We start from the raw sequence: 57,671 nt of genomic DNA, 5'->3' as shown, positions 1-57,671 counted from the left end.
CAAAGCACAGGCAAGGAAATCATCGAACTCAGCTCCAGCCAGATTCTTCACCACTTTGCCGGAAACATGCTGCAGCTCCATAACAAAAAGGGCGAAAGTATACTTGTTATGTCTGAGTCAGCTTATACTTCGCTTACAGACGTGCAGCTAGCTCAACTTAAAAAGCACATTAACCACCTGCTTCACTTCCCGATACACCTGATAGAGCAATGTGGTGGTGGCAGTGTGCGCTGTATGATTGCGGAGATTTTTAAGCCGGAGTAGGTATAAATGGATAGTTTGATTATACGCCCACTTGCTCCTCGTGAGCCGCTACCTATGCACCTGCTCCTGCTCGCCGATCCAAGTATAGATATGGTTCTTTCATACATTGATCAAAGCCATACTTTTATAGCAGAGCAGAACGGGAAGGTTGCAGGTGTTCTGGTACTGCAGCCACAGGGAAACGAAGCAGAAATTATGAATGTGGCAGTAGAGGAAAGCTTGCAGGGAAAAGGAATAGGTAAAAGGCTGGTGGAGTTTGCTATCAACTTGGCGAAGCAGCAAAGTATACATCAGCTTATAGTTTATACTGGCAACAGCACACTGCCGGCGCTGGCTTTGTATAAGCGCTGCGGCTTCAAGACAGAAAGTATAGACAAAGGCTACTTCCTGCGAAACTACCCCGAACCCATTTTTGAAAACGGCATGCAATGCACCGACAGGATAAAGTTAAGGCTGGAGCTAAAAGCCCCAGCCTAAGGTAGTTTAGTTGTTTGTAAAGGTTTGTTTCTAAAATAAAGCCTCCGCCACTTTTCTCACAGATTCTGATTTGCCCATAGAGTAGTAATGCAGGCATGGCACACCAAAGTCCATCAGCTCCTTCGACTGCTGTATTGCCCATTCCACGCCTACCTGCGCAGCCGCTCTGTTATCCGAGCAGGCTTCAACTGCGTCAGCCAGTTCGCAAGGAATTTCGATATGGAACAGGCTTGGCAACAAGCTCAATTGAGATTTGGTAGTCATCGGCTTCAAACCTGGAATGATTGGCACATCAATACCTTCTTCACGGCATCGGTGCACAAAATCAAAGTACTTCTGGTTATCGAAGAACATCTGTGTTACGATGTAATCGGCACCCAGCTCTACTTTCTTTTTCAGCCAACGCAAGTCTGATTTTAGATTAGGTGCTTCGAAATGCTTTTCTGGGTAACCGGCCACACCTATGCAGAAGTCGGTGCAGTTGTTGCTCACTTGCTCATCATCCAAATAGCAGCCATTGTTCATCTCCACCACCTGGCCAATCAGTTCTGATGCATAGTGATGGCCACCCGCCTCAGGTATAAACCGCTGCTCACTCTTTACGCAGTCACCGCGTAGTACCAGCACATTATCTATACCTAAAAAGTGCAGGTCTATCAGGGCGTTCTCGGTTTCTTCTTTGTTAAAGCCTCCGCAGATGAGGTGCGGTACCGTATCTACTTTGTAGTTGTTTTGGATAGCCGCACAAATGCCTACTGTGCCCGGGCGCTTGCGTGTAGTGCGCTTTTCCAACAGGCCATTCTCCCGCTGCTTGTACACATACTCTTCACGGTGGTAAGTAACATCAATAAACGGCGGTTTAAACTCCATCAGCGGGTCGATATGGCTGAACAGGGTTTTCATGTTCTCGCCTTTCAGCGGAGGCAATATCTCAAAAGTGAACAGCGTTTTGCCGTTAGCGTTTTGGAAGTGGTCTGTTACTTTCAATTTATGTTGACGTTTTACCTCACCTCAACCCTCTCCTTTTAAAGAGGGTCCCTACCTCCAAAACAGGAGAGGGAGAAGCAAGATTGAAGTATGACTAATTACTTTTTTTGCTGTTCCGGATTTCCAAACCTGGAACCTGTAGTGCGGATATACTTATCCGTTTAACCCTCCCAGGAGGGGAATTTCTGACATTATGGAAGTACGGGTTTATACTTTGTAGTCTCTGCTTAACCTCCCTTCACACAAGACCCTTTCAGGATGACAAAAAGAATAAACAAAAGCTCCTAAGATGGTAACTACACCGCCTGCTGCGCTACCGGCTTTGGCTCATAGTTCAGGTTAGGTGACAACCACCGTTCCAGTTCCTCTTTGGTCATACCTTTACGCTGCGCGATATCCTTTACCTGGTCTTCACCTATCTTGCCAAGTCCAAAATACCTGGACTCTGGATGTGAGAAGTACAAACCGCTTACAGCTGCTGTTGGGTACATAGCCAGGTTCTCCGTAAGCATAACGCCTGAAGTTCTCTCGGCATCCAGCAGGTTAAATAGCGTTATTTTTTCAGTATGGTCAGGGCAGCCTGGGTAACCCGGTGCCGGACGAATGCCTTTATACTTCTCCTTGATTAGCCCCTCGTTGTCCAACTGCTCGTCGGGTGCGTATCCCCACAACTCTCTCCGAACTTTCAAGTGCATTAACTCTGCAAAGGCCTCGGCTAAGCGATCGGCCAGCGCTTTTACCATGATAGATTTATAATCGTCATGTTCGGCCTCATACTTCTCCAATAGCTTTTCAATGCCAAAACCAGCCGATACCACAAAGCCTCCTATGTAATCCTGCACACCGGTTTCTTTAGGCGCTACAAAATCAGAGAAAGCCAGGTTAGGTACGTTTCCACCCTTTTTGCCCTGCTGCCTTAAAGTATGAAACTCCGTCAACACATTTTCACGTGAATCATCGGTGTATACTTCTATCGTATCATCGGCCTCTACATTGGCAGGATAGAACCCAACTACTGCTCTGGCCTCTAACAGCTGCTTATCCACGATCTCCTGCAGCATTTGCTGGGCATCATTAAACAACTTGGTTGCTTCAGTGCCTAACTCAGGGTCGTTTAAGATTTTCGGGTATTGGCGCTTAAGCTCCCAGGTATGGAAGAACGGCGTCCAGTCAATGTATGGCACGATCTCCTCCAGAGGATAATTCGTGTATACTTTATTGCCGATGAAGCTTGGCTTAGTTGGCTTTGTAGCGTTCCAGTCTACTTTATACTTGTTGGCGCGGGCTTCTTCTATACTTGCAAAGGCACGGTCTTTTGTGCGGCTTAAGTGATCTTCGCGCAGCTTTTCATACTCTGCTTTTATTTCGGTTATGTAGCTATCGCGCTCGCTGCTAAGCAGGCTGCTCACCACCGTTACGCTACGCGAGGCATCATGCACATGCACTACCGGACCGCTGTATTGTGGCTCAATCTTCACAGCCGTATGCACACGCGATGTAGTTGCCCCGCCAATCAGTAGCGGAATTTTCATCCCACGTCGCTCCATTTCCTGCGCTACATACACCATTTCATCCAGCGATGGTGTGATTAAACCACTCAAGCCGATAATATCTACTTTTTGTGCTTCGGCTTCTGATAAAATTTTATCCAACTGCACCATCACGCCCAGGTCTATCACTTCGTAGTTGTTACAGGCCAGCACTACGCCCACGATATTTTTACCTATATCGTGCACATCGCCTTTTACGGTGGCCATCAGTATTGTTCCTGCTGTTGATTTGGAAGTATCGGATGCTAATTTCTCCTGCTCCATGAACGGCAACAGGTACGCCACCGACTTCTTCATCACGCGGGCACTTTTTACTACCTGCGGCAGGAACATTTTACCGGCACCGAATAAGTCACCTACTACCGACATACCAGCCATCAACGGACCTTCGATCACATCTAAGGTTTTTGCTGCTTTCTGGCGTGCCTCTTCGGTATCTTCATCAATGTGTTCTACAATGCCTTTCACCAGCGCATGCTTCAGGCGTTCTTCCACAGGGGCCTCGCGCCAGGTATTATCAGCTGCTGTAGCTGTCTTGCCCTTGCCTTTTATAGTTTCGGCATAAGTTACCAGCTTTTCGGTAGCGTCCGGGTGGCGATTAAAGATTACGTCTTCGATCAGGTCGCGTAGTTCCTGCGGCACCTCTTCGTAAATACCCAGCATACCCGCGTTCACGATGCCCATATCCATTCCGGCTTTCACGGCGTGGTACAGGAATATAGTGTGCATGGCTTCGCGCACCAGGTCGTTGCCACGGAAGGAGAAGGACAGGTTACTCACACCACCGCTTACCTGTGCATGCGGCAGGTTAGCTTTTATCCACTTTACTGACTCAATATAGTCTACTGCATAGTTGTTATGCTCTTCTATGCCCGTGGCAATGGCCAGTATGTTCGGGTCAAAAATGATATCCTGTGGCGGGAAGCCAACTTCGTTTACCAGAATACGGTACGAGCGTTCGCATATCTCTTTTCTGCGTTCTAATGTATCAGCCTGCCCGGTTTCATCAAAAGCCATCACTACTACAGCGGCACCATATTGGCGCACTTTGCGGGCTAGTTTCTTAAAGGCTTCTTCGCCTTCTTTTAAACTGATGGAGTTAACGATGCTTTTACCCTGTACACATTTCAGACCAGCCTCAATCACACTCCATTTAGAAGAGTCGATCATGATCGGTAGTTTGGCAATGTCAGGCTCGGAGGAGATCAGGTTGAGGAAATCGGTCATGGCCTGCTCTGAGTCGAGCATGCCTTCGTCCATGTTCACGTCGATGATCTGGGCGCCGCCCTCTACCTGCTGCTGTGCCACAGCCAGCGCTTCCTCAAATTTGCCATTCACAATAAGGCGGGCAAACATCTTGGATCCGGTCACGTTGGTGCGCTCGCCAACATTTACGAAAAGTGTATCCTGGGTAATGGTAAGAGGCTCGAGGCCGCTGTAGCGTGGGAGAGGTGCTACTGGAGTGGGCGTGTGCGGTTTATACTTCTGCACTAAGTCTGCGATTACTTTAGTATGTACGGGCGTAGTGCCACAACAACCACCTAGTATGTTTACCAGTCCCTCCTTCAGGTACTCCTCTACAATGGCTCCCATTTGCTGGGCTGTTTCGTCGTAGCCGCCAAAAGCGTTTGGCAAGCCTGCATTGGGGTAAGCACTAATGTAACAGTCGGAAATGCGGGCCAGCTCCTGAATGTGTGTCTTCAACTGACGTGCGCCCAAAGCACAGTTAAAGCCAATGCTAAGTATAGGCGCATGTGAAATGGAGTTCCAGAAAGCCTCCACCGTTTGACCAGACAAGGTACGGCCGCTGGCATCCGTTATAGTACCAGAAACCATAATCGGAAGCTCTTTACCTCCGTTGTTTATATACTCTTGGATAGCATAAAGCGCAGCCTTACAGTTTAGCGTATCAAATACCGTTTCAACTAAAAGTAAGTCAGAACCACCGTCCACCAGGCCACGCACCTGCTCATAATATGCCTCCACCAGCTGGTCGTATGTAATGGCTCGGTAACCGGGGTTATTTACATCCGGAGAAAGGGAAGCCGTTCGGTTTGTCGGGCCAATGGCCCCGGCTACAAAGCGTTTGTGCGCAGGATTCTTTGCCTCCACTTCATCCGCAGCCTCACGTGCTATTCTCGCCGACTCATAATTGAGTTCATACACAATATGCTCCAGGTGGTAGTCAGCCATAGCGATGCTGGTGCCGCTAAAAGTATTTGTTTCAATAATATCAGCGCCGGCTTCTAAATATTCGGTATGGATAGCCTTGATCACATCCGGACGCGTGATGGACAGCAAATCGTTATTACCTTTTAGATCAGACGCATGATCTTTAAAGCGTTCGCCACGGAAATCGGCCTCTGAAAGCTGGTAACGCTGGATCATAGTTCCCATAGCGCCATCAAGCACGAGCACACGCTCTTTTAATAGCTGGTAAATCGGATGTGTCTTGGTCATGTTCGGTGCCTTTCTTCTCGTAAGTCTGCTGCGGTTACTTATCAAGAAGGACACCCTTAGGTAGGATATACATCTTATCTTCTCCCGGCTAAAGTATAGCTAGGAAGGGAATTAGCACCAGGCTTGTACAAGGTTGCTAAGACGTCATAGGGCCCTATCCCTCGGTCTTTCTTGATAAGAAGCTGCAAGTTAAACAGATATCCGAAAAAAATAAATATTTGTTACATCGAGCTTCAAAATTGGCTTTCAGGAGCCTATAAATGCGAAAAGAGATGCAATGCATCCCTTTTCAAGAGAGGTTTAATTTGTTTCCAATCTATAACCTCTTTGTATTTATATACGACAACGATCAGGAGTAGTTATCCCTATGACGTAAAATAAAAAAGGGATACTAAAAAGTATCCCTTTCCCTTAACTGCATTATACAGTTATACTTTGCTTACGCTTCTGCTTCTACTTTTGGAAGTACAGATACATAAGAACGGTTCTTAACGCTCTTTCTGAACTCTACAACGCCGTCAACTAAAGCAAACAGTGTGTGGTCTTTGCCCATACCCACGTTTTTGCCTGGGTGGTGTGCAGTACCTCTTTGTCTTACAATGATGTTACCAGCGATGATGTCCTGGCCACCGTAAATCTTAACACCAAGTCTTTTTGAGTGTGACTCGCGGCCGTTATTAGAACTACCAGCTCCTTTTTTGTGTGCCATTTTGTTTAAAATTTAATTCAGGTTAGCGGGTGCTTCCCCTGAAAAGATTCTTCGATTAATTTCTTCTTACTGCTTAACCAATGCTCTCGATCAGGACCTTTGTGAAGTGCTGGCGATGACCATTCTTCTTACGGTATCCTTTTCTTCTCTTCTTTTTGAAAACGATTACTTTGTCGCCTTTCACAGTGCTAGTAAGGATTTTACCTACAACCTTAACACCGTCAACGAAAGGAGCACCTAAAGTAATAGTGCCGTTATCATCAGTAAGAAGAACATTGGTGAACTCTACGGCGTCACCCTCATTGCCGGAAAGCTTGTTAGCGTAGATGAACTTACCGCTCTCTACTTTGGTCTGTTGACCTGCGATTTCTACAATTGCGTACATCAGCTTCAATGTATGTTTAAAATTTAGTCTGCAAAAGTACGGCCTATATTTTAATTATGCAACGCCTTGTAGTATAAATTGTTAAACCCTACCCAGATGCTACACACTAAAATGTGGATAACGATGTTGAAATCCACAACAGGTTTTTAAAGCGACTCAAAATCGCACCCTAAACAACTATACTTTAACTACATACATGCTGCCTTAGTAATCCACATTTTCAACAGCTGCTGTGTAAATCTGTTTTCCATTTCACAAACATTGCCTGGAGACACCAAACTTTACACATAAGTACACACTCAATTTTCAGTCTTTTTACTAAAGAATGTCCCTAAACCTGCAAAAACGGTATTTAACAATGATTTTATATTTTCATAACAATATCACAACAAAACTATATAGTTGATAACCTATGTGGAAAAGTATGTGCATTGCAACATAAACAACAAGCTATCAGAAGCTTAACAAAGTGTGAATAAATTGAACAACTTTAGCCCCGTAATTCAAGTTCAATTCTATATATTTGAAGTCACGATGTTACCGGATGCCAAGCAGCATCCACCTGAAACAATCAATACAATGGGGTGTTTTCTAAGCAAGGTTTTGCTTACCCCTTCAACCAATAAAACGCTTAATTATTAGTTTATGGAGCCAATATTACAAGAGAATCCAAACCGCTTTGTACTGTTCCCGATCCAGCACGACGACATCTGGCAGATGTATAAGCAGGCGGAGGCCAGCTTCTGGACAGCTGAAGAGATCGACCTATCGCAGGACATTAAAGACTGGGAGAACCTGAACGATGGCGAACGCCACTTTATCAGCCACGTACTGGCATTCTTTGCAGCCTCGGACGGTATTGTAAACGAGAACCTGGCCATAAACTTTATGCAGGAAGTACAGATACCTGAGGCACGTTGTTTTTATGGTTTCCAGATCATGATGGAGAACATCCACGCCGAGACCTACTCACTCCTTATAGATACCTATATAAAGAAGCAGTCTGAGAAAGACTATTTGTTTAACGCGCTGGAGACAGTACCGTGTGTAAAGAAAAAAGGGGAGTGGGCGCTTAAGTGGATCAACAGCGAAAACTTTACGGAGCGTCTGATCGCATTTGCGGCTGTGGAAGGCATTTTCTTCTCTGGCTCTTTCTGCTCTATCTTCTGGCTGAAGAAGCGTGGTTTAATGCCTGGCTTAACATTCTCTAACGAATTGATAAGCCGCGACGAAGGTCTGCATTGCGATTTTGCCTGCCTACTGTACTCTATGCTGAATAACAAACTGCCTGAGAGCCGTGTGCACGAGATTATACTTGATGCGGTTACTTTTGAGCAGGAGTTCGTGACGGATGCGCTACCTGTGGACCTTATCGGTATGAACGCGAAGCTGATGAGCCAATACATTGAGTTCGTGGCTGACCGTCTGTTAGTAGCGCTTGGCTGCAGCAAGATTTACAATGCCACTAACCCATTCGACTTTATGGAAATGATCTCGCTGCAAGGCAAGACAAACTTCTTTGAGAAGCGTGTAGGCGAGTACCAGAAAGCCGGCGTAATGGGAGACAAAGACAAAAACGTTTTTTCTCTCGACGAAGACTTTTAACATTATTAGAGATTCACTATGTTTAGGATGGGGAAAGGCCCATCTTTTTTTCCCATCCTAAACATTTATTCTTATACCTGCCGCGCGTCGATTACAGCAAGAGGCTAAGATTACCGCGGCTAAACCATGGTTGGCAGCATCGCTAACCAACAGGGTATCTCTACCCTACTATATAGTAAAAGCATTTGGCTTTACCTATAATCGTTTGTACTACAACGGCTTATACTTATAACACCGTATGGGCAGGTTGTATACCTTACAAAGTATAACCTCTGCTATAAAACAGCAGCATTACCTATATAACCAAACTAAACAACCCGGGGCCTTTAACCTCGCTAATTGTATACATTATGTTAGTAGTTAAACGAGACGGCAGACGCGAATCTGTCAAATTCGATAAGATTACGGCACGCATCGAGAAGCTGTGCTATGGCCTTAACATGGATTACGTGTCGCCGATTGAGGTAGCCAAAAAGGTAATTGATGGTATTTACGACGGTGTAACTACGGTGGAGCTAGATAACCTGGCAGCCGAGACAGCAGCATCGCTCACAACCAAGCACCCGGATTATGCGGTACTGGCAGCACGTGTAGCTATTTCTAACCTACACAAGGTTACAAGCAAGTCGTTCTCCAATACCATGAAGCGACTTTATACTTATACCGACCCTAAAACCGGTGAGAACGCTTCTCTAATCGCGAAAGATGTGTACGAGATCATCCGTAAAAATGCGGCGTTGCTCGACTCTACCATCATTTATGACCGCGATTACAACTACGACTTCTTTGGTTACAAAACCCTGGAGCGCTCATACTTACTGCGTTTAGATGGTAAGATAGTGGAGCGTCCGCAGCACATGCTGATGCGTGTGGCCGTGGGTATACACAAAGAGGATATCGAGTCTGCGATTGAGACATACAACCTGATGTCGGAGAAGTGGTTTACACATGCTACGCCAACGCTGTTTAACGCTGGTACGCCAAAGCCGCAGTTGTCTTCGTGCTTCCTGCTAGCTATGAAGGACGATAGTATACCAGGCATCTACGATACTTTGAAGCAATGCGCGCAGATCTCTCAGAGTGCCGGTGGTATTGGTTTGAGCATCCACAACGTACGTGCTACAGGCTCTTATATTAAAGGCACTAACGGTACATCCAACGGCATCATTCCGATGCTGAAGGTATTTAATGACACGGCCCGCTACGTAGACCAGGGTGGCGGTAAGCGTAAAGGCGCTTTCGCAATCTACCTGGAGCCATGGCATGCCGATATCTTCGACTTCCTGGAGCTGAAGAAGAACCATGGTAAAGAAGAAAACCGCGCCCGTGACCTGTTCTACGCCCTTTGGACGCCAGACTTGTTCATGAAGCGTGTGGAGGAGAACGGCGACTGGAGCCTGTTCTGCCCGAACGAAGCACCTGGCCTGGCTGAGTGCTGGGGTAAAGACTTTGAGCGCCTGTACGAAAAGTATGAGCGTGAAGGACGTGCCCGCAAAACTGTGAAAGCACAGGACCTGTGGTTCCATATCCTGGAGTCGCAGATTGAGACTGGTACGCCATACATGCTGTACAAAGACCACGCAAACCGTAAGTCTAACCAGCAGAACCTGGGTACGATTAAGAGCTCGAACCTGTGTACAGAAATCATGGAGTACACCAGCGAAGACGAGGTAGCAGTTTGTAACCTGGCTTCTTTGGCATTACCTCGCTTTGTGAAAGAGGAGGGCGGCCACAAGACCTTTGATCACCAGAAGCTGTTTGATGTAACTTACCACGCAACTGTTAACCTGAACAAGGTTATCGATATAAACTATTACCCGGTACCTGAGGCGAAGAACTCAAACATGCGTCACCGCCCAATTGGTTTAGGTGTACAGGGCCTTGCAGATACTTTTATTCACCTGCGAATGCCATTCGAAAGCGATGAGGCAAAAGGATTGAACAAGGATATCTTCGAGACGATCTACTTTGCTGCCATGACGGCTTCTAAGGACCTGGCTAAGAAGAATGGTGCTTACGAAACGTTTAAAGGTTCTCCGCTGGCAGAAGGTAAGTTCCAGTTTGATATGTGGGGCGTAACGCCAGATAGCGGCCGCTGGGATTGGGAAGAACTGCGCCAGGAGGTAGTGAAGCACGGTGTGCGTAACTCGCTTTTAGTAGCACCAATGCCTACTGCCTCTACTGCACAGATACTAGGCAATAACGAATCGTTTGAGCCTTATACTTCGAACATCTACCTGCGCCGCGTACTGTCTGGTGAGTTTATGGTGGTTAACAAGCACCTGCTGAAAGACCTGATCGCGCTAGGCATCTGGAACGACAACATGAAGAACCAGATCATCGCAGCTAACGGTTCTGTACAGGATATCCCGAACATTCCGCAGCACATCAAAGACCTGTACAAAACAGTATGGGAAATTAGCCAGCGTACGGTGATAGATATGAGTGCTGACCGCGGCGCTTACATCTGCCAGAGCCAGTCGCTGAACCTGCACGTGATGAACGTAAACTTTGGTAAACTAACGTCGATGCACTTCCATGCATGGAAACGTGGCCTGAAAACAGGTATGTACTACCTGCGCACCAAAGCCGCTGTAGATGCCATTAAGTTTACTGTAGAGAAACAAGCCGCTGAAACCCTTTCGCCGGTTTACAACCAGGACCAGAACCGCAGCGACATGAGCTGCTCGTTGGATAATCCGGACGCTTGCGAAGCTTGCGGATCGTAAGGTAAGTTAAAGATGACTATTTTAAAAGGGAGGCTGAGAGGCTTCCCTTTTTTCATTTATGCTTAATTAACTTTATGTTTTTATGGGTAATCCAAGATAACAAATCTAAAAAATTATCCACATTTTCAACATTCTATCAAAATACTCCGTATACTTGTAACAATTCGGGCTTGGACCGAAGGCAGAAGTTCCGTAAGGGCTTCGACCCCCGGCGACCATAAGACCGGGGTTTTCTATTTTTAGGGCAATAGCTTTATCCCAATTCCTTCTATACCCCCGTTCCACTTTCTTAACTTTGGTTTGATTACAGTGTCTATGATAGAGTCCGCATGAGTGTATTCTAATACAGGCTGTATTTTATAGTGGTCAAGCAAAAATCTCCTAGAAGGGAATGCCAGTAAGTCTGCTAACTGCACGCCTGCTATATTTTTCTTTTTATTAGACAACTTCAATTCTGCAGAAGACAATGTGGTTTGAAGATGATGTGCCTTTATATTTTCAGTGCCCGCATTATAAATTCTTCTATAGGAGTTTGCCAGCTTTTTATCAGCGTTTGGATTCCGCGTTTCAAACATAATATCCCCAGAACTTTTGTTTGTGTACAGGTGTCTATGGAAGCGCTCCACTAAACAGCGCATGCAGTAGTGGTAGGTATCTGTTTTCCACCGAGTGTACTTCCTATTGAATTTATCCTTGTCTATAAGAACAGTTACTATCTCAAACTCTACTTCCATCATTGATAGGAGCAAGTCTATATCAAACTGCTGTCTTATCTCTTCATCCTGTAAGCATACGAATGGCCCCCGTCTGGCAACAATGTCTGTTCGATGAAAGACAACTGGGTTCTCTTTACTGTGGTGCGGAAAGTACTTTTGCTTGAGGCTCTCAAACGCAGGATACAAGTGATTAACGGCATGGTCCGCCTTAATAATGATACCTGTAAGGGAAAGATACTTATTAAAGGAGTCCTTGATGCTTCTTAAAGAGTGGTCGCCTGTCTCATCGACATACATCCGGTATCGGGCCATCTTAGCTAATGTAGTTTAGAATTATAAATTTAAATATAATTATTACTACTTTCATAGAAATGAAACTACTTAATTCGGAAGTTCGAATACCTTCAAAAACATCAAACCCCACAGACCTCGCGGTGTCTTTACGACCCGCGAGCGTCTAACCCTCCAATACCTCATCCACGAAGCAACAGCCTTTCCACCCCAGACGCCCCGAAAGGGTTCAGGATCTTCGACTCGCAGGACCTTCGGACGCTGCGAGGTCTATAGATTTTATTTATATTTCATCGCCTTCTACTAAAGGAGCTATACTTGTGAAATCGGCAGCGATCTCATCATGAAAAACTTTATACTTTTCCTTTGCCTCCAAACCACTCCAGCACCTCTTCCCGCTGCAAAGCTGTTCTGCCCTCTGAAAGTGTACTATGATAAGCAGAATGAGGCCAGCTCTTAAAATCATTTATCAGGCCGTGGTGCTGCGGGTTGAAGTGGATATAGAATACTAATCTGGTAAAGTATGCATCAGAAGTAACTTCCTTTCTGCCAAACCGGTGCTGGAACAGCCGGCCAATACGGTTGTAGCGGTGGTTTATACTTTTAGCATAGGCATTAAGCAGGTGCCCCAGCTGGCGTTCTATACTTACTAGCTTTGCTTCGTCTTCACTTATCCAATAAGGCTTCAGCGCCTCCTCGTCCTTTACTCTTACCAGGAAGTGGACGTGATTAGGCAGCAGGCAATACGCGAAGGTATCTGCATAAGCCATCACGTGCTTTTTATAAAGTTGCAGAAAGAAGTTATAGTTACCCTGTTCCTTAAAAAGCGTCTCTTTGTTGTTACCACGGGTATAGATGTGATAAAACTTATTCGGTTCCAACAGTGACTTTTGTCGCATCTAAGCCTATACGCTCATCACAGCAATGCCGCTAAACCTCCGGGCATCCGACAACTTTACTTTTCAAAGCTCCTGAACATTTCCGGTGCACCTGCAGCGATAGTAAATGCTACCTCACCATCAACCCAAGCACAGCTTACGCAGTACAAGCATTTATACTTTAGAATGATAAAGAGCACACCTGTGAAAAAGCCATCAAACAAACCTACTGAGCAGCAAAAGCAGAACAGCATGAGCCGGCGCAGCTTCATTGGCAGCTCACTAGTTTTAGGTGCGGCTGGTATGGTGGGTTTTCCAGGCGCTTTTGACCATACTGTACAACCATCGCAGAGCCAGAACCTTCCGCCCCGAGGCCACTACCTCATCAAGAATGCTTATGTACTAACCATGGATGCTACCCTAGGCGACTTAAAGCAAGGTGATGTGCTGGTGCGTGACGGTGAGATAAAGCAGGTAGGGCAGAGCCTGAGCGCAACTGGTGCCGAGGTGTTGGCAGGAGAGGGAATGATCGTGATGCCGGGGCTGGTAGATACGCATTGGCACCTCTGGACGTCGCTGCTCCGAAGTATGGCAGGCAACACAGAAGGCCGCGGCTACTTCTCCGTTACCCGAAAAGTGGGCCAACACTATACCCCAGAAAGTATGTATGCCGCCACCAGACTGGCACTTGCCGAAGCCATCCACTCAGGCATTACCACCCTGCACGACTGGAGCCACAATGCAAGAGGACCAGCGTTTGCCGAGGCAAGTATAAAGGCTCTCCGTGAGGCAGGCATACGAGGGCGTTACTCGCTTGGTGTGCCTACCGGAGAAGGCGGTGCGGTAGACCTGCAACTGCTGGAAAAACTCCATAGTAACTGGAACAAATATGCAAGTAGCAATCTGCATCTGGGTCTAGCATGGGCAGGCATCAATAACAGAAAAGAAACCGGTTTAAAAGAACTGGCTAAAGCCCGGCAGTTGGGTATTCCGGTATCTGTTCATGCAAGCTCGGCAGGCGTAATAAGCGGTTTAGTGCAGGCAAGCGCACTGGCCAAAGGCATGCAGGTTATACATTGCAAGGATGCTACAGTAAACGAAATTCAAAGTATAGCAGACGCCGGCGCTGTAGTTAGCCTGTCGCCGTTTTCAGAACTGCGTATCGGGTATGGCATTCCGCCGGTAAAAGAGCTTTTAGATGCTGGAGTTACACTTGGTATATCAGCAGACACAACTACTTTAACTGGTAATGCAGACCTTTTTTCTGTGATGAAAATATTACTGAACCTGGCCAACGCCCTAAACAGGAGCGAATTTGCTTTAACCGCTAAGCAAGCGCTGGAGAAAGGCACCATCGAAGGAGCACGCTCTCTTGGGCTTGCCGACCAAACAGGCTCGCTTACTCCCGGGAAACGCGCCGATCTGATTATGCTATCTACTAATGCCTTAAACTTAGGCTATGTTACAGACCCTTATAGCTTGGTAGTAGAAGCGGCGCAGCCAGCTAATGTGCACACCGTAATGATTGACGGAAGAATTCTGAAAAGAAACCATAGCCTGACTCACCTAAACAAGGATAAGATCTTAGCTGATGCCAAAACGGCATTTCAGTTGGTAATAGAGAAGAGCGGATGGTAAGGCAGTAACATGATAGCATCAGACAAGGTAGTGACTTACTGTCCTTGTGAGTGTTTCCATCAACGACTAAGATCGTTGTAACTAAACAAAAGACTTATACTACTCAAAGCTCCAATCCAAAAAGTATAAAGCTGTAACTAATGGTGATTTTATCCTTCAAGGTTTACTTCTATGGTATTATAATAAAGCGTGGTTGTCCCCTCAAAACCCGAGTCGGTGCCAACAATAAGCCATAAACTACCGCTTCCATCTGTTGTAATCTCAATGGGGTTCTGTAGGTTATCTCTGTTAATAAGCCTGTACTCAAACGTATTTCCAGCTATACCAACATTGCCCAGTACTACCATGTCCTCGCCGCCCTGCGATTGCCCACCTTTGTCTATGTTCATCCTAATGTTGTTGCCAACACCTTGCTCCTCTATAGGTATAGGCTCAGTAGCTGATCCTCCTGCTTTCAGATAAACACTTGCACCAGGACTGCCACCTATTCCCACAGACTGCTCAGGGTACTGCGAGGCCAACTCAATTTGAAAAGTGACTTGGTAAGTATGATTAGGCTTAAGTCCTGTTACCTGCTTTTTCATAAACATAAACAGGTCATCGCTGATGTTACGGCCCGATAACTTCATGGCCATACTGTTCTCACCTACTCCAGGGGGAAGCGCTTCCCGGTCAAACTCAAATTCGAAGCGGCTCTCTTCCCAATCTTTAGGATAATCAGAGAAACCACCGGCCCAGCCTTCAGCGCTCTCTTCAAAAGTATAACTCAAAGATTCTGTAGGCATGGCTGTTCCACCGTCATCATCATCGTTGCAACCAAAGCTAAGCACAGCCAGTGCACAGCATAAGAATAATTTTGCAGTTGTTTTCATAAGTATAGTGCAGTTCGATTCAGGTTTATAGTATAACCTACGTGGCTAATATCATGGTGTTAGCACTTGATTTAAAGACACATAGCCTCTGTAAGTCAACGTTTCAAGTTCTGATGCTGATTGAATTTCTTATCTATACTATACTCAGGGTAGCATTCACTAAAATAACCGGCACTTAAAAACAACATATTTAAAATTTATATATGTTTGCGCCATTTATTTAAAATAGTTTAACGCAACACACGCTACACCAAAACACTATGAAAAAAATCATTGCCATTCTTGTTGCCATATTAGGTATATCATTTGGCGCAGAGGCACAAAAAGTACAAATTGGCCTTCGGTTGGGCGGCAACTATTCCAACTTTATCGGCTCTGGCGCCGACAGCCTTGATTTGGAGGGGATTTGGGGCGGCCACGGCGGATTAATCGTTACAGTTCCACTGGTTAGTAAGTATGTTGCCGTTCGGTCAGATATTATCTACTCCATGAAAGGAGCCAAATCCGAAAACGACAGCTTAAACATTGACTTGGGCTATGTAGACATACCCATAATGGGACAGTTATCAGCAGGTCCTTTTTATTTGGAGGCAGGTCCTCAGATGTCTTTTAGAGTTAAAAGCGATATAAAAGACAAGGAGAACAGGGAAAACATCCAAAGCTTGGCTAATAGCTTTAAGCGCACGAGCCTAAGCTATGCGGCAGGTGCAGGATTTAGGATACCTTCTGTTGGTTTAGATTTTGGCGTGCGCTATAACGGCGACCTTTCCAGGCTTATTAAAAACATCGACAACAAAGAATTCAGGAATTCTGTGCTGATGTTCACTACCAGCTATGGGTTCTAAAAGTAACTTACTTGTTGTATCCTTTACTTAAAGGTTTGTCCACACCAAAATAAGAAACAACTTTTGGTTTAACTCTGATGCCCTATTTAAAGATGTATCATCAGAGTTGAACTTAAGTATAACCTTACACAAGAAGTATAGCCATACCAAGCAACCCAACGAGTAAAGCCGCCAGTGTAGCAGGTAGCAGGTTGTTTGCCAGTATCTCTCGGTAATTCTGGATGTTGGCTACCGAAGCCGCCGCTATAATATTAAAAAGACACACCGCATTACCCAGAGTGGCTCCGGCAAGTTGTAAAGAGAGGATCAGTGTGGGCTCTATCTCCAGCGACAGTGCCGTCTGGAGTTGTGAGGCTCCGAACACCAAGTTTGAGATGGTGGTACTGCCTGTAATGAAAGCGCCCATTACCCCTACAAAAGGCGAAAGAATAACATAAGACTGCCCCAGTTGACTTAGCATCTGGGCAATGTACAGCACCATAGACGGCTGCTCTACGCCTGAATAGATCATTAACTGCGCAATGGCCACGGAAGGGAAGAGCACCACAAACACGTTTACCACCTTCAGGAGCGGCTCCCGCAGGTACAGCGACTTACTTTTCTTAAAGTAAGCTACTCCCAGCCCAACTGCCAAGAAAGGCCATAAAGGCGACTGCAGCGGTTTGATGGCACCCCGAATATCTGTTCCGAACAAATTATCAAGCACCAGCTCCCATCCAATCCAATTGCGCAGCGGACTAAACAGTTTAGGCAACAGCAGCAGCAGCGCCAGAATGGCATAGGGTAGCCATGGCCGCAGGTCCAGTTTTGCCTTCTTCTTTTTTAAGTAAAGCACCGATAGACCGAGCATTACCAGGGCTCCAAATACTGTGGCAAGTTCAGGGGCTAACCAGGCAAACAGCAAGAAAGGCGCAGCCATAAAAGTATACAGCACCAGCACCTGCCGCTTATGCTCCAAGGGGCCGTGCTGCCTGGCCACCATCCGGAACACAAGCAATAGCACCAGCAACCCTGCAGGTATAATCATTAGCGCAGCCGTGACCCCGATTTCCTTTACCTCCTCTCCAGATAAACCTAGCGGCAACTGCAAACCTACCAGTATGGGCGTACCTACGGCACCAAACAAAGCAAACAAGCCATCAAACAGTAACACCACTGATACAGAGAGCACCGCCTCAAAGCCCATCGCCATTAGAATCAGCGGCACAATAGCCCCCGGAGTACCAAATCCGGCCACGCCTTCAAAGAAAGCGGTAAGCCCAATTGCCAGCAGGAAAAAGCGAATTTCTTTGGAAGGATGTAGTGTATCCAGGGATTGTGTAATCTGCTTTATAAGTTCTGTATGAGACATGATGTTGTAGAGAAACACAGCCCCTAACACAATCATCAGGATATTGAGTGTGGTGAGCATCGAAACACCCATTGCCCCCAGATAATGATTAAAGCCGGCTCCCCAGTAAAAGAAAAGAAGTGTGGTAACAACCCATCCTACCAGCACCGCCACCTTTACTCCTCTTGTCAAAGAAAGGATTACTAACAGCAAAATCGGCAGCAGGGATAGAAAGTAGATCATGCAGCGTCTTTTGTTAGAGCGGGTATATAATTAAGGTTTTACTTCGTTTTCAAGTGGCTTCTGCTGCTCAAAATCTGCAATATTCTGGAGGGTGACACTGGCAATAGCCTGCATGGCATCTGTAGTAAAAAAGGCCTGATGCCCTGTGATGAGTACATTGTTGAAGGAGAGCAAACGCATAAATACATCATCTTTGATCACTTTATCAGAAAGATCCTCAAAGAAAAGATCTCCTTCTTCTTCATACACATCCAAGCCGAGATAAGCTATTTTCTCGCTTTTCAGCCCTTTTATAACGGCTCGCGTGTCGATAGTGGCTCCCCGGCTAGTATTGATGATCATCACGCCATCTTTCATCTTGTTAATCGATTCGTCGTTGATCATGTGGTAAGTCTGTGGGGTAAGCGGGCAGTGCAGCGAGATGATATCTGACTCCTTGTAAAGCATATCAAGATCGGTGAACTCCACGCCAATCTCCTCTGCTTCCTCATGCTTCACCACATCATAACCCAGCACTCGGCAACCAAAACCTTTTAGTATCTGCGCTGTGACCAAGCCTATTTTGCCTAACCCTATAATACCAATTGTTCTGCCGTGCAGGTCAAAACCCATTAAGCCATTTAACGCAAAGTTGCCCTCTTTTACCCTATTGTAGGCCCGGTGGGTTTTACGGTTCAGGGTAAGTATAAGCGCCACAGTATGCTCGGCCACCGAGTAGGGCGAATAGGCCGGTACGCGCACAACTTTTATACCCAGTTCCTCTGCCGCGCCTAAATCTACGTTGTTAAAGCCTGCACAACGGAGCGCCACAAGTTTTATACCTTGCTCTGCCAGCACCTGTAGTACCTGCTTGTTGGCTATGTCGTTCACGAAAATGCAGACTGCCTCGTATCCGTTAGCCAACACAGCTGTACTCTCGTTTAAATGAACCTCCAGAAAGCTGATACTGTGGTTATACTTTTGATTTGTTTCAAAGAAAAACTGCTGATCGTATACTTTGGAGCTGAAGAATACTACTTTCATATTGGTATAGTGCTACATCATTTACTTAAAGGTTTCTTATACGCGTAGGTTTCTTGTTTTATATAAGATAAAGTATAAATAATCTAAAGGCTAAACCTGTAAGACTCTGCAATAAATAAATTATAACCAGAGAGAAAGATGCGATACCAGTAAAGCACTATACAGCATATGCCTAAACAGGCGGTAACAAAGTATGGTTAAAACGAACTGCTATGATTAGTGTGTAAGGCTTAATTTGAGAAAATATGATTACCTTTCATGATTATAACCGGCATCTAATATGTTAATACCAAACAAATTTATTAAGCTTGAGTACGACCCAGCGAAGGATGTGCTTTACTTTCGTTGGCCGGACTTTTATGAGTATGCTGTGCCCGAGCTAAAGTATGTTCTGAAATCTATAACAGATACAATAAAAAGCTACGACATTAAGTACCTGATAATTGACGCTTCAAAGTCAGTTATTTCGATAAGTGATCCTCTTTATGTTGAGGTAACTACTCAGTTTAGTATAGATCTTAAGTTCACCCGTCTTAAGAAGTCCGCGCGCATTATTGATGATATAACGTTAAGAGAAGCTCAAGTTAAAGAGATAAAGGCAAAGGCAGGGCTGGTATTGGAAACAAAAAGCTTTAAGACATATAATGAGGCGCTTGAGTGGCTTCTTTCTAATGAAATGCCTGAACATTCGGTTACAGAAGAACAGCATCTCGATTTATAAAAGGTAAACAAATAAGGCCACTGATTTTTATCAATGGCCTTATTTGTTTAGTAGGTTATTGCTTTAGATTATTCACGAGTTACTGCCACTATAGCCACGCGGCGATTTAGCTGGCGCCCTCTAGCTGTTTCGTTTGTAGCTCTCGGAGCTGTTTCACCCATAGCCTCTATGGATAATCGATTTGCAGCTATACCGCCTTTATTTTGCAGCCAGTCTTTTACAGCATTGGCCCGATCTGCGGATAACTCTTTATTGTATTCGTTGCTGGCGCGTGCATCAGCGTGTCCAAAAATTCGTATTTGGCCATTCTGTGGGAGGTCTTTTAACTCATTCGTAACCTGCTGTAGCTTCTCTTCGCCCTCAGGCCTTATTTGAGACTTATCTGTTTCAAACAGCAGGCGATCATCTAAAGTATAAATATTGTACTCTTTTTCTTGGCGCATCTCTACGTCAGTACCTTTAAGTTCCGGATCATCTACAACAGGGGCATCCCAGTTTACGTTTGCCCAAAAATCTTCGCCTACATCCTTTATCTCTACATAATCTGCTTCAACTTCACCGCGTTCATCACCATACATTACGGCTGTATCTGCCGTGGCATCCGATAAAGAATCTCGTTCTACATCTCCTTTAGGATCGTTACAGGCGGTTATAACCCCAGCTGCAACCATTAAAGATATCATTGTACTTGTTTTCATAGTATATAAATTTGGTTCTGCTTACTATTAGGTACGGGGCCCCTTCAACCTTCGTTATATTGAGCAGGAGACAGCAATAATAACTCAGGCTAAAATTTGATAAAATAAAGGTGAGTATATGCGAAACAGCTTACAGCTCCTAGTAAGGCTTTAGCCAGTCAGAAGCCGTAGAATGGTTATCTGAATGTTGGAGAATTATGCTTCACACCGAAATGCTAGCCGCACTACACGTTGCTTAGAGTTCAGCCTTTTTGGGTATTGGTTGCAAAAGCCACTGAAGGGCAGCATCTTCGTTATCAAATTCTTTAATAATCAGATCTCCTAAGTTGCCCGCACGTTTAAAAAGCTGCTCCATAGCCATGTTATTAAAGATATCTACAGACACAACAATAGCCATCCTTCTTAAAGGAGAGGCTAACATAAGCGGCACGAGTTCTGTTACTACCCAATTCAGGTCTTGTTGCCTGATAGCGCGCATAACACGCTGATCTGCAAGCCAACGCACTAACCCTTCTGCTTGAATAAGATGCAGGCAGCGCAATCCATTGTTTCTAAACTCTTCGCTAGATAGGAACCCACGCCACTCAGCCATTCCTATACGCTTCTCCTTATCAACACTTAACCGAAGCTCCGCACTCTCATAGTAGAGTTTTTTCATGGAATTAAATAAGTAGTTTGTTGCCGCTATTAAACCGTACGTATTTTTCGCAATGGTGTGTTACTTTATGCACGTCATCTTCAGAACTTATCATACACCTACCAATAAGCTAAAACATTTCAATTTTATTGCACCTTCATGCAAGAACCAATGCATGGCATCTTTCTCGTTTTCACACTCTTTAATAACAAACTCAATCGCATCCATTTCTCTTTTCTTTGATGAGTTTGATTGTCTGCCGGTTTACGGCGCAGTAGGAAGGCAACTTGGTAAGTTATGTAAGAGATCCGGTCAAGATACGAAGGAAAAAATCTTATACCATTACACATCAGCCGGATCGATAGACTTTATTTCACGATCATCAGCCAACCGGTTTCTAAGTCAAAGCCTATTGATTAGGTAAAGAAACAGGAGCACAACAACTTATCAAAGCTTAACCTATATAAGTTAAAAAGTAGTACAGAAACTTACAGTGCTACAGAGTAGTAAGAAATAAGCTAAAAAACTTACTGACTAAGCTCTTGAGAATCAGGTATACATAGCAAATATAGTATAAAACAGAAGACCTGCCTTATGGGCAGGTCTTCTGTTTTATGTTCTGAAGCTTATACTTACCTTTTAACAAAGCGCAAGGTCTCACGGCGTTCTCCGTCTGTTACAGAAACAAAGTATGCACCGCCTTTCAGCTCATGCACCGGCACTACCACTTCTTGTGCAGTGCTTGCTGTCATTTCTCTAATGGTTTTTCCTGTAGCATCTAAAATTCTTATTTGCACATTTGCTCCTAACCCGGCAAGATTTATACTTACCTCACTAGAGGCCACTGTTGGGTAAAGAACAGGTTGTGCCACAAGTGTAGCTCTTGCAGATAAATCTACAGTTACGACAGAAGAGTAAGAGGTTTTACCGCTATAGTCTACCTGCTGCAGACGGTAATAGTTAATACCAGCTGCCGGATTTGTATCAGTATAACCATAAGTAGTAGTTACACTGCTGTTACCACGTCCTTTAACCTCTCCAATTTTTCTGTATACTTTCCCATCAAGGCTACGCTCCACAATAAACTTATCGTTATCTTTCTCCATAGCTGTTACCCATGTTAGCTTACTTTGGCTATTTAGCAGCTGTGCTTTAAAAGAGGCTAACTCTACTGGTAACACTTGTATAGGCTGCTCATTACGCCAAGACAAGTTGTGGATGCCTATACCCTGACGGCCGTTGTTAGACCTGTTTTGAGAATCGTTCAGGTACTCGATCATAACACGATCAACAGGCTGTGAGAACGTTATGGCCACATCTCCCTCTCCAGAGGTGTTGTCACTTGCAGTGATTCCTGAAATAATGCCTGGAGTTCCTTCTGTAAACTGGTTGTAAGACGTAGTTTTAACTTTGCTCTTTTCAAGCTGCACCGGTACACCCTTGTTATACCCAACAACATTAATCTTGTCTTTAAACTGATTTGTTGCGACGTCCACATCAAACAAAGTAAAAGAAAGATCACTAACTGGTTTACTCAGGTTAAGATTGATTATAGACCCGACTGTAGGTGTTGCACCATTCTGAATAAGCGTGAAAGTTCTCTTACCGGCCTTATGGGTTTTATCATCTACTTTAGCAGCCTCAAAGCTTACATTGGACCCCATAGATGCTGACCAGCGCATCGCAACGCCATCTACAGTATAAGGATTTGTAGAAGTAGGCCCTGAAACAAGAAATGGATTCTCATCAAGCGGACGATCAGCCCAGCTGAAAGTAGAGTAGCCCTCTATCAACTCACCTGTAATGCTTACATCATCAATGGCGTAATATGGATCTTTATCACCGTTATCTTTAGAGAAGTTGATTTCAATTTCTATTCTGAGGTTGCTACTTCCTAAAGCAGCTTGTGGCAATCTTATTGGTGTACCACTGTTAACATGGCCCCACAGGTTATTTACTGTACTAGATGTGGTAAAAAACAACTGCCTAGTTGTACCGCCGTCGGTGCTGTAATATGCTCTCACAGCCTCAGTTAAATCGAAGTTCTTTTTTCGTGGGCTTCTAAACTCTTGCCAAGTGATAAAAGCACTGCTTAAGCCTTTTGTAGAGATGGCATTCATTAAGATAAGCGTCTTCGTGCCTGCTACTGAGTTCACAGTACGTATATACCTTCCCTTAGAGGACATAGCCAATGTGCTAGAGGCAGCGTCATCGGCTGTTTCCCAGGTAGCTTTTCCGCTCACTACATTCGACATTACTCCCGTCATTCCTACATTAAAGTTTTCGTAATAAACTGTAGTTTGTGCCTGTGCGGCAACAATTAGTAAGATTAGAGGAAGTAATAAGAAGTAGAATTTATTCATAACTATGGTAATCTGCTATCATAGCTTAAGTAATAAGCATGCCACACATTAATGCCCTTTACAGCATTGTATTAAATAGCAACAGGGCAAATCCATTTCATACTGATAATCAAATATTTAAAATATATTATTAACTATACAATCGGCAAAATATAAGTCAGATTTATAAATTAGCAGCTATGTACATATGCATATTATTCCCAATTAAGGAAATTGTGTGCCTATATGGGAAAATAGCATTGCTACTGTACAAATACATTCGAGATGATGCATAGTATAAATTAATCTGCACCGTTAATTATTTAACAAAACTGCAAATGTGTCAGAATATTTATATTATTTGTTGCTTACAAAGCCAAAATAACAGCATCAGAGCACCATACTTCATTTAAAGTATAAAATCAACATACAGCTTGTCAGGTTTTTCTTTTGGCATTGGGTTTGTACCTAATAGGTAGAAACAACGAGGAGAAAGATAGATGAAGCGAATAAATAAAGAGTTTCTACACTCCATTGCCTTGTACCTTGACCTATTTAACACAGTTGGGGGAGGAGTAGCCGAAACTTATACAGATGTAAAAATTGGCAAGCATAAAGCTGTAATAAATATATGGACACCTAGTATTAGCCCTGAGGCTTACAATGTAACTCTACATAATAACGTACTAACTGTTAGTGTAAATTTGCCGAGCGAATACGATTATAAAGTAAAGGTTCCTATGTATAGCCGTGCTTTTTTACTGCCTCCTGCTATAAATTTATCTTTAGTAGAGGCCACGCACCAGGATGGGAAATTAAAGGTGCTGTTGCCATACTTTGAATCTGTAGGCAAGCCAAAAGAAATTGAAATCAGACAACTATAATAAACAAACAGGGCGCTACCAACCAAGTAGCGCCCTGTTTGTTTATAGCGTTTATAAAGAGCAGCAATAATAGTAAGCTTATCTCTTTTTACAATTCTTGTGATTTAAATTTAGCCTTGATGATGGAAGTAAGGTAGTCGTGCACTTCTACAGTCTCTTGGTCGTACACAAAAGTGTTGTAAGAGTCTGCTGACGTTTGCTCTATCTGGCAACCGTTCTCAATCATCATAAATATTAGTTCCCGCAAGCGATAAGGGTGCCCTGCAATATTTATAACACACTCCATATCATTGCTTACCACGCGTAAAAACATGTGCTGCACATGATTTACATCCGTCATTACTTCCTGGTTAGACATATGCTTATTATACTTTGGCTATTGCTATAATCTTGTTTCTGCCAAAAAAGTGCCATTTCACAGTTCAATCTAAAGCCTACTTCAAAAAAACCTGTAATTTTTCTGTATGTACTTTGATGGGTACAACACGATGCTAAAATTAGAAAGAGACGAGGCTTTTAATGCCGGGGGTGCTCTTTGCGCCAGCCTACAATAAAAACAATTATCCAAACAGAGTAAAACGGCGATAGTACAGCGGCAAAGTATGGGTCTACAACAAACATAGATATCAGCTGCAGCAGAAAGGTAGTAGCAGCCCCGTAAACAGCAATCTTATAATAACGGTTATTCCAGTTCATGTTACACCTATACGCAGCATAACCTAAATGAATACAGGAGGACTGTAAACAGCCCTCCTGCAGTTTTTAATTTATACTTACTATTTGGTGTAGGTTCTTTAATTCACTCTAGTAGCCGGCATGGCTTTGCCACCATGGTGCATATACATTCTAGCTATGTTACCGTGCTCATCTTTTTCGAAGGTTACCAGGGCCGGGGCCACTTTCACAAAAAACTTATCCTCGCCCTCCGGAAATATCTCGAACTTCGGCTGCCCAGGTGCCTCTACATACAATTGCTTTCCTGTTGCACTTATAGTAAAAGACATTTTGGGGGCAACCTGATACTCTCCGGTATATCTGGCCAATTGTGCTGCACTCATAGCTACTATAGTACGCACAACAGGCACTTCATACTTTTGCCCGAATACAATTGCCTGTATATCTTTAGAGATTGGGCCATTAACCTGCTGCGACTCATAATTACTGAAAATAGTAATGGTTAAATCTTGATCCGGGAAGCGTAAAAAGTTTGCCTTAAACCCATTTATAGCCCCACTATGGCTGATACGCTTATGGCCACCCAGTGAATCAATTACCCAACCATAGCCATAGTCTTTCATCACTGCAGTATACATTTGATTTTTAGATGCTTCGCTTAATAGCTTTTTACCTTTAAGGGCCGCATCAAATTTGGCCATATCAGTTGGCGTACTATAAACAGCACCCGCTGCGTGGCACCAGCTCATATCTATAGGCTTTGCTAACTTACGGTCTGTACCATCGTGGTTATAGCCCAGAGCTAAACCAACAACTGGGTCACTAAACTCCATTCCTGTCGATTTCATCTTTAGCGGCTTTAGAATTTGTTTTGCCAGAACCTGGTCGTAAGGCTTAGCAGTTACTTTTTCAATAATCCCTGCAAGTACAATAAAGCCAGTGCTGCAGTACTTCCATTTTGTACCCGGCTCAAACTCTAAAGGCTTATCTTTAACCAGTGTCAGTATATCGCTGATGGTAGCTGGTTTTGTATTTACTCCTTGCCAGTGGTTTACAAAGTCAGGCAAACCTGATGTACTGGAAAGCAGGTGGTGCAGCATTATTTTATCTCCGTTCGGGAAATCGGGCAAGTACTTGCTAACCTTATCCTGCACATTAAGTTTACCCTGCTCCTGGAGCTGCATCACCAACACAGCAGTAAAAGACTTTGTAACCGAGCCTATACGGTATTTTACATTAGGCCCATTGGCTATACCATTTTCATAATCAGCCATGCCAAAACCTTTACTGTAAACAGGCTTGCCTTTTTGAGTAATATAGACAGTTCCGCTAAATGTGCCCTGCCGCAGATGAGCATCAAGGTACTGGTCTAGGTTAGCGGTAAAGCTTTGTGAGTTGGCCTTTATACTTAAACAAATCGCTAAAAGTATAAAAACCATCTTGCTACTGAATAAGGTAGCGCGCACTAAGTTGAATTGATTTTTCATAGTTTTATTTTTAAGCATTACATTCTGAATTTTAATTACTTACAACAAAACTATGCAGTATTAAACTTTGGCACAATAGCTACTTATGGCTATAGGGATGAACTAGCATATTGCCAGGATGAACATGAAAAGTATAGGGACAAGTGAAAGCAAAAAAATACCCGGCTTCTAGGGCCGGGTATTCATTAATCTAAATGCTTCCGCTCTCGATATGTCTTTTTCAACAATAAGGGGAGGGTCATCATCTTTCGCAACAACCAGTTTATAGTTGTTGTCCATATCCTGATAATAAATGAGCGTGGTCAGGTCTTCGTATCCAATACTGAAGATCTTACGCGGCTCATTTTTATACATGAATTTATAATTATCTAATTTAATATTCCTCAATAACCTCATAATCCAACACCTTATCTATTGTTTTAACGGCACAAAGGCAGTTGAATGTTTCAAATCTAAGAGTTATGCAACTATTTTCTTCTAATCATTATACCGTTGACCTTTATTTAGTTACATTTACACCTATTTGCCTTAAAGCATAACTATATTAAAGACTATAATTATTACACTTTAATTTACAGACATTTACATTACTTTGAACGAAAAAAGCAACTTAGAGTTGATAACTACTGCTACTCCTATGCCTAGCTCCTTACTGCAAAGTTATTCTATCCAAAAGCTTGAAACGCTGGAGCAGATGCTAGCCCAGCACCATCTTGTTCTGCAACTAAACCCTAACATGGCCCATGAGCGTTACAGAGAGCTGCTACAACTGATGTTACAAAATGGATATAAGATGGTAGCAGCTTTTGACGAGGCAGGCACCTGTGTAGGCCTTTCTGGCTACTGGGTTAGTGCCAAGTTATACTCCGGCAAGTATCTGGAGGTAGACAATTTTGTTGTAGATAAAGATTATCGTTCAGGGGGTGTGGGCAAGCTACTATCAGACTGGATGCTACAGGAGGCTAAGCGCCTTAAATGCGATACTGTTATGCTTGATGCTTATGTTACCAATAGCGCTGCGCACCGCTTCTACTTCAGAGAAGGCTTTCACATAAAAAGTTATCACTTCTATAAAAGCATAGGAAATGAGCAATAATGAGAGGTACAGCTGGCTTGGCTGGTTATTCTACTTTATAGTTTTTGAGGTGGTGGTTTTTCTGGGGCTGCAGTGGCTGCTGTCGGGCATGGGAATGAGCAACCAGTACCAAGCCGAAAACACAATTGTGCCTAACTGGGTAAAATCTGTTATATTTATACTACTATACATTTTATGCCTTTTATTCGTTGTTATGCTGGTAAGCAGCTTTGTGCCCAGCAAACACCGAGGCCAGCTAATGCGATGGGTATACCTCGCCTTACTAGGTATGGTAGTGATGCTTTTCTTTATTTTTTAGAATTGCTGGCAAAACCTGCCTGTATCAAATAAATAACCGAATGAAAAAACTGATTTACCTGCTACTGTTCTGCCTGGCAACGGGCACTACAGCAAATGCACAAATAGGAGAGGCGGAAAACACCCGTCAGGGCCGCTTTTATATAAAGCAACAGAATGGCCAGATCATCTATGCAAATAAAATTCAACTAAAGTCCCCAATCTTCAGGCAAAACCATTTCCTGCTCGATGACTCGCTGCGATATAACCCAAGCACTGTGGCGGCTTTCCAGAACGAGCAGGGCTACTTTGCACGTGTAGATTACGGCAACAGCTACGATGACTTTGCCAAACGTGTGCTTGATGGACCACGCATCGACAAATTTTATACTTCGCGCACGGTGTATGACTACGGCTATGGCTACAACCCGTATGGCTTTGGTGGCCCAAATACCAGCCGCCGCCGCATAAACTTTTTCTCTAAAGATGGTGGCCCGCTCTACATTGTGGATTACAACAACCTGCGCGAAGCACTAGCCGACAATGCCGCCAGTTTACAGATACTGCAGCAGTACCGCCGCAACAAAGTAATTAATACTGGTGTGTCTATAGTTGGTGCCGGCTTACTCGCAGTTGGCTCTTTATCATCTATTCAAAACAATCAGTCTTCTGGCATCTCACCTTTGGTATATGCCGGTGCAGGTATACTAGGTGCCCAGTTAGTTATAAACCTCTTTCAAAAAGATAAGCTGACGCAGGCTATGGAGGTATATAATTACCAGGTTCAACAATAACAAAATATAACGCTTTAACCTCATCCTACCGAAAACACCCATGGATACCCTTCTGTTACTTCACGGAGCTTTAGGCTCTGCTGCCACACTTGTCCCGCTGCAGCAGGCGCTGCAGGCAAAGTTTAAGGTTTATACTTTAGATTTTTCAGGGCACGGCGGGTTAGCACTACCACAGGAGCCTTATAGCATGGAGTTGTTCTCTAAAGACATTCTGGAGTTTTTAGATAAACATGCTATAACCCAGACGCACATTTTTGGTTATAGCATGGGCGGTTATGCTGCATTATACTTTGCACTGCAGCACCCGGGGCGGGTAAGCAGTATTTTTACATTGGCTACTAAGTTTGCATGGTCGCCGGAGGCTGCCGAGAAGGAAAGCAAAATGCTTAACCCTGTGAAGATAGAGGAGAAGGTGCCCCAATTTGCAAAAACTCTTGCCGAGCGCCATACACCACAGGATTGGAAGCAAGTAATGCATAAAACAGCAGAGATGATGCAGCACTTAGGAGAAGCGCCTGCACTCACCCCAGAAAACTTGCCACAGCTCCAGGCACCTATACGTTTAGGAGTCGGTGACCGGGATAATATGGTAACGCTGGAAGAAACAAATTGGGCTTACGAGCTACTGCCTAATGCCGAACTACTTGTGCTGCCTGATACGCGCCACCCTTTAGAAACAGTAAAACTAGCACGGCTTACATTTGAGATTGAGCAGTTCATTAGCAGTAAAACATTGCATGCCTCTACCATACAGTAACACCATGATTTCTTTTACCATTACCAACGCTTTAAAAAACCTGAAGTATAGTTTTATACTTACCATACTTGTAGTTACTGTAAGTTCTTGTGCCAGTTCGTCGGCTAACTTTGGACAGCGAGGCTACACAGAAGAGGGGAAGGCATCTTACTACAGCCGTAAATTACAAGGCCGTAAAATGGCAAACGGTGAGCCATATCGTAGAGGCAAGCTTACAGCAGCACACAAAACGCTGCCTTTCGGTACTAAAGTAAAAGTGACCAATCTGCAGACAAAGCAAACGGTAAAGGTAAAAATTACAGATAGAGGCCCTTACGTTAAAGGCCGGATCATTGACCTTTCGGAGGCAGCAGCAAAAAAGATAGGCTCCGAAAAGGCTGGTGTAGTACCTGTAAAAATGAAAGTCTTAAAACCGGCAGCTAAATAATTCATCATTTTCGGGTGCATCTTCTGCACTTGTTTATACTTTATTTACTCTATATATCCTTCATCAATAATTATTCCTCTAAATTATCCTACTGATTTCTTGATTTTTACATAATTTGCTGTTACTTTTGAGTATGATAAAACTGTGGCAACCATTACGAGAATTTATACCTATTGCAGCTGTAATCCTGCTATGCCTAACTATTGTACCTGTTGCCCAGGCAAATCAGAATGATAATGGTAATAATGGAGCCGCAACAACGGTTACCGTTCAGCAAAATACTACCCCAGCTGCAACCACCGCCGAAGCATCAAAAGCTACAAAGCCTAAGCCCAAGGTAACTGCAACCAAGCCACAAGATAAATCTGTACTGGATACAGAGGTGCTTGATAGCCCTATTAGTTACTTTAAAAAAGCTTTTTCTTCTGAAGAAGAGGAAGCAGATGCTGCATCTAGCAATGGCGCTGTTATGATTACCGTTAAGGCACTTATTGCCACACTTCTTTCTACTATTATGTAGATTTCCTTTTTCCTGCTTTTATCTTTTTAGCAGTTGCTCTTAAATTTCTGTTTCCCGCTTAGTATATCAATAAATAATTTGAAGTCTGATGCCAGGCTGTAGAATGGGTATTTAAATGTAGCCGGCTTATTACGCTCAAAAAAGAAGTGCCCAACCCACGCAAAGCCATAACCTATTACCGGCACCAATAGCAACCAACTATACTTCTCAAGTAAAAGTGCTGCAATGGCAACAGCTATCAATAAACCTGTACCTACAAAATGCAGTATGCGGCTCGTTGTATTCTGATGCTCTGAAAGGCAATAAGGGTAAAACTCTTTTAAGGATGTGTAGCGATGTGGTGCCGGGTTGGTCATAGCTGTTCATTTATACTTTCTTAAGCTATTCAATTACAGGCACAAAATCAAGATCTCTACGTTGGTAGGCAGCCCAATTTCATACTAATACTCTGCTCGGCTATACTTTAGTATTAAATAAAATCGCTCATTATCGCCAGCACTAATCCTAGCAGGGTGGCAATTAGCTTGTTGCGATTGAAGTGATGATCTGGGCTTGTCTCGAAAAGTATGGTAGTGGAGATGTGCAGGAAATTACCAGCCACTAAACCGGTAAGAGCAGTGTAAATTAATCCATCCGGAGCTTCTTGCGCCAGAACTGTATTGCTAAAGATTATGCCCAACGGAGAACCAAGTGCAAAAATCAGTAGCCACAAGAAAGCTTTTCTAAAATTCTCCAGCCGCGATAGTAGTACCGACATTAGTGCAAATGCCGCCGGCACGTGGTGCAATGTAATCCCCAGCAGCACGAGGTAAAAATTATCGTTTGCATGGCTATGATTGGAAATGCCATGCCTGTGCTCTACAAGTATACTACCCTCTAGAAACGAATGCACAAATAAAGAGCCTAGCAGCAGGAAAGGCATAGAGCCAACCCGACCATGGTGATGGTGTATATGGCCATGCTCCACTCCATGAGAGAACAGCTCCAGCACCAACTGCAGGAAAAAGCCAGCCAAAATCCAATACCCAACTCCAAAACCGCTGTTATTGCGCAGCACATCGGGTAGCAGGTGAATTATAGTAATTGTAAATAGATAAGCACCACTAAAGGCCAGCGCCATTTTTAGCCACTTCGTATTTGTTGGCGGAAATATCTTTACCAGAAACCCAGATAAGATAACTGTAATGAATAGAACAAGTATAGCTATGAACATGCAGCGGTGCTATTTCTTTAGGACAAAGATCATACGATCGCTCTTTTCCCGGTCGTACTTGTTTAGCTGGTAATCACCGAGTATCTCTACCAGGCGCAGTTGTGTTAACTTAAAATACTCTATAAAGTCTTCTTCTCGCAAGGCACGCACACGTTCCTGAAAACAGTAATCCTGACCCTTGTCTGTAAAACTGATCGCTTTTACGATAAAGTCATGCTCCAGGCCCCGGTGTATCTTAAACCTGATTCCCTGCACCTCCTTCACCTCGTCAGTTACCAGGTTCTCAATCACTTTATCCGTGTTCATGAAATCAATCACCAGTTTACCTCCGTGCTTCAGGCTTTCCGTGGTAGCTAAAAGAGCCACTACATTCTCAGTTTCATGCTCAAAGTACCCAAAGCTGGTAAACAGGTTAAGTATAAAATCGAAGCTCTCTGGTTTGTAAACCTGCCGCATATCGTGCACATCAAAGTGCAGCCGCTCGTTCTCGTATTGTCTGGCATAGCTTATACTTTGCTCTGATAAGTCTATACCAGTTACGTCGTAGCCCTTTTGGTTTAAGTATAAGGAGTGGCGGCCTTTGCCACAGGCTAGGTCTAATATCTTCTCGTGTTGCTTCGGGTGCAGATAAGTTAACAGGTTGTCCATGAACAACTGCGCCTCTTTTTGGTCACGGTCTTTGTATAAAATGTGGTAATATGGCGAATCAAACCATGTGCTAAACCATTCTACTTCCTGTTGTTCCATTTGTGCTAAAAGCAATTGAGTTGCAAATATAAGGTATATCTGCTTAACCCCGGCTATACGCAATAAGCAGGGGAGGGTGTTTACACTATTAACTTCATAAAAAAAACCTGCCGTTGCTGCTTTAGATGCAACGGCAGGCTTCTTTAAAAAGATTGATTCTTACTTAGCGTTTAATGGCGCCTGCTGCTGTATTTGTTTCGCCTTCTTCTCTAACTGAGTCTCCTGGCTGTATCGTGTTATCACCCATGTCATGGTTAGGCATTACCTGTACTTCTTTAACCTCAGTCTCAGAGTGGTCACCTTTATGCATTGTAGCCTCATCATCGCCAGCGTCGCTTACGTTAAAAGTGCTGCGCATGCCCGGAGCCACAAAGTCTGTAGATACTTTCTCTCCTGGTCTCAGATCTTTTGGCGTATCACAAGATGCCATAAACAAACCACAAACTGCGGCAAAAACTGCAATTACGTTCTTATTCATTTTTGTATGATTTTATACTTTATTTATAGTAACCTCACCAGTTTGCACACCAGCAAAGCATTATCTATTAATTATTTACGATAGTACTGATACCTCGGGTTGTGGTACAACTGCCGCTAAGCAATAAAGCTTTTACGGCGCAGTATGTTATCCATCAGCTTAAGGTCGTTCTGGCTGTTAAAGATTTTGTAGGGAAGGTGAATAAAAACCGGCACCTCAAAAGTACGAGCCAACCAGCCTTTCCAACCAGTAGGCATCTGCGTCCCTGATGGCGGCTTCAGCCAAAGCAGATAAGCATCATCAGCGCGCTGCACTTTTTTAATCATGTCCCAGGTCATGGTCATGCCTTCGCGCTCGTTACGCTTCATCAATATCTGGCGATTATCAATATCGTAGTGCAGTTTCTCGAATAGCACATTGCCCTGTTCAATACGGGTAATGCCCATTACCTGTGCTGAGCGAACCAAGATAAAAAGTATGGTCATGATTACGGCCAGCGCTACCCACCACCACGAGAAGCTAAATAGAGCAGGTAGCATGAAAATGGCAAACGGGATAAGGGCGTACCACCACTCTTTTTTCCAGACTTGCGTTACGGCAATGCGCGTAAACAGGTCTTTGTTCATCTGGTACTTTTTTGTTCGGATAGCACCTGGGGCTGGCCCCTGTGGCGCTCTGAAACCTCTTTGGTTTGGTTGCTGCATAAAAATAAAATAAAATTCTCTGTACTGCTTACTCTCTGGCCACGCCTACTAAGAGAATATCAGGTAAATAAAGGCTGCTATACCAGCAGTATCTGCTTTGTGTTAATAAGCTTTCAGGCTCAGATCTATACTTTTAATGGAGTGCGTTAAAGCGCCCACCGAAATATAGTCTACGCCACACTCGGCCACGGCACGAATGGTTTCTTCTGTGATTCCGCCAGATGCCTCAACTTCATACTTTCCGCCAATAATGGTTACGGCTTCGCGCATTGCGTCAGGGGTCATGTTGTCCAGCATGATGCGGTGTATACCTCCTGTTTCAACGGCTTGCCTAACCTCATCCAGGTTACGCGTTTCTACCTCAATCTTCAGGTCTTTGCCTTTTACTTTCAGGTAGCGCTGTGTTGCAGTTATCGCTTCTTTTATACCACCGGCGTAATCCACGTGGTTATCCTTCAGCATCACCATATCATACAAACCAAAACGGTGATTATGTCCGCCACCGATCACTACAGCCCATTTCTCCATAATCCGGAAGTTAGGAGTAGTTTTACGGGTGTCCAGCAATTTAGCACCGGTACCTTTTATCAGGCTTGCCATGTAATTAGTGTAGGTGGCAATGCCGCTCATACGCTGCATGCAGTTTAGAACCAGGCGTTCAGCGGTAAGTATACTCTGTGCTTTACCTTTTACGGTAAAAGCCACATCGCCATACTTCATGCTGTCGCCATCGCGTAATTTTACATCAAGCTGCAACTCAGGGTCTACAGCTTTAAAAATGTAACCGGCCAGCTCTACGCCCGCCAGTATGCCTTCGCCTTTTACCAGCAGTCGCGCCTGGTTTTGCGCATCAGTTGGTATAGAGGCCAGCGAAGAATGATCTCCGTCGCCAATATCCTCGGCTAAGGCCAACGAAATAAACTCGTTTATACTTTTTTTGGTCAGGTATGTCGGTTTCACGGCACAAAAATAAAAAAAGGCTCGGAGTTTATACCGAGCCTTGCTAAAAATCTCACTATTATCTTCTTAATCTTTTATAAAGTTCATCGATTGTATCTTCGATTCCTTCATCCGAACCAGTACGGTATAGCTTCCATTCTTAGAAGTATATGTGCCAATGGCATATTTCTGTCCTTTGTCTGAAGAGCCCTGGTGGCTATAAGAGAAATCTACCGGCGGGTTCTTAGCAAAGAAATTCTTCATCACGAACTCAGCTTGCGTGCTGCTGTAGCTTGTGGCATCGCCTCCGTTCAGCGTTATTTCTACTACGTTGCTAAAGTTGCGCGCCAAGTCTTTAGACGACCCTACTTTTATGGCCGATTTTACGCCGCCCATTACATCGCCTTGTGCCACAGCTTTCTCTGTTGTAAAAAATACAACTGCCAACAACAACGAAAATACTACCGCAATCTGTTTTAAATTTTTCATAAATACTGTTTGTGCTCTAACCTTCATGATAGCTAAAACTATGCCAAGTATAGGTTAAGAATAATCATTGCTAAATTAGCAGGATTATCTAAATATATAAAAAAAGAAAGTAAAACACAGCAGTTTAGCCTTTCTAATCAAGGCTTTCGATAGTAAGCACCATGTGCCAGAGCAGGCGCTCCATTTAAAGATTATAACTATATTTGTGCTATGGATAAAAAGGTACTACTAGTGATTTTGGACGGATGGGGAATTACCACTATCCCAGAGGCTTCTGCCATCTTAAAAGCCCATACTCCTTTCTATGATTCTATTTTAGAGAAGTATCCGAATACATACCTACAAGCGTCCGGTGAGGCAGTAGGTTTACCGGAAGGGCAGATGGGAAACTCTGAAGTAGGCCACATGAATATTGGTGCAGGCCGTGTTGTGTACCAAGACCTAGTGCGCATCAACAAAACCATAGCAGACCATAAACTGGCTGCCATGCCTGTACTTGCCAATGCTTTTGCCTTTGCGAAGGAGAATAAGAAACCTGTTCACCTGATCGGTCTTTTATCGGATGGTGGCGTGCACTCGCACATCGAGCATCTAAAAGCCCTTTGCACCACTGCCTTCGATTACGAACTAAACCAGGTATACATACATGCCTTTACCGATGGCCGCGACACTGATCCCAAAGGTGGTGTAAAGTATATAAACGAACTGGAAGAGCACCTCGACAGCACCACTGGTACTATTGCATCTGTTATTGGCCGCTACTATGCCATGGATCGCGACAACCGATGGGAGCGTGTAAAACTGGCTTACGACCTGCTGGTAAAAGGAGAGGGCAAGCCATCGCGTAACCTGATACAGTCGGTGCTGGAGTCTTATAAAGAGGGCGTAACAGATGAGTTTATACAACCTATTATTAAAGTAAACGACCAGCAGCAACCTGTTGCCACCATTCAGGAAGGCGATGTAGTGATCTGCTTTAACTACAGAACAGACCGTGGCCGCGAAATTACACAAGCTTTAACCCAGCGCGACTTCCCGGAGCAGAACATGCAAAAGCTAAACCTGCGCTACATTACCATGACCAATTACGATGATACGTTTGTTGGCGTGGAAGCCATCTTCGACAAAGATAACCTGAACAACACTTTAGGTGAAGTAATCGCAAAAGCAGGCAGGAAGCAAATCCGTATTGCAGAAACTGAGAAATACCCGCACGTTACCTTTTTCTTCTCGGGTGGACGTGAGGAGCAGTTCGAGGGAGAGCGTCGCCTGTTATGCCCATCTCCGAAGGTGGCAACTTATGACCTGCAGCCGGAAATGAGTGCTTATGACATTAGAGATGCTATTGTACCGGAACTAGAGCAGAGATCTGCAGATTTTATCTGCCTTAACTTTGCAAACCCCGACATGGTAGGCCATACCGGTGTGTTTGAGGCAGCAGTAAAAGCCTGCGAAACAGTAGATAAGTGTGCAGAAAGTGTTATCACTACAGCCCTTGCCAACGGCTACGACACCATTGTAATAGCTGACCACGGTAACGCTGACATGATGATAAACCCCGATGGCACACCAAACACGGCCCATACTACTAACCTGGTGCCCTGCATTTTAGTTAGCAACGACTTTACAAGAACACTGCACCCTGGCAAACTCGGTGACCTGGCACCAACTATACTACAGCTTATGGGTATAAAGAAACCAGAAGAGATGACTGGAGAAACTCTGATAGATTAACTGAAAGCGATGGCAAAGTATAGTGTTGGTTTACTGTTGGTGTTACTGTTGGTTCTGAGTGCCTGTGAGCGGCCTGTACCACCATCTACTGACCCTGCGGCAGGAGGCTTTAACCTAACATTATACTTGCAGGAGCAGAAAGCACGCATGCAGGATAAAAAGCCCATGGTGCTGAAATCTGTAACTACTGAAGACAACCCCACCGAGACTATCGAAACTGATGAAATTGACTGGGAAGATGAACTTTCGGTTTTTGACGACCTGGACCTGAATAAACCCACGCTTCAGGAATATTATACCAGGCAGGAAATTGTTTTAGAAAATGGTGACGTGGGTATAAGCTACGAGAAAAACACTGACAGTGAGCCGGTAGTGCAGCACTTATACTTGCTTCTTACCCCAGACCGGCAGCTCAAACAGCTACAGGCGAGGCTGCAGGATAAAAATCCACTTTTCTTTTCGCGCAGGAATGTACAGCTAAATGCTGAACCGGCTACAGGCAACATATCTGGCTATAGAATAGAGGGTGTACAAAAACTTATATTGAGCGATTCGCTGCATTATAGAGTAGATGCAAACTTATAAGCTCGTTCTATAGTTAAGCATTATACTTACTGCTTCTGTAATTTTTGATTGTTTTACATATAGCCAGACTATGCGTGCTTTCATACTTTTAGCCATACTTGCCTGGAGCTTTACTTTGCCTGGCTTTGCGCAGGAGGCTAAGCATGTGCAGCGCAACTGCGCCACCGACGCCTATACTCAGACACTCAAAGCTCAGAACCCAGAATATGAGCAATTGCAACAGCAGGCTGAACAAGCTGTGCAACACGCGCTAAAGCAGCAGGGCAATACACAATACCTGAGAAAAGCCACCACCATTACCATACCGGTAGTGTTTCACGTGGTGTACAGCAGTTCTACAGAAAACATCTCAGATGAGCAGCTCCTCTCTCAGCTTGATATTCTGAATGCCGACTTTAGAAGAAAAAACGCTGATGCTGTAAACACTCCATCTTATTTTGCACCTTTTGCCGGCGACACAGAAATTGAGTTTTGCCTGGCAACTACAGATTCCAACGGCGACCCGACTTCTGGCATAACCCGCACCCAAACCACTTACGACTCATTTAGTTATACTTCCGATAATGTAAAGTATAGCAGCAGAGGCGGTAAAGATGCCTGGAGCAGAGACTACTACCTGAACATATGGATTTGTAAAGTAGATGACAACATTATTGGCTACGCTACTACGCCAGGTGCACCCGCCGCTGCCGATGGTGTTGTGCTGGATTACAGGACAGTAGGCGCACCTCCATTTAATACCTTCAAGACACAGTATAACTTAGGGCGCACTGCTACACACGAGGTAGGGCACTGGCTGGGCCTGCGCCACATCTGGGGCAACGGTTCCTCCTGCCAAGACTCCGATGGAATTGATGATACGCCAAATCAATTGGGTGAAAATAACGGTTGTCCTTCGGGGGTATCTATCAGCTGCAACGACTCTTCCCCTTATGGCGACATGTACCAGAACTACATGGATTATACTTATGACGCCTGCATGAACCTCTTTACGCAGGGGCAAGGCGCTTATATGAGGGCCGTTATCGCTACCTCAAGAGCTTCTATTCTTAATTCGCTTGCCTGCTCCGGCACCTTGCGCTCTGAATTTAAAACCGCCCTAACCGGTGATACTTTAATTGTAGCTGATAAAACGATTCAGTTTTCTGATGCTTCTACAGGAGTAAGACCTACAGCATATTATTGGGAGTTTGAAGGGGGAGTGCCCGCTATTTCTACTGAGAAGAATCCTGTTGTAAAATACCCGCAACCTGGTGTATTTGATGTAAAACTTACCATCTCGAATGGCAGCATGTCCAGCACAGAGCTAAAAGAAAACTATGTGCATGTTACTGTAAATGAGCTGGTGGTTTACCCTAACCCAAGCTCGGATTTCATTATTATAGAACAGCCGGCACGTATACTTGTACGCAATGTGCAGATGGTAAACCATGTAGGACAGGTGGTACTCACAGCTGAAACCCGGGACAGGGTACTACGTTTGGATGTTCGTGATGTACCTGCAGGTATATACTTTCTACGGCTTACCAGCACCAACGGCACCGTTATCAAAAAAGTAAGCGTAGTAAGGTAGTGAGTGAATCAGCGGGTGTTCAGTACAGCCTCATTCATTCTTAGTCGTTGCTTAACCTCACTTCTGGCAAGAACATTGACAGGTCAACAAAGTGGGAATAAATTCACTAACTCGCTCATTTGCACATTCAAAATTATTACTCACCCTGCAGCGTTACGACAATAGTGCGTTTTGAGGCGTGGTTGCGGTGTTCGCAGAGGTAAATGCCTTGCCAGGTGCCAAGGTTAAACTCTCCTTTAGAAATAGGCACTGTAACCGATGCTCCAAGTATAGCTGCTTTTAAATGGGCAGGCATATCGTCAGATCCTTCTAATGTATGGCGGTAGTATGATTGGTTCTCAGGTACCATGTGGTTAAAGTGGCTCTCAAAATCCTGACGCACGGTTGGGTCTGCATCCTCATTTATGGTAAGGCTTGCCGAAGTATGTTTAATAAAAATATGCGCCAGCCCCACATTGACATCCTCCAGCTCCGGCAGCTGCGCCATAATCAGATCTGTAATTAAATGGAAGCCGCGTTTAACAGCCGGTAACCTTATCTCTTTTTGAAACCACATAATTTAATGCTGAGTAAGCGAGTTAGTGAATGAGTAAATACTCGTTTTTATTAGCTATTGGTTAATCAATTAAGTAGTAAATGCCAGTTGCTTAAACACTGTTTTCTTACAAATATAAAATCAATTATTCATCCAACGTTAATCAATCAGCCTCTCATAGGCACCAGCATCCGGAGTGTTAATGTTACGTACTTTTCCTTTGATATCTAAAAGTATGGCAGGTAGAAATTTAGCTGCACTGCTGGCCGGCGATAAAGTGTCCAGTGCAAAATCGGCTTTGGCAGGCGCTTTGAACTTTGGCTCAACATTCAGTTTATTGCCGCTTTTGTTTAGCTGATCTTTATACAAGCTTATGCGCAGCAGGTTATGGCTTATGTCCATACTTTCAGAGAGTGGCGTTACCAGCATCTCATCTGCAGCATTAAAACCGTCGGAGTAAACGATAGAGTTAACTAGTTTAAGGGAAGTCGGTTGATTTTTTATTTCTGTACCAGGCACAAAATCAGTTACAACAAATAATGGTGTTTCGCGGAGCAGCGGGTTATTATAGCTTACAATGGTTGAGTATACTATTTCATACTTGCCACCTCCCAAGCCACCGAAAGCGTACTGCCCACAGTTATGAATTAGTGTATTAACTACTTTAACATCTGACGTAAAAGCTACAATGCCATCTAAAAAAGCATACTGTATAGCACAACCTTCTACCACAGTGCCACCCATACCCGGATTGCCAATGCGCAGGCCGTAAAGTGTATTTTTGATATCCGTATACTGTAAATTGTTATTGGCACTTTTAGTAAGTATGCGAATACCTTCCCACTGCCCAGGAGCCGTAAGATACTCTGCTTCGCGTCTGTAGCCACTGAAAACTACACGCTCTTCGGGTGTGCCCTGTGCTAGCAGCTGCCCGTTTACCAGCAGCACCGACTTATTGCTGCCGTATACTTTAGTGCCTTTCTCTATAGTTAAAGTAGCGCCTTCCTTCACCAGCACCGTATCCAGTAGTACGTGCGGCTTATCATTACGCCAAGTCGTAGTGCCTATACTTTCTTTTCTGTGGAAGTAGGCGTTCTGCCCATAGGCTACCAGCTTCACGCTTTGCTGCTGCCCGTTTGTTTTAAAAAGTATAGAGTCGGCTACCAGAAAGGGGAGGTTAACGTCTGTCGGGTTAATATTAACTTTTACCAGCACGTAAATGCTGTCTCCGCCGCGCAGCTCCAGGTTATTTACCAGTGGGCTCTGCACCCCGTTTACCGTAAGTTGATAGGGCGATGCACCTGAACCAGCCAAAGCTATTTCGCTTATTTTAATAGCTTTTTTGTTAGTATTATATACTTTCAGGCGCTTAGTTACGCTTCCTCTGCTCACAAACACAGTATCAAACAGAACCGTATCGCCCGAAAATGCCAGCACAGCATCCGGGTCAGTGGTAATGATCTCATCTTTCGGCTCGCAACTAATCATAGAGAGCAGAAAGAGCAAGGGCAGTATGGCTAAGAGGTATCTCAAATCTGGTTGATCGTGTTAGTTAATCGAAAGTATAGATTGCTGAAATATGTAGCGCTATTTGTTTAAACGATATATCAAAAATGATATTTTACTATTGTTTCTGTAAGGGCATCCAAAGCTAATACGGTAACTGAGTTATAGTACAGCAGCGTACAAAGTAAGCATTCAACAAGTTAATAATAAAACAGAAAAGGAATGCAGCTCAGCTATACTTGCCTTACCACATTCCTTTGCTATATCTTACTGCAATTTGCTTATTCTGCTGTAGCGCCTTCTTTTAGTCGTTCAGCGTTTTCTGCAATGCGTAGTTCTTCAACAAAGTCGTCGATACCGCCATCCATTACGTTTGGCAGGTTGTATACAGTATAACCAATACGGTGATCAGTTACACGGCCTTGCGGGTAGTTATACGTACGGATCTTATCAGAACGATCGCCGCCGCCGACCATGCTCTTACGCTGTGCACCTTCGGCTTCGTTTTTCTTAGCAAGCTCCACCTCAAAAATACGAGAGCGAAGTACTGCCAAGGCTTTATCAAAGTTCTTCAGCTGCGATTTCTGGTCCTGGCACTGCGCTACAATACCTGTAGGAAGGTGCGTTAAACGTACCGCCGAGTAGGTTGTGTTTACCGACTGGCCACCTGGCCCTGAAGAACAGAAAAGGTCTTTGCGGATATCGTTCATGTCGATCTCTACGTCAAATTCCTCTGCCTCTGGCAACACCACCACCGATGCCACTGAAGTATGGATACGGCCCTGTGTTTCGGTAGCTGGTACGCGCTGCACACGGTGTACCCCGGACTCGAATTTCAGTTTACCGTACACGTCTTCGCCGGTTATACCAACGATAATTTCTTTATAACCACCAGAGGTACCCTCTGTCGCATCCATCAATTCCATTTTCCAGCCCTGCTTTTCAGCGAAGCGGCTGTACATACGGTAAAGGTCGCCGGCAAAAATAGAAGCTTCGTCGCCGCCTGCACCCGCACGAATCTCCATGATGATGTCTTTGCTGTCGTTTGGATCTTTCGGGATTAGTAGCTCCTTCAGAGTAGATTCCATTTCCTCACGCTGTGGAATTAACTCATCTAGCTCTTCTTTTGCCATCTCACGGAAGTCCTCATCCTTTTCGGTAGCAATTACTTGCTTCGCGTTGTCGATGTTGCTCAGGATGTTAAGGTACTTCTTATATTCAACTACAATCTTGTCAAGGTCTTTATACTCTTTGTTCAGCGCCTTGAATTTTTTCATGTCGCTGGCCACATCAGGCTGTATAAGCTGCTGGCTTACCTCCTCAAATCGCTGATTAATGGCTTCTAACTTATCTAACATGGGTTTTGTATGACTTTAGGCTGCAAAGATACTAAATTGGCAACTAAGATTATCTACTTCAATTGCCTTTGCTTAGAAATCTGCAGGCTTAATTTGTTCTATGCTATAACTTTAAAGTAGCTTGTTTAGTTTCTATCTGTCCGTTAGATTTAAACCAATACCATTATAGATATATACTATAAAAGCATAAATTAAATCTATCTAATCTATTGCACATCTTTGAGTTGAAACCTTTACTTTTGGCACAAGTAAATTAATACAGCAAATATTAGTTTTAGAAACCAAAAATAAGACATCCTATGGCAGTTATACTTGCATCTGACAGTGATTTTCAGGAAGTGTTAAATTCTAATCAGAAGGTGGTAGTAAAATACTATGCCGATTGGTGCGGCAGCTGCCGTTTATTTTCGCCTAAGTTTAAGCGCATGTCTGATGACGAGGCGTTTGCTAACGTGGCATTTGTTGATGTGAATGCAGAAACCAGCCCTGAGGCTCGTAAACTGGCTAACGTTACAAACCTTCCGTTCTTTGCCGTGTTTAAGAACGGGCAGCTTCTTGATTCTGTAGCTGCCAGTAAAGAAGAGGCCGTAAGAGCCCTGATCCATAAACTTGACGCATAATTAAAATGAAGATACCAGCAATAAAGAAACTTGTTGAGAACTACGACCTGCAGCAACTGATGGCTGCCGAAGAGGCTATTGTGGAAGAACAGCCGATTGCTATAGAAGTAGAAGGAGACGATGAAGGAGAACAACTAACGCATGTGTTGGCAGCCGTTTGGATATTGAACGAGATGAACGACAACGGCACCGATTTTAAAACGGCATTGCGTATGTATACGCAAAAAGTGCGTGTATCCATTAGCTAAAGTAATGTTACTTTAACCATAAACAAAGAGGCCTGGATGAAGATCCAGGCCTCTTTGTTTATGGTTAAACATTGTTTCGGGCAAAGAACTCTTCGGCTTGCTTGCCACCCATCTCGGTACAAATGCCCCGGATATAGTATAAATAAATACTGCGGAAAACCTCAGACAGATTATACCTATCAGGCGGAAACAACTGTGGGTTGATCATCATAAAAAATTGCTCTAATATAATTTTAGTGACCAGCTGCAGGTTCACATCCTTACGGAAATATCCTTGCAGTACACCCCGGTTCAGTATCTCGGCGTTCACCTGTTGGTTATTGCTGCTCACATGATCGATGCTTACCTGCCATGCCTGCGGATATTTCTGCAAATCCTGAATGTACACAGGGTTTATGTACTTCATCTTTTCGATGCCATCCACTAAAAGCATCATGATCTCTTCTACAGGGTTAGTGGCTTTTGCCAATATACTACGCTGCTCCAGGTCCTGCTGTGCAATATCATACTTAACAACCTGCAGCACCATATCTTCTTTGCTGGTAAACAGCTCTTGAAATGTAGAAGCTCTTATATCCAGTTTTCGGATAAAATCAGCTTCTGAGTTGGCCTCTATACCTTCTCTCTTAAATATCTGAAGAATCTCTTCAAGAATTGTTTCCAGAAACGTCATTTGTATGCGTTAAAGCGACTTAAATTTTATAGCTTATTTACACTTCTAAGTGTATAGCTACGCAAGTTAGTTCATTTGGTAGCTGTAAACCAATGGCCAAATTCAAAAAGTTGTTTAAAGCAAAAAGAATAGACTTACAAAGAAGAGCAGCTGCACCAGGTATACAAATGCAGCCAGTTGGTTTTGCTTCTCGAAGTTTGCCTTCTGGAAGTATACCTGAAGTATAAACGCAACCGCAAACCAACCTGCATAGTTTGATAAAGGCACCTGGTCGCCGCTCCAGCTCCAAAAGTCGTATTGCATGGCAACAGGCTCTATAAAGAAATCCAGTAGTAGCATAAGCAGTGTGCCAAGTATAGCTTTCGCCAGCCAGTGCCACTTAGTGTAGTTGCTGATGTGGCCTGTCGTATAAACGAGCATCAGCCAGTTTAATCCAATTAGGAGAGGCACATCCCATAGTTTTGCTCCCAATGCCTGCCCGTAAGTATAATTACCAAACAGCAGGCCAGTGTGCACTCCCAGCACTTCAGAAAAAAAGCCCACAGCAAACACAAGTATGGCAAAAAGTATAAACACCCTGTTCCAGCTTTTATGAAAGGCAAACAGCAGTGCATTTGTTAACAGCAGGTTCATGGGAGTGAGGTTCTGGAAATATTCTTGGTTGCCACTAAACAACAATCCCCAAAAGCCCACCGCATGGAAAATAAAGAGTATAGCCACTGCCAGAGGTAAGCTATACTTATTGTACTTGCTAGTTTTGACAGTATCAGGAGTAATGGTTTTAAGCATGTTTAGGTATTTTTGCTGTTACTGTGGCTGCAGGAGCCAGGTCGCCAACTATTTTAGCGGATAGCAGGCACAAAGGTATACCTCCGCCAGGGTGTACGCTACCTCCGCAAAAGTATAGGCCTTTTTTATTACTGAAGTTGGGGTGCCGCAGAAAAGCTGCCATTCGGTTGTTGGAGCTGCTACCATACAAGGCCCCGCCAAACGAAGAGGTTTTACTTTCGATCAGCAACGGATCAAGCACCTGCTCTTCTTCTATTAATGGCCCTATGTCGGTGCCAAGCATTTTACTTAACTTTTGCAGCACTGCATGCCTTGTTTCTTCTGTTAGCTTTTGCCAGTCCTGCCCTTGGTTATGTGGCACATTTACCATTACAAACCAGTTCTCGCCACCAACTGGTGCATCCTGCGCATCTGCTTTAGATGTGATGTTAATATAAACCGTTGGGTCTGGGCTTATACTTTTACGCTTGAATATATGCTCGAATTCAGTTTTATAGTCTTGGCTAAAGAAAATATTATGCACGTGCAGCTGCTCAAACTCTTTTTTAATACCCCAGTAAAAGATTAAGGCTGAGCTGGAGCGTGGCTGCTGCAGCGTTTGCTCAGGTGCTTTTTTATTTGGCATCAGCCTTCGGTAAGTAGGCACAATATCCATGTTGCTTACTACCACATCAGCTTTATACTTGCTCTGGTTGGTTTCTATACCGGCTATACTTTTGCCTGCGGTTAAAATCTGGTTTACCGGCTCGTTATACTTAAACTCCACTCCAAGCTCCTCAGCAAGCTTTACCAAACTAGCAGCTATAGCATAAATACCTCCGTCAGGGTAAAATGCCCCAATGTTATGCTCTAAGTGCGGAATAATATTCAGCGTGCCAGGTGCCTGATAAGGATCAGATCCGTTGTATGTGGCAAACCTATCAAGTAACTGCACAAACCTATGGTCAGTGAACTGCCGCGCGTTTTCCTGATGCATGGTGGTAGTAAGGCCAAGGTCAGAGAGACAGCTTAAAGTCTTAAGCACATCGGAACTCAAATACGTATCTAGCCGGTGCAGTGACTTGTGCAGAAACGTATCGGCAGTGCCTTTGTAGAGTCGTGCACTTTTAGCCAGTGCCTCTAACACCGCCTGCTCTGGCACACCCAGCTGCCGGTTCACTTCTGCTGCAAATTTGACTGCTTCTGAATATGCTTTTACATGGCTGCCATCAGGCCAGAAATAATGGGTAATCGGGTCGAGGCGGGTGTAGGTGAAGTAATCTGCCGGTTTTCTGCCTGCCAGGGTAAAAAGCTCGTCTACCAGGTGCGGCAGCGTGAACAGCGATGGCCCTGCATCGAACCTATATTTGCCCAGCCAGAACTCCTGCATTTTACCGCCAAAAGTATCATTTGCCTCAAAAACAGTAACATCGTAGCCTTTCACGGCCAAGCGGATGCTAGCTGCTATGCCTCCAATGCCGGCTCCAATAATGGCTGCTTTAGTCATACTAGATTTTACGCAGATTTATACTTTGTGCAGTAACTGTTAGAGTGGGGTAAAGGTTTTAAAGATTTATACTTTCCCGAAAACGCGTTTATAAATTGGCTTTCGCATTCCAAATTGTAAAACCATGAGCGGGTATAGTAACAAATCTAAAGCTTTAGCTCCCGTGCTGTAGGTGATAATATCATGAATGATAGCGCCATTTCCATTTTTGGATACTAGATGTTTATGGTGCCATAGCCGCAGGGGAGGAGGGAGTTCTTGTCCTTGATCTATAAAGTATGCCTCTGTGCTGGTTATACTTCTGTCGGTAATCAGGCTGGTCCAACGGAAGGATTTTACACCTGTTTGCAGCTCTACCTCCACCACATCGCCGGGTTCCGAGCCATCGAAGCGCAGCAGTTTTAGCTTTGGAAAAGGCGGAGCCAGTTCCCGAAACAGCTGCTCATTAAAAGCATTGAATACCTGCAGGTAATCCTGGGCTACGGCCGTTTTTAAATGAAGCTGCATGGTTTGATTGCTGATTGGTTAGTTGTATTTTTTACTGCCGCGAAAGTTACTCCCGTGACTTGGTATAGAAGCGAATCTCCAAATTCGTGTTTCTGTAATACCTGACCGCCCTTGCCCCTTCTTAACCAAGGAGGGCAGTTTCTTTCTTACTGCTGATTATAACCTCCTTTCAAGGTTAAAGTTATAATTTTACCAAAACAAAAGCCGCTGCGTTTAGACTTGCAGCGGCTTTTATACTTTATGCTGAACAGCAATTCAACAATTTAACTCAATAGGTTATCAATATCCTCCTTCGTCAGACTCTTAATCACGGTTTCATCAGTGCTGATAAGGTCGGTTACGAGTTGTATCTTGCGGTTCTGAAGGGCCAATATCTTTTCTTCTACAGTATCCTTTGTGATAAATTTATAGGTAAACACAGTGTTCTGCTGCCCGATGCGGTGCGCACGGTCTACTGCCTGCGCCTCCACGGCTGGGTTCCACCATGGATCAAGTATAAACACATAGTCGGCTGCCGTTAAGTTAAGGCCCACCCCGCCTGCTTTCAGCGATATCAGGAATACTTGTATACTTTCGTCGTTCTGGAAACGCTCTACCTGCTGGTGCCTGTTTTTTGTGTTACCATCCAGGTACGTATATTTTATCTCGCGCTTATCCAGAGACCTTTTAATGATTTCTAAGTGCTTCACAAATTGGCTGAATATTAAAACCTTATGCCCTTTGCTTACTACATCCTTGGTTTTATGGATTACCTCCTTCAGCTTGCCTGAGCTACCTTCGTAGCCAGGGTCTGTCATAAGTGGGTGGTTAGCTATCTGGCGCAGCTTGGTTAAGCCCTGTAATAGCATAAACTGGGTATTGCCCGGTCCGTTCTCTTCCAGGTTCTTCAGTATCTTATTACGGTAGTATGATTTTGTTTCTTCGTAAGCATGCTCCTGCTCCTCTGTCATTTTACAGAAGGTTGTATTCTCAATTTTAGCCGGCAGCTCTCTTGCCACCTGAGACTTGTGCCTGCGAAGTATAAACGGCTTAATAAGTGCGTGCAGCCTGCGCGTTTTCTGCTCGTCCTTGTCTTTTTCGATCGGCTTTAGAAACTCGTTCCGGAAGAAATGCTGGTTGCCCAGCAAACCAGGGTTAATGAACGACATCTGCGACCACAGGTCCATAGTGCTATTCTCTACAGGCGTTCCGGTAAGTATAAGCCTGTGCCGCGATTTCATTTCCCTTACCGAGCGTGAAGTATTGGAATCAGGGTTCTTTATCGCCTGAGACTCATCGAGTATAATGTAATCGAAGTAATAGGTTTTAAGCAGCTCCGCATCCAGGCGCACAATACCATACGAGGTAAGTACTACATCATACTCTGAAAATAGCTCCACGTTCTTTTCGCGGTAAGTGCCGGTGTAATTAAGTATGCGCAGGCTAGGCGTAAACTTCTGAGCTTCGTTTAGCCAGTTGTATACCAACGAAGTAGGCATTACCAGCAACGAAGCACTTTCGGCGCCATTCTCTTTGCGGTGCTGCAGCATGGCCAGCGTCTGCACGGTTTTACCTAAGCCCATATCATCGGCAAGGCAACCGCCAAACTTATAGTTCTGCACAAAATGCAGCCAATTATAGCCTGCTTTCTGGTAGGGGCGCAGCTCTCCCAGAAAACCTGCCGGTAAAGGCTGGTCTTCTATAGTGTCAAACTCACGCAGCTTTTCCAGTTTGCGGCTCATAGTTACTGTAGCCAGATTGCCGTTTTGCAGGTCGTTTACAAGAGCCATGTGGTGCTTGCGCAGCGTCAGTAGGTCTTCTCCTTCGGCAAAGGCAAACAGTTCTATGTACTGCGTAAACCATTCTTCCGGTATAACAGCTATCTGCCCGTTAGGAAGTATAAACTCGTTGTTCTTGGTAAGAATATGGTTTTTTAGCTTGATAAACGGGATCTCGAACTCACCAAAGCGAACAGTACCATAGATATCGAACCAGTCGTTTTTCTCTGTGATGCCTACATCCAGTGTTATCTCTCCAATAAAATAGTTTTTGCCGCTTTTCTGACTCTGCTGTATTGTAAAGCCTAACTCTTCTAACCCCTGCAGGTTGTTATTAAGCCAGGCAAAGGCCTCGTTTTTATCCAGGATCGCCTGCCCGTTCTTTACCTCCAGAGCCCGCTTGTTTAGTTCTTTCGCAAAATCTTTCTCACGGTTAAGGTCACGTATCAGTTTATGGAAAACGTAGGAGTCTGTGGTTTTCTCCATACTTACGCTAATACGCTTAGGCTCCTGCGTTTGTACTATGTGCCCGCCATACCTGAAAGCCAGGTTAAACAGTATCTTACTATCGGCACGTTCTGTTTTATGATCCCCGTTACCGTTTACCTTAGCTACAGGAGCATCCGCAGCCATTATCTCTGAAAAAGTAAGAAACGGACTCGCCTCATACTTTTCATCCTTCACATCAAAGCCCTTGGCAAACACATCAAACGACTCCATGAGAGGTGCTACAAACTTGCTGTAGTAATTCTCCTCCATAGAGCGGGGTATGGCTATAAACTTCTTATTCAGGAAAGGCTGTAGCTTTTTACCGTCAATGGGTTTGTCAAAGCTGTACACTACATCGTTCAGCATCAACCAGGCTGGCTCGTAGCATATCAGCGAAGCATTTTTGTACTGGAAGTCCAGTTTCTCTCCTGCATACCTGATCCTTGGAAAATAGTGGGTATTGTCTTCGTTGCGCATGAAGTGAAACAGCACAGATGCTTTTTCCGGAGCCAGCTGTATCCGTTTATAGGTTGGCTCCCCGTCTTTGCCCATAATAAACGTGTTCTTATCGTGGCGCAGCAGTTCCAAGATCTTACCCATTCGGGCCTGAATGTAGTGGCTTATGTTCTCCTGCAGTGCTTTGTCGCCTTTCTCTGGGTCGTATACTTTCAGGAAAAAATCGGCTGCAGACATTTTTTTGGTAGCAAAGCGTTTTAGCACTGCTTCCTGCTGTATCTGGTCGATAAGTGGTATAAGCTTAAAGTCTATCGCATCAAGGCGCGAGGCAAACTCGTCTGCATTTTTAACGGAGATATTCTGGTGTTGTAAGGTAAGCTGACCCTTGGTGTTTACCTGTACCACAAACGATTCGAACAGATACCCAAGGTACTCGTGCTCGAACAAAGCATAAACTGCCTGAAAAGGCTGCGTGGTATAAACTTTCATGCCAAGTGCAATTAAAGGACTTCAAATTTAGTCTTTAAAAGGCTGATTTCCTATCAAAAAAGATGCCTTTGGCTTATTGTAAGCAGCAATTAACTAAATTCTGTCCTTAACAGTTAGTGGCTTTAAAAGTTTTAAGATTTATACTTCTGATAGCGGAGTTTTATGACGCAAAAGTATAACCGAACAGTTGTAGTTCCTGAGAAAAGAGAGCTACAGGTTTTCTGTAACAGACATAGCTGCTGCTTTACGAGCCGGTCGGATAGATACTAAAAGTGTGATGACGATGATAGCCAGTCCTGTGAAAATAAAGTCTTCGATCTCCATCTTTACAGGATATGCCTCTACCACCGATGTAGCCATGCCCATACTTACCAGTCCAAACGCTTGCTGCAGGTTACAGATAAGCATACCCAGCGTAAGGCCGTAAGCTGCACCTATCAATGCTACCAAAGCGCCCTCCAATAAGAAAATGTTGCGGATGGTATTGGCTGTTGCCCCCATGGAGGCTAGTATGGCAATATCCTTTTTCTTATCTATTACCAACATCGACAGCGAGAAGAATATATTAAGCGAGGCAATAAAAAGTATGAAAGCAAAGGTGATAAACACAAACAGCTTCTCTACTTTAACAGCACGAAGCAGGCTGGTGTGCTGCTCATCACTGTTTAAAACTTTGAACTCGGCCCCGAGCAACTCTTGCAGCGATCGCTTTACCTGCTCTACCTTATACCCCTGGTCTACTTTAATCTCCAAAGCGGTTCTCCTTCGGCCATACTCCAGCAACTCCTCCGCAAAGTTTAAGGGCACAAATACATAAGCATCATCGTACTGGCGCTCAATGGCAAAAATTCCGCCTGGTGTAATGTTCAGGCTATTAAATGAGCCTTCGGGGTTTAGTGGATTAAACTTTACGTTGCGTGGGTACAGGAACTGCAGTGGCACGAACTGGTTGTTCGGCCTTATAGAAAGCTGGTACTGCACTCCACGTCCAATCAGGGCGTGATAGGTATCGTTGTAGATTAATTCGCTGTGACCTTCTACTATAGACTGTGGTATATCGTTCTGCTGAAAAAAGTTTTCGCTTACGCCTTTAACCTTAACTACCATCTGCTTATCGTTGTATCGCAGCAGGGCATTATCCTCTATTACCTCCGATACCACAACGACACCCGGCATGTTACGAATTCGGTTCATGAACTCTGTGTCTGTTTCGAAAGACTTGCCTTCTACTACCGTGATTTTCAGGTCCGGATCAAAGCTGGAGTATATTTTTCGGATCAGATCTTCCAAGCCATTGAATACCGAAAGCACAATAATAAGTGCAGCCGATCCAACAGCCACACCAATCATGGCTATATTGGAGATAATACTAATGATGTTCCTCTTCTTTCTAGAGAAAAAGTATCGTTTCGCTATCAGAAAAGGTACGTTCATTACTTTGTTGTTAGTTGAATGTTAGTAGTTAGTTGAATTCAACACTTCAGCAATTAAAATTACTTCCAAGCCTTTACAATAAGGCCTGTACCTGACGGGTGCTTTCCATTTACATCCATCCAGTTTAAGAGCATACTTATCGGGAAAGTAGCCAGGTAGTAGAACGGCAATATCAGGAAGAATATTTTCGATGCATTCAGCATGAGTAGCGGGTACTTCATGGAAAGGCGCCAAGAGATTTGGCCTGGTTTACCATAGGAGTAACGTGCATCTACTCTTCTAAAACCAGCCTGCCTTAGCTTGTCCTGAATTTCCTGGATATTGTAACCGTCCCGTACGTGTTCTTCAATAAAAGATGTTTCTCCATCGCCGTGCACATCTGACCCACCCTGATCTGATGGAGTAGAGATTACAAGCATACCACCAGACCGAAGCGAGGCATGAAAGTTTTTGAATACCTCCACGTCCTCCAGTATATGCTCCATCACATCCACTGAAAGTATAAGGTCGTAGTTATTCGGCTCTCTGTACTTTACCAGGTCTCCGATCTTAAATAGCACGTTGTGGCGGCCGATAGCCCTGATAAAGCGGTTGCTGTCTGAGATCTGCTCTTCTTTAACATCCACGGCAAGTATACTCCACTTGCGGCTCATGCCAGACAAGTAGTAAGTATACTGGCCAAAGCCGGAGCCGGCATCTAAAATATGCTGCTCTTTGTCTTTGCGCCCCGTAGCCCATTCGCGCAGTTCTTTGTGCACATGCCACGTACGCAGCAAAAGCAGGTCTAGTAAGTTGTAAAATACACGGCGAAGAAAAGGTGTTTTGTTAAATACATCGCCAAGCACGCGCTTTATCGGGTCGTACTGCATAGGGTGAATTAAAGCTGGTGCTTTTTATTTAGTATAAGTGTCGTCGTCTTCGTCCTCTTCGGGTGCCGGCGGAATCTCCAGACCTGAAAAAAGCTTGTCCATGCTAGCGGCATACTCTGCGCTATCATCCAGGTAAAAGTTTACCTCTGGTATAACGCGTACCTGGTTTTTGATGCGCTGCGCCAGGTGGTGGCGAATTGTTTTTGCGTTTAGCCTTATTTCCAGCAGCACCTCCTGCGGGTTAGGGGCCATCATTACACTCAGGTAAACACGTGCCAGACCTAAGTCCGGAGAAACACGTACAACGCTTACTGATATATATGAGCCACCAAACAGGTGCGGTACTTCACGCTGAAAGATATCCGCCATTTCTTTCTGAATCAGGCGCGAAAATTTCTGTTGTCTTTTACTTTCCATACGAAGATGCAAATATCATATTAATTTCGCATTTTTACCCCAAAAGCGCCTTACTCATTTTGAGCAGGGCCAGTTTATAGTTTCTTCTAACTCTGTCTTTCCTTGATTAGTTACTTTCGAAGCATACTGCCTTCCCGACTGATCCTGCTGGTTATAATTTACCTTGCTATTCAGCTGCCGTTGATTTTACTGCGTGCAACGCCTACTGCCCCTGAGTTGCAGCACATGCTGGTGGGCGAACGCCTTGCCGATGGCTTTAGCATGTACCGCGATGTGTATGATAACACAGCCCCGCTCTCAGCCATGGTTTTCTGGATTCTGGACTTGGTGGCTGGCCGATCTTTTATGATTTACAGGATAACAGCCGTTGTATTGCTGCTGCTACAGGCTATTCTTTTGAATAGCACTTTAAACCGGCATAATGTGTATGCCAGCAAAAATTATCTACCGGCCCTTATATACTTGGTGCTTGGCAGCTTGTCTTTTGAGTTTAACATGCTCACGCCGCTGCTACTGGGCAATACCTTTATCATACTTTCGCTGCCTTATATTATTACGCTCTCCAAAGAGGGCTTTGATAACAACAGGCTGTTTGTGGGTGGCTTTATACTTGGCCTGGCTGCGCTTTGCTATCTGCCGCTGGCCATGTTTCTGTTAGTGGGCATATTTGCTGTTATACTTTTTGCATCTAATACGTTCCGTAGCTTTCTGCTTATGCTGTGCGGTTTCGGCTTTCCGTATGCCGTGCTGATGACCTATTTTTTTTATAATAGTGCGTTAAGCGAATTTTTAGAGATGCATCTTTTTAGGCCATGGCAACTGCAGGTTGCTTTCCTGAGGCCTCCAGCAGATGTAGCAAAGCTTATGGCTATTCCTGCCATCATTGCTATACTTTCGTTCATGAGTGCCTCTTCTTTGCCTCAGCGCCTTGTATTTCAGGTGAGGTTTCAGCAGGTAATGTGGGTTTGGCTAGTTGTTAGCTTACTAATGATTTTTACACGCGACGAGATTACGGTGGCCACTTTTATACTTGTGCTTCCTCCGATTGCATACTTTAGTGAGTTTCTTTTTACCTCCGGCCAAAAAAAGTGGATACTTAACTCTATTTTCCTGATTACGCTTGCTGGAGTTATACTTCTGCGTTACCGCTCTGTTTTAGACATCAACAGATATTTAGCCTTAGATGAATCTCCTTTAGTATTAACAGAGACTCCTGAGACTCCTTTAAAGAATAACACTGTATTGGTTTTGGGGCAGGACCTTGGCTATTATGTACATAACAAACCTGTAACGCCATACTTTAACTGGCAAATTTCACAGCGCTATTTCCGCGATCTAAATGAGTATCAGGCTGTTTTTGAGATTCATGAAGCTTTTAGACGTGAAATGCCCAACTATTTAATAGATAAGGCTAAGCTGATGCCCGAATTAAAGTATAAGTTGCCTTCTATTTTCGGAAAGTATGAGCAGGTGCCTGGAGACACAGCATTATACCGACTAAAGTAAAATAGCTGCCTTAACAGGCAGCTATTTTATTTACTCTATTCAGGTGTCGGCCACCTTCAAATTCAGTTTCTAAAAACGTCTTAACCATTTCTCTCGCAACTTCTTCTGTTACGAAACGGGCTGGTATACACAGCACATTAGCGTTGTTGTGCTCACGCGACAGCTTCGCCAGTTCCGGAGTCCAGCAAAGGGCTGCGCGTATTTCTTGGTATTTATTGGCCGTCATGGCTACACCGTTGCCGCTACCGCAAATAAGTATACCCAAATTGGCATCACCTGAGATAACTGCTTTAGCCAAGGGATGCACGTGGTCCGGGTAATCTACAGATGCTTCCGAATCAGGGCCAAAATCAAGGCTTTCGTATCCCAATCCAGCTAGTTCCTCCTTCAGCATACTTTTATAAGTATAACCTGCGTGGTCTCCGCCTATTGCTATTTTCTTTGCCATTATATTGTATTGTTTTCGTTTAGTCGCTTCAGGTCTTTTTTTCTGATTGAATTTGAGATGCTAATACTTGCCTCATATAATAACATCAGTGGCATAGAAATCAGCAACTGGCTTATTACATCCGGCGGCGTGATAATTGCCCCAACTATCAGTATCACAATAAACGCATGCCTACGGTAAAGCTTCATTGTTTCAGCCGTTACCAAGCCTGCCTTTGTCAGGAAATACACAATTACAGGCATTTCAAACATAAAAGCACATGCCAGGCAAAGCGTCGTTAGTGTTGATATATACGAAGAAAGGTCGAACTCATTTACAATACTAGGATCTACCTGGTAGCCTGCCAGAAAATTAATGGAGATAGGGGATACTACATAGTAGCCAAAGAGTAGGCCCATGGCAAACAAAACAGATACAAAGAAAACCGCTCCACGTGAATTCTTTTGTTCCTGTGGGTATAACCCTGGCTTTACAAATCGCCAAATTTCCCAGAAGGCATACGGAAACGCACATGCAAGACCAAGTATAGCTGACACAAGTAAGTGCATGGTAAACTGACCACTCATTTGCCTGCTTTGAATGGTAAAGCCCATCTCTTTTATACAAAGCACATCCGATCCTATACTTTCTCCTACCTGGCACATTATCCTGTAACTCAGGAAATCAGGTCGTGAAGGAGCAAGTATAATATCATGAAACACAAAGCCTTTTGCTACAAAAGCAATGGTTCCGAAAACGATAATAGAGCCTAATGCTCTGATGATGTGCCACCGCAGCTCTTCCAAGTGATCCACAAAGGTCATCTCGTGCTGCGGCTCATCATCTATATAAGGTTGGTCCATTAATATATGGCTCCTGCTGTTTAGTTAGTAAGCGAAAAGGGGGTAATCCTGCATCCAAGTATTGATATCCTTACGCACATCACCTATTTTGCTTTCGTTGTCGTGGTTTGATAGTACTGTATCAATCAAATCCACAATACGGCTCATGTCGTTTTCCTTTAAACCACGTGTAGTGATAGCTGCAGTACCTACTCGCATACCAGATGTTACAAACGGTGATTTATCATCAAACGGCACCATGTTTTTATTTATGGTAATGTCTGCTTTCACTAGTGTGTTTTCTGCTAGTTTTCCTGTAAGGCCTTTAGAACGCAAGTCAATCAGCATCATGTGGTTGTCTGTACCTCCGGAAATAATGTTATAGCCACGATCTACAAATGCTTTTGCCATGGACTGTGCGTTCTGCTGTACCTGCTTTACATATGTCAGGTAATCATCAGAAAGTGCCTCAAAGTATGCCACCGCTTTTGCTGCAATTACGTGCTCTAAAGGTCCGCCCTGTGTACCAGGAAAAACAGCACCATCTAGTACAGATGACATCATGCGTGTCTCGCCTTTTGGAGTTTTCAAACCAAATGGATTCTCAAAGTCCTTACCCATCATAATCATACCGCCACGTGGTCCACGAAGTGTTTTATGCGTGGTAGTGGTTACAATATGGCAATGCTCAAACGGGTTGTTCAATAGCCCCTTAGCAATCAATCCGGATGGATGGGAAATATCAGCTAAAAGTAAAGCACCTACTTCATCGGCAGCTGTACGTAGTTTTCTGTAATCCCAGTCGCGGCTATAAGCAGAGGCACCACAAATTATTAGCTTCGGCTTTTCACGACGGGCAGTTTCTACTACCTTGTCAAAATCTATTAAACCGGTTTCTTGCTCTACACCATAAAACGAAGGCTGATACAGTTTACCGGAAAAGTTAACAGGAGAACCGTGCGTTAAGTGACCACCGTGAGAAAGATCAAAACCTAAAATTTTGTCACCAGGCTGGAGCACTGCCAGCATTACAGCAGCATTGGCCTGTGCCCCCGAGTGTGGCTGCACATTTACCCACTCTACACCAAATAATTCTTTAGCACGGTCAATAGCCAACTGCTCTGACAGGTCTACTATTTCGCAGCCTCCATAGTAGCGTTTTCCTGGCAGGCCTTCGGCATATTTATTTGTCATTACGCTACCCATAGCCTGCATCACCTGCTCCGAAACAAAATTTTCAGAGGCAATCAGTTCTATGCCATGTGTTTGTCTGGCTCTTTCCTTTTCTATAAGATCAAATATCGCTGTATCTCTTTGCATCACTTCTTTTAGGTTTTATGCATTCAAAATTAAAGTATGCCTTGCAATAAACCAATGTTTCAGATGTTTATCTACGATATATGCTTTAAAGCAGATTTAGAGCTTTGCAAGTAATTTTAAGAAAACAAAAAGCCGCTCCTGCTATGCAGAGGCGGCTTTTTTACAACTACAAAAGTATGATTACTGCTTTATGATCTTTACCTGCTGCACTTTGCCATCAAGCTCAATGGTTAATATATACATTCCGCTTTGTAGCCTGTCTGGTAAAGGTAGCTGTAAATTATTGGTCCCTTTATGCACCTCAACCTCTTTAACAAGTACTCGCTGACCGTTTAAGGCATTCAAGTGCAGTAAGGCTCTACCAGCTGTATTTGTTGAAAATATTACCCTAGAATTAGCATTAATTGGGTTAGGTACCACTACTGCTTGTAGTGCTTTTTCATTATTTTTCAGTTCAACTGAAAGGGTTTTGCTATATGTAAATGTGCCATCCGTATCTACCTGCTTCAGACGGAAGTACAAAACTTTGCTGTTGCCTGTATAGTAATGTGTAAACCTATAATCTAAAGCTATAGCACTGTTACCTGCCTTACTTTTCACAGTAGATATCTTTGTAAACTTGCTTAAGTCATCTTCAGACATTTCAATCTCAAAGTGAGAGTTATCTGTTTCAGAAGCAGTTCGCCATTCAAGTGTAATTAGATTTTCCTTAGTCTTTGCTTTAAACGTGGCTAGTTCAACGGGCTGAGGATCAGGAATAGCTGTTGCGCTTATCTGCAGGTTTTCAGTTAATGTACCTTGCGTATGGGCTATAGTTTCTCTGATGTCAGAATCAGTAGGGGTAGGCTCTGTTGGTTTATACTTAACGTAAATTGTAGTAGCATTAAGTCTATTATTAGTTATTCCCCCCAATGATAAAGTTCTTCCGAAGTCTGCTTCGTTCGCAGTAAGAGAGATTGTAAAAGGCCCGGTTGCATTGCCAATGTTTATAGACACAGGCACTCCATTCGTTAAACTTTCCCCACTAACTGTATAAGTTTTGGTCTCTTCTCCATTAACTAGCACGTTTTCGAATGTTAAAGGATTTGGAGAGAGTGTTATAGATGGCAATGTAACTATAAAGTCATTTAAACTATAAGTAATTTTAGTAGGGGCTTCTACTCTA

57 protein-coding genes and 1 riboswitch (1 of these 58 running past the window's edge) are annotated in these 57,671 nt (G+C 44.0%); of the genes, 20 read left to right on the top strand and 37 right to left on the bottom strand.

Translation table 11 applies throughout. The features are described from left to right. Window positions 1–264, top strand: partial view of a citrulline utilization hydrolase CtlX gene (ctlX, locus tag WG943_RS20095; protein WP_340411727.1) — the 3' end only. It extends 666 nt beyond the left edge of the window; the window shows 264 of its 930 coding nt (coding positions 667–930); its start codon lies off the left edge, out of view; the stop codon is at window positions 262–264. Window positions 265–270: 6 nt separating this feature from the next. Then, the gene (locus WG943_RS20090) at window positions 271–741 is read left to right on the top strand and encodes a GNAT family N-acetyltransferase (protein ID WP_340411725.1); all 471 of its coding nucleotides are present in this window, start codon (window positions 271–273) and stop codon (window positions 739–741) included. Between the two features lie 30 nt (window positions 742–771). Here WG943_RS20090 and metF read toward each other — a convergent pair whose 3' ends face one another. From metF to rplU, 4 genes are all read right to left on the bottom strand, one after another. Beyond that, window positions 772–1,728, bottom strand: coding sequence for a methylenetetrahydrofolate reductase [NAD(P)H] (metF, locus tag WG943_RS20085; protein WP_340411724.1), 957 nt, complete (start codon window positions 1,726–1,728; stop codon window positions 772–774). A 296-nt stretch (window positions 1,729–2,024) separates the two neighbouring features. Next, a complete protein-coding gene (metH, locus tag WG943_RS20080) occupies window positions 2,025–5,738 on the bottom strand; it encodes a methionine synthase (RefSeq protein WP_340411723.1) in 3,714 nt (1,237 codons plus the stop codon). Window positions 5,739–5,809: 71 nt separating this feature from the next. After that, a riboswitch (SAM riboswitch) is annotated at window positions 5,810–5,919 on the bottom strand. A gap of 258 nt (window positions 5,920–6,177) precedes the next feature. Next, window positions 6,178–6,447, bottom strand: a complete 270-nt coding sequence (gene rpmA, locus WG943_RS20075; RefSeq protein ID WP_340411721.1) for a 50S ribosomal protein L27 — start codon at window positions 6,445–6,447, stop codon at window positions 6,178–6,180. A gap of 73 nt (window positions 6,448–6,520) precedes the next feature. Further along, the gene (gene rplU, locus WG943_RS20070; RefSeq protein ID WP_340411720.1) at window positions 6,521–6,832 is read right to left on the bottom strand and encodes a 50S ribosomal protein L21; all 312 of its coding nucleotides are present in this window, start codon (window positions 6,830–6,832) and stop codon (window positions 6,521–6,523) included. Window positions 6,833–7,477: 645 nt separating this feature from the next. Here rplU and WG943_RS20065 point away from each other — a divergent pair. Continuing rightward, on the top strand, window positions 7,478–8,437 hold the full coding sequence (locus WG943_RS20065) for a ribonucleoside-diphosphate reductase small subunit (protein WP_340411718.1): 960 nt from the start codon (window positions 7,478–7,480) through the stop codon (window positions 8,435–8,437). A 350-nt stretch (window positions 8,438–8,787) separates the two neighbouring features. Next, window positions 8,788–11,166: a ribonucleoside-diphosphate reductase subunit alpha gene (locus tag WG943_RS20060; protein WP_340411717.1), complete on the top strand. Its 2,379-nt coding sequence runs from the start codon at window positions 8,788–8,790 to the stop codon at window positions 11,164–11,166. 239 nt (window positions 11,167–11,405) lie between these two features. Here WG943_RS20060 and WG943_RS20055 read toward each other — a convergent pair whose 3' ends face one another. After that, window positions 11,406–12,194 (bottom strand): DUF3800 domain-containing protein, encoded by a 789-nt coding sequence (locus tag WG943_RS20055; protein WP_340411715.1) that lies wholly within the window; start codon window positions 12,192–12,194, stop codon window positions 11,406–11,408. 332 nt (window positions 12,195–12,526) lie between these two features. After that, window positions 12,527–13,072, bottom strand: coding sequence for a hypothetical protein (locus tag WG943_RS20050; RefSeq protein WP_340411714.1), 546 nt, complete (start codon window positions 13,070–13,072; stop codon window positions 12,527–12,529). Between WG943_RS20050 and WG943_RS20045 the strand changes: the two genes are divergently transcribed. Next, window positions 13,064–14,689: an amidohydrolase family protein gene (locus tag WG943_RS20045; protein WP_340411712.1), complete on the top strand. Its 1,626-nt coding sequence runs from the start codon at window positions 13,064–13,066 to the stop codon at window positions 14,687–14,689. The two genes, WG943_RS20050 and WG943_RS20045, sit on opposite strands and share 9 nt — an antisense overlap. Window positions 14,690–14,838: 149 nt before the next feature. On the opposite strand, the gene WG943_RS20040 is transcribed toward WG943_RS20045, so the two are convergent. Further along, on the bottom strand, window positions 14,839–15,561 hold the full coding sequence (locus WG943_RS20040; protein WP_340411710.1) for a hypothetical protein: 723 nt from the start codon (window positions 15,559–15,561) through the stop codon (window positions 14,839–14,841). A gap of 260 nt (window positions 15,562–15,821) precedes the next feature. On the opposite strand from WG943_RS20040, the gene WG943_RS20035 reads away from it, so the two are divergent. Then, window positions 15,822–16,406 carry a porin family protein gene (locus tag WG943_RS20035; protein ID WP_340411708.1) on the top strand — a complete coding sequence of 195 codons (585 nt, stop codon included), beginning with the start codon at window positions 15,822–15,824 and terminating at the stop codon, window positions 16,404–16,406. Window positions 16,407–16,530: 124 nt separating this feature from the next. Here the strand turns inward: WG943_RS20035 and WG943_RS20030 are convergent, their stop codons facing one another. Both WG943_RS20030 and WG943_RS20025 read right to left on the bottom strand, forming a co-directional pair. After that, window positions 16,531–17,979, bottom strand: coding sequence for an L-lactate permease (locus tag WG943_RS20030; RefSeq protein WP_340411707.1), 1,449 nt, complete (start codon window positions 17,977–17,979; stop codon window positions 16,531–16,533). Between the two features lie 30 nt (window positions 17,980–18,009). Continuing rightward, the gene (locus WG943_RS20025; protein ID WP_340411705.1) at window positions 18,010–19,002 is read right to left on the bottom strand and encodes a 2-hydroxyacid dehydrogenase; all 993 of its coding nucleotides are present in this window, start codon (window positions 19,000–19,002) and stop codon (window positions 18,010–18,012) included. A 280-nt stretch (window positions 19,003–19,282) separates the two neighbouring features. On the opposite strand from WG943_RS20025, the gene WG943_RS20020 reads away from it, so the two are divergent. Beyond that, a complete protein-coding gene (locus WG943_RS20020) occupies window positions 19,283–19,723 on the top strand; it encodes a hypothetical protein (protein ID WP_340411703.1) in 441 nt (146 codons plus the stop codon). 68 nt (window positions 19,724–19,791) lie between these two features. On the opposite strand, the gene WG943_RS20015 is transcribed toward WG943_RS20020, so the two are convergent. The 3 genes from WG943_RS20015 to WG943_RS20005 form a co-directional block, all read right to left on the bottom strand. Next, the gene (locus WG943_RS20015; RefSeq protein WP_340411702.1) at window positions 19,792–20,421 is read right to left on the bottom strand and encodes an OmpA family protein; all 630 of its coding nucleotides are present in this window, start codon (window positions 20,419–20,421) and stop codon (window positions 19,792–19,794) included. Window positions 20,422–20,656: 235 nt separating this feature from the next. Beyond that, on the bottom strand, window positions 20,657–21,079 hold the full coding sequence (locus tag WG943_RS20010) for an STAS/SEC14 domain-containing protein (protein WP_340411700.1): 423 nt from the start codon (window positions 21,077–21,079) through the stop codon (window positions 20,657–20,659). A 611-nt stretch (window positions 21,080–21,690) separates the two neighbouring features. Beyond that, on the bottom strand, window positions 21,691–23,421 hold the full coding sequence (locus WG943_RS20005; RefSeq protein WP_340411698.1) for a T9SS type A sorting domain-containing protein: 1,731 nt from the start codon (window positions 23,419–23,421) through the stop codon (window positions 21,691–21,693). 479 nt (window positions 23,422–23,900) lie between these two features. On the opposite strand from WG943_RS20005, the gene WG943_RS20000 reads away from it, so the two are divergent. Then, entirely contained in the window at window positions 23,901–24,284 is a 384-nt protein-coding gene (locus WG943_RS20000; RefSeq protein ID WP_340411696.1) for an Hsp20/alpha crystallin family protein, read from the top strand. An 88-nt stretch (window positions 24,285–24,372) separates the two neighbouring features. Here WG943_RS20000 and WG943_RS19995 read toward each other — a convergent pair whose 3' ends face one another. The 3 genes from WG943_RS19995 to WG943_RS19985 all read right to left on the bottom strand — a co-directional run bounded on the left by WG943_RS19995 (window position 24,373) and on the right by WG943_RS19985 (window position 26,446). Further along, on the bottom strand, window positions 24,373–24,642 hold the full coding sequence (locus tag WG943_RS19995) for a hypothetical protein (protein WP_340411695.1): 270 nt from the start codon (window positions 24,640–24,642) through the stop codon (window positions 24,373–24,375). Window positions 24,643–24,800: 158 nt separating this feature from the next. Next, window positions 24,801–24,980: a hypothetical protein gene (locus tag WG943_RS19990; RefSeq protein ID WP_340411694.1), complete on the bottom strand. Its 180-nt coding sequence runs from the start codon at window positions 24,978–24,980 to the stop codon at window positions 24,801–24,803. Window positions 24,981–25,078: 98 nt separating this feature from the next. After that, window positions 25,079–26,446, bottom strand: coding sequence for a serine hydrolase (locus tag WG943_RS19985; protein WP_340411693.1), 1,368 nt, complete (start codon window positions 26,444–26,446; stop codon window positions 25,079–25,081). A gap of 592 nt (window positions 26,447–27,038) precedes the next feature. Between WG943_RS19985 and WG943_RS19980 the strand changes: the two genes are divergently transcribed. The 6 genes from WG943_RS19980 to WG943_RS19955 all read left to right on the top strand — a co-directional run bounded on the left by WG943_RS19980 (window position 27,039) and on the right by WG943_RS19955 (window position 30,316). Beyond that, window positions 27,039–27,542, top strand: a complete 504-nt coding sequence (locus tag WG943_RS19980; protein WP_340411692.1) for a GNAT family N-acetyltransferase — start codon at window positions 27,039–27,041, stop codon at window positions 27,540–27,542. Further along, the gene (locus WG943_RS19975; protein WP_340411691.1) at window positions 27,532–27,840 is read left to right on the top strand and encodes a hypothetical protein; all 309 of its coding nucleotides are present in this window, start codon (window positions 27,532–27,534) and stop codon (window positions 27,838–27,840) included. Before WG943_RS19980 ends, WG943_RS19975 begins: the two co-directional genes overlap by 11 nt. A gap of 40 nt (window positions 27,841–27,880) precedes the next feature. Continuing rightward, window positions 27,881–28,612 (top strand): hypothetical protein, encoded by a 732-nt coding sequence (locus WG943_RS19970; RefSeq protein ID WP_340411689.1) that lies wholly within the window; start codon window positions 27,881–27,883, stop codon window positions 28,610–28,612. Between the two features lie 40 nt (window positions 28,613–28,652). Continuing rightward, the gene (locus tag WG943_RS19965; RefSeq protein ID WP_340411687.1) at window positions 28,653–29,369 is read left to right on the top strand and encodes an alpha/beta fold hydrolase; all 717 of its coding nucleotides are present in this window, start codon (window positions 28,653–28,655) and stop codon (window positions 29,367–29,369) included. Further along, the gene (locus WG943_RS19960; RefSeq protein ID WP_340411685.1) at window positions 29,350–29,796 is read left to right on the top strand and encodes a septal ring lytic transglycosylase RlpA family protein; all 447 of its coding nucleotides are present in this window, start codon (window positions 29,350–29,352) and stop codon (window positions 29,794–29,796) included. Before WG943_RS19965 ends, WG943_RS19960 begins: the two co-directional genes overlap by 20 nt. Window positions 29,797–29,929: 133 nt before the next feature. After that, entirely contained in the window at window positions 29,930–30,316 is a 387-nt protein-coding gene (locus tag WG943_RS19955) for a hypothetical protein (RefSeq protein ID WP_340411684.1), read from the top strand. Window positions 30,317–30,342: 26 nt separating this feature from the next. Here the strand turns inward: WG943_RS19955 and WG943_RS19950 are convergent, their stop codons facing one another. From WG943_RS19950 to WG943_RS19920, 7 genes are all read right to left on the bottom strand, one after another. Continuing rightward, window positions 30,343–30,672, bottom strand: a complete 330-nt coding sequence (locus tag WG943_RS19950; RefSeq protein WP_340411683.1) for a DUF962 domain-containing protein — start codon at window positions 30,670–30,672, stop codon at window positions 30,343–30,345. A gap of 113 nt (window positions 30,673–30,785) precedes the next feature. Further along, on the bottom strand, window positions 30,786–31,529 hold the full coding sequence (locus WG943_RS19945; RefSeq protein WP_340411682.1) for a ZIP family metal transporter: 744 nt from the start codon (window positions 31,527–31,529) through the stop codon (window positions 30,786–30,788). 9 nt (window positions 31,530–31,538) lie between these two features. After that, window positions 31,539–32,276 (bottom strand): class I SAM-dependent methyltransferase, encoded by a 738-nt coding sequence (locus tag WG943_RS19940; RefSeq protein WP_340411680.1) that lies wholly within the window; start codon window positions 32,274–32,276, stop codon window positions 31,539–31,541. A 163-nt stretch (window positions 32,277–32,439) separates the two neighbouring features. Next, window positions 32,440–32,754: a hypothetical protein gene (locus WG943_RS19935; protein ID WP_340411679.1), complete on the bottom strand. Its 315-nt coding sequence runs from the start codon at window positions 32,752–32,754 to the stop codon at window positions 32,440–32,442. Between the two features lie 116 nt (window positions 32,755–32,870). Beyond that, complete coding sequence (locus tag WG943_RS19930; RefSeq protein WP_340411677.1) at window positions 32,871–33,458, bottom strand: hypothetical protein; 588 nt, start codon at window positions 33,456–33,458, stop codon at window positions 32,871–32,873. Window positions 33,459–33,560: 102 nt separating this feature from the next. Further along, on the bottom strand, window positions 33,561–34,418 hold the full coding sequence (nadC, locus tag WG943_RS19925) for a carboxylating nicotinate-nucleotide diphosphorylase (RefSeq protein ID WP_340411675.1): 858 nt from the start codon (window positions 34,416–34,418) through the stop codon (window positions 33,561–33,563). A 66-nt stretch (window positions 34,419–34,484) separates the two neighbouring features. Continuing rightward, window positions 34,485–34,886, bottom strand: a complete 402-nt coding sequence (locus tag WG943_RS19920) for a DUF4783 domain-containing protein (protein WP_340411673.1) — start codon at window positions 34,884–34,886, stop codon at window positions 34,485–34,487. 210 nt (window positions 34,887–35,096) lie between these two features. Here WG943_RS19920 and gpmI point away from each other — a divergent pair, with 210 nt between their 5' ends. The 3 genes from gpmI (at window position 35,097) to WG943_RS19905 (ending at window position 38,778) form a co-directional block, all read left to right on the top strand. Then, on the top strand, window positions 35,097–36,620 hold the full coding sequence (gene gpmI / locus WG943_RS19915) for a 2,3-bisphosphoglycerate-independent phosphoglycerate mutase (protein ID WP_340411672.1): 1,524 nt from the start codon (window positions 35,097–35,099) through the stop codon (window positions 36,618–36,620). Between the two features lie 9 nt (window positions 36,621–36,629). Then, window positions 36,630–37,205 carry a hypothetical protein gene (locus WG943_RS19910; protein ID WP_340411671.1) on the top strand — a complete coding sequence of 192 codons (576 nt, stop codon included), beginning with the start codon at window positions 36,630–36,632 and terminating at the stop codon, window positions 37,203–37,205. Between the two features lie 70 nt (window positions 37,206–37,275). After that, entirely contained in the window at window positions 37,276–38,778 is a 1,503-nt protein-coding gene (locus WG943_RS19905; RefSeq protein ID WP_340411669.1) for a M43 family zinc metalloprotease, read from the top strand. A gap of 136 nt (window positions 38,779–38,914) precedes the next feature. Here WG943_RS19905 and WG943_RS19900 read toward each other — a convergent pair whose 3' ends face one another. The 3 genes from WG943_RS19900 to prfA form a co-directional block, all read right to left on the bottom strand. Next, window positions 38,915–39,334 carry a secondary thiamine-phosphate synthase enzyme YjbQ gene (locus WG943_RS19900; protein WP_340411667.1) on the bottom strand — a complete coding sequence of 140 codons (420 nt, stop codon included), beginning with the start codon at window positions 39,332–39,334 and terminating at the stop codon, window positions 38,915–38,917. A 138-nt stretch (window positions 39,335–39,472) separates the two neighbouring features. Beyond that, window positions 39,473–40,846: a hypothetical protein gene (locus WG943_RS19895; RefSeq protein ID WP_340411666.1), complete on the bottom strand. Its 1,374-nt coding sequence runs from the start codon at window positions 40,844–40,846 to the stop codon at window positions 39,473–39,475. 254 nt (window positions 40,847–41,100) lie between these two features. Next, window positions 41,101–42,177 carry a peptide chain release factor 1 gene (gene prfA / locus WG943_RS19890; RefSeq protein WP_340411664.1) on the bottom strand — a complete coding sequence of 359 codons (1,077 nt, stop codon included), beginning with the start codon at window positions 42,175–42,177 and terminating at the stop codon, window positions 41,101–41,103. A 299-nt stretch (window positions 42,178–42,476) separates the two neighbouring features. On the opposite strand from prfA, the gene WG943_RS19885 reads away from it, so the two are divergent. Further along, window positions 42,477–42,797, top strand: coding sequence for a thioredoxin family protein (locus tag WG943_RS19885; protein WP_340411662.1), 321 nt, complete (start codon window positions 42,477–42,479; stop codon window positions 42,795–42,797). 5 nt (window positions 42,798–42,802) lie between these two features. Further along, window positions 42,803–43,045 carry a DUF6952 family protein gene (locus WG943_RS19880; protein WP_340411660.1) on the top strand — a complete coding sequence of 81 codons (243 nt, stop codon included), beginning with the start codon at window positions 42,803–42,805 and terminating at the stop codon, window positions 43,043–43,045. A gap of 64 nt (window positions 43,046–43,109) precedes the next feature. Here WG943_RS19880 and WG943_RS19875 read toward each other — a convergent pair whose 3' ends face one another. The 8 genes from WG943_RS19875 to rbfA form a co-directional block, all read right to left on the bottom strand. After that, window positions 43,110–43,718: a TetR/AcrR family transcriptional regulator gene (locus WG943_RS19875; RefSeq protein WP_340411659.1), complete on the bottom strand. Its 609-nt coding sequence runs from the start codon at window positions 43,716–43,718 to the stop codon at window positions 43,110–43,112. A gap of 114 nt (window positions 43,719–43,832) precedes the next feature. Beyond that, complete coding sequence (locus tag WG943_RS19870) at window positions 43,833–44,507, bottom strand: carotenoid biosynthesis protein (RefSeq protein ID WP_340411658.1); 675 nt, start codon at window positions 44,505–44,507, stop codon at window positions 43,833–43,835. Next, on the bottom strand, window positions 44,500–45,993 hold the full coding sequence (gene crtD / locus WG943_RS19865; protein WP_340411657.1) for a 1-hydroxycarotenoid 3,4-desaturase CrtD: 1,494 nt from the start codon (window positions 45,991–45,993) through the stop codon (window positions 44,500–44,502). Before crtD ends, WG943_RS19870 begins: the two co-directional genes overlap by 8 nt. Before the next feature lie 66 nt (window positions 45,994–46,059). Beyond that, on the bottom strand, window positions 46,060–46,500 hold the full coding sequence (locus WG943_RS19860; RefSeq protein WP_340411655.1) for an SRPBCC family protein: 441 nt from the start codon (window positions 46,498–46,500) through the stop codon (window positions 46,060–46,062). 263 nt (window positions 46,501–46,763) lie between these two features. Continuing rightward, a complete protein-coding gene (locus WG943_RS19855; RefSeq protein ID WP_340411652.1) occupies window positions 46,764–49,691 on the bottom strand; it encodes a DEAD/DEAH box helicase in 2,928 nt (975 codons plus the stop codon). 210 nt (window positions 49,692–49,901) lie between these two features. Next, window positions 49,902–51,125, bottom strand: a complete 1,224-nt coding sequence (locus WG943_RS19850) for an ABC transporter permease (protein ID WP_340411651.1) — start codon at window positions 51,123–51,125, stop codon at window positions 49,902–49,904. Window positions 51,126–51,184: 59 nt separating this feature from the next. After that, window positions 51,185–51,994 (bottom strand): class I SAM-dependent methyltransferase, encoded by an 810-nt coding sequence (locus tag WG943_RS19845; RefSeq protein ID WP_340411649.1) that lies wholly within the window; start codon window positions 51,992–51,994, stop codon window positions 51,185–51,187. 24 nt (window positions 51,995–52,018) lie between these two features. Further along, window positions 52,019–52,411 (bottom strand): 30S ribosome-binding factor RbfA, encoded by a 393-nt coding sequence (gene rbfA, locus WG943_RS19840; RefSeq protein WP_340411647.1) that lies wholly within the window; start codon window positions 52,409–52,411, stop codon window positions 52,019–52,021. 102 nt (window positions 52,412–52,513) lie between these two features. Between rbfA and WG943_RS19835 the strand changes: the two genes are divergently transcribed. Beyond that, window positions 52,514–53,917 carry a hypothetical protein gene (locus WG943_RS19835; protein ID WP_340411645.1) on the top strand — a complete coding sequence of 468 codons (1,404 nt, stop codon included), beginning with the start codon at window positions 52,514–52,516 and terminating at the stop codon, window positions 53,915–53,917. Between the two features lie 10 nt (window positions 53,918–53,927). Here the strand turns inward: WG943_RS19835 and rpiB are convergent, their stop codons facing one another. The 4 genes from rpiB to WG943_RS19815 all read right to left on the bottom strand — a co-directional run. Further along, window positions 53,928–54,365, bottom strand: a complete 438-nt coding sequence (rpiB, locus tag WG943_RS19830; protein ID WP_340411643.1) for a ribose 5-phosphate isomerase B — start codon at window positions 54,363–54,365, stop codon at window positions 53,928–53,930. Continuing rightward, the gene (tatC, locus tag WG943_RS19825) at window positions 54,365–55,207 is read right to left on the bottom strand and encodes a twin-arginine translocase subunit TatC (protein WP_340411642.1); all 843 of its coding nucleotides are present in this window, start codon (window positions 55,205–55,207) and stop codon (window positions 54,365–54,367) included. The genes rpiB and tatC overlap by 1 nt, the downstream gene beginning before the upstream one ends. Window positions 55,208–55,231: 24 nt before the next feature. Beyond that, a complete protein-coding gene (gene glyA, locus WG943_RS19820) occupies window positions 55,232–56,506 on the bottom strand; it encodes a serine hydroxymethyltransferase (RefSeq protein WP_340411640.1) in 1,275 nt (424 codons plus the stop codon). Window positions 56,507–56,686: 180 nt separating this feature from the next. Beyond that, window positions 56,687–57,671: T9SS type A sorting domain-containing protein (locus tag WG943_RS19815; protein WP_340411639.1), on the bottom strand; the 985-nt coding region annotated here is incomplete at its 5' end.

Origin of the sequence: Pontibacter sp. H249, assembly GCF_037892465.1 — a bacterium.
In the GTDB taxonomy this organism is placed as follows: Bacteria; Bacteroidota; Bacteroidia; order Cytophagales; family Hymenobacteraceae; genus Pontibacter.
The sequence above is the reverse complement of the archived record's forward strand: the minus strand, read 5'-3'. Positions and strand labels throughout refer to the sequence as shown.

Bases quoted from the DNA above. Each gene is read 5' to 3' on its own strand.
- WG943_RS20000 (WP_340411696.1), top strand. From the start codon at position 23,901: ATGAAGCGAATAAATAAAGAGTTTCTACACTCCATTGCCTTGTACCTT.
- WG943_RS20005 (WP_340411698.1), bottom strand. From the start codon at position 23,421: ATGAATAAATTCTACTTCTTATTACTTCCTCTAATCTTACTAATTGTT.
- WG943_RS19955 (WP_340411684.1), top strand. From the start codon at position 29,930: ATGATAAAACTGTGGCAACCATTACGAGAATTTATACCTATTGCAGCT.
- WG943_RS19995 (WP_340411695.1), bottom strand. From the start codon at position 24,642: ATGTCTAACCAGGAAGTAATGACGGATGTAAATCATGTGCAGCACATG.
- WG943_RS19905 (WP_340411669.1), top strand. From the start codon at position 37,276: ATGCGTGCTTTCATACTTTTAGCCATACTTGCCTGGAGCTTTACTTTG.
- WG943_RS19850 (WP_340411651.1), bottom strand. From the start codon at position 51,125: ATGAACGTACCTTTTCTGATAGCGAAACGATACTTTTTCTCTAGAAAG.
- WG943_RS19900 (WP_340411667.1), bottom strand. From the start codon at position 39,334: ATGTGGTTTCAAAAAGAGATAAGGTTACCGGCTGTTAAACGCGGCTTC.
- WG943_RS20090 (WP_340411725.1), top strand. From the start codon at position 271: ATGGATAGTTTGATTATACGCCCACTTGCTCCTCGTGAGCCGCTACCT.
- rbfA (WP_340411647.1), bottom strand. From the start codon at position 52,411: ATGGAAAGTAAAAGACAACAGAAATTTTCGCGCCTGATTCAGAAAGAA.
- WG943_RS19970 (WP_340411689.1), top strand. From the start codon at position 27,881: ATGAAAAAACTGATTTACCTGCTACTGTTCTGCCTGGCAACGGGCACT.
- WG943_RS19940 (WP_340411680.1), bottom strand. From the start codon at position 32,276: ATGGAACAACAGGAAGTAGAATGGTTTAGCACATGGTTTGATTCGCCA.
- WG943_RS19875 (WP_340411659.1), bottom strand. From the start codon at position 43,718: ATGACGTTTCTGGAAACAATTCTTGAAGAGATTCTTCAGATATTTAAG.
- tatC (WP_340411642.1), bottom strand. From the start codon at position 55,207: ATGGACCAACCTTATATAGATGATGAGCCGCAGCACGAGATGACCTTT.
- WG943_RS20050 (WP_340411714.1), bottom strand. From the start codon at position 13,072: ATGCGACAAAAGTCACTGTTGGAACCGAATAAGTTTTATCACATCTAT.
- WG943_RS19845 (WP_340411649.1), bottom strand. From the start codon at position 51,994: ATGCAGTACGACCCGATAAAGCGCGTGCTTGGCGATGTATTTAACAAA.
- WG943_RS20055 (WP_340411715.1), bottom strand. From the start codon at position 12,194: ATGGCCCGATACCGGATGTATGTCGATGAGACAGGCGACCACTCTTTA.
- WG943_RS19975 (WP_340411691.1), top strand. From the start codon at position 27,532: ATGAGCAATAATGAGAGGTACAGCTGGCTTGGCTGGTTATTCTACTTT.
- crtD (WP_340411657.1), bottom strand. From the start codon at position 45,993: ATGACTAAAGCAGCCATTATTGGAGCCGGCATTGGAGGCATAGCAGCT.
- WG943_RS19990 (WP_340411694.1), bottom strand. From the start codon at position 24,980: ATGAACTGGAATAACCGTTATTATAAGATTGCTGTTTACGGGGCTGCT.
- WG943_RS19950 (WP_340411683.1), bottom strand. From the start codon at position 30,672: ATGACCAACCCGGCACCACATCGCTACACATCCTTAAAAGAGTTTTAC.
- WG943_RS20060 (WP_340411717.1), top strand. From the start codon at position 8,788: ATGTTAGTAGTTAAACGAGACGGCAGACGCGAATCTGTCAAATTCGAT.
- WG943_RS20065 (WP_340411718.1), top strand. From the start codon at position 7,478: ATGGAGCCAATATTACAAGAGAATCCAAACCGCTTTGTACTGTTCCCG.
- prfA (WP_340411664.1), bottom strand. From the start codon at position 42,177: ATGTTAGATAAGTTAGAAGCCATTAATCAGCGATTTGAGGAGGTAAGC.
- rpmA (WP_340411721.1), bottom strand. From the start codon at position 6,447: ATGGCACACAAAAAAGGAGCTGGTAGTTCTAATAACGGCCGCGAGTCA.
- WG943_RS19910 (WP_340411671.1), top strand. From the start codon at position 36,630: ATGGCAAAGTATAGTGTTGGTTTACTGTTGGTGTTACTGTTGGTTCTG.
- WG943_RS20030 (WP_340411707.1), bottom strand. From the start codon at position 17,979: ATGATCTACTTTCTATCCCTGCTGCCGATTTTGCTGTTAGTAATCCTT.
- WG943_RS20035 (WP_340411708.1), top strand. From the start codon at position 15,822: ATGAAAAAAATCATTGCCATTCTTGTTGCCATATTAGGTATATCATTT.
- WG943_RS19870 (WP_340411658.1), bottom strand. From the start codon at position 44,507: ATGCTTAAAACCATTACTCCTGATACTGTCAAAACTAGCAAGTACAAT.
- gpmI (WP_340411672.1), top strand. From the start codon at position 35,097: ATGGATAAAAAGGTACTACTAGTGATTTTGGACGGATGGGGAATTACC.
- rplU (WP_340411720.1), bottom strand. From the start codon at position 6,832: ATGTACGCAATTGTAGAAATCGCAGGTCAACAGACCAAAGTAGAGAGC.
- WG943_RS19985 (WP_340411693.1), bottom strand. From the start codon at position 26,446: ATGAAAAATCAATTCAACTTAGTGCGCGCTACCTTATTCAGTAGCAAG.
- WG943_RS20015 (WP_340411702.1), bottom strand. From the start codon at position 20,421: ATGAAAACAAGTACAATGATATCTTTAATGGTTGCAGCTGGGGTTATA.
- WG943_RS19945 (WP_340411682.1), bottom strand. From the start codon at position 31,529: ATGTTCATAGCTATACTTGTTCTATTCATTACAGTTATCTTATCTGGG.
- WG943_RS19930 (WP_340411677.1), bottom strand. From the start codon at position 33,458: ATGCAGCAACCAAACCAAAGAGGTTTCAGAGCGCCACAGGGGCCAGCC.
- WG943_RS19885 (WP_340411662.1), top strand. From the start codon at position 42,477: ATGGCAGTTATACTTGCATCTGACAGTGATTTTCAGGAAGTGTTAAAT.
- WG943_RS20010 (WP_340411700.1), bottom strand. From the start codon at position 21,079: ATGAAAAAACTCTACTATGAGAGTGCGGAGCTTCGGTTAAGTGTTGAT.
- glyA (WP_340411640.1), bottom strand. From the start codon at position 56,506: ATGCAAAGAGATACAGCGATATTTGATCTTATAGAAAAGGAAAGAGCC.
- WG943_RS20020 (WP_340411703.1), top strand. From the start codon at position 19,283: ATGTTAATACCAAACAAATTTATTAAGCTTGAGTACGACCCAGCGAAG.
- metH (WP_340411723.1), bottom strand. From the start codon at position 5,738: ATGACCAAGACACATCCGATTTACCAGCTATTAAAAGAGCGTGTGCTC.
- WG943_RS19965 (WP_340411687.1), top strand. From the start codon at position 28,653: ATGGATACCCTTCTGTTACTTCACGGAGCTTTAGGCTCTGCTGCCACA.
- WG943_RS19860 (WP_340411655.1), bottom strand. From the start codon at position 46,500: ATGCAGCTTCATTTAAAAACGGCCGTAGCCCAGGATTACCTGCAGGTA.
- WG943_RS19855 (WP_340411652.1), bottom strand. From the start codon at position 49,691: ATGAAAGTTTATACCACGCAGCCTTTTCAGGCAGTTTATGCTTTGTTC.
- WG943_RS19880 (WP_340411660.1), top strand. From the start codon at position 42,803: ATGAAGATACCAGCAATAAAGAAACTTGTTGAGAACTACGACCTGCAG.
- WG943_RS20025 (WP_340411705.1), bottom strand. From the start codon at position 19,002: ATGAAAGTAGTATTCTTCAGCTCCAAAGTATACGATCAGCAGTTTTTC.
- WG943_RS20040 (WP_340411710.1), bottom strand. From the start codon at position 15,561: ATGAAAACAACTGCAAAATTATTCTTATGCTGTGCACTGGCTGTGCTT.
- WG943_RS19920 (WP_340411673.1), bottom strand. From the start codon at position 34,886: ATGAAAAATTTAAAACAGATTGCGGTAGTATTTTCGTTGTTGTTGGCA.
- rpiB (WP_340411643.1), bottom strand. From the start codon at position 54,365: ATGGCAAAGAAAATAGCAATAGGCGGAGACCACGCAGGTTATACTTAT.
- WG943_RS19935 (WP_340411679.1), bottom strand. From the start codon at position 32,754: ATGAATAAGAACGTAATTGCAGTTTTTGCCGCAGTTTGTGGTTTGTTT.
- WG943_RS19960 (WP_340411685.1), top strand. From the start codon at position 29,350: ATGCCTCTACCATACAGTAACACCATGATTTCTTTTACCATTACCAAC.